This is a genomic window from Streptomyces sp. NPDC003034, from assembly GCF_053591375.1.
In genome coordinates, this window is the sequence record NZ_JBSFTS010000029.1 from 1 (window position 1) to 57,398 (window position 57,398).

General features: G+C 73.0%; 47 protein-coding genes (1 of these 47 running past the window's edge). 15 read left to right on the forward strand and 32 right to left on the reverse strand.

From position 1 onward, the window contains the following. On the forward strand, positions 1-251 hold a 251-nt coding region (locus ACWDX7_RS24245; RefSeq protein ID WP_451493351.1), incomplete at its 5' end, for a hypothetical protein. Positions 252-430: 179 nt separating this feature from the next. Here ACWDX7_RS24245 and ACWDX7_RS24250 read toward each other — a convergent pair. Then, a complete protein-coding gene (locus ACWDX7_RS24250) occupies positions 431-1,438 on the reverse strand; it encodes a stage II sporulation protein M (protein WP_451493352.1) in 1,008 nt (335 codons plus the stop codon). Between the two features lie 111 nt (positions 1,439-1,549). Here ACWDX7_RS24250 and ACWDX7_RS24255 point away from each other — a divergent pair, with 111 nt between their 5' ends. Next, positions 1,550-2,473, forward strand: coding sequence for an RDD family protein (locus ACWDX7_RS24255; RefSeq protein WP_451493353.1), 924 nt, complete (start codon positions 1,550-1,552; stop codon positions 2,471-2,473). A gap of 161 nt (positions 2,474-2,634) precedes the next feature. On the opposite strand, the gene ACWDX7_RS24260 is transcribed toward ACWDX7_RS24255, so the two are convergent. From ACWDX7_RS24260 to ACWDX7_RS24295, 8 genes are all read right to left on the reverse strand, one after another. Further along, the gene (locus ACWDX7_RS24260; protein ID WP_451493354.1) at positions 2,635-3,273 is read right to left on the reverse strand and encodes a hypothetical protein; all 639 of its coding nucleotides are present in this window, start codon (positions 3,271-3,273) and stop codon (positions 2,635-2,637) included. A gap of 112 nt (positions 3,274-3,385) precedes the next feature. Then, positions 3,386-4,822 carry an adenosylhomocysteinase gene (gene ahcY, locus ACWDX7_RS24265; protein WP_451493355.1) on the reverse strand — a complete coding sequence of 479 codons (1,437 nt, stop codon included), beginning with the start codon at positions 4,820-4,822 and terminating at the stop codon, positions 3,386-3,388. 368 nt (positions 4,823-5,190) lie between these two features. After that, the gene (locus ACWDX7_RS24270; protein WP_451493356.1) at positions 5,191-6,144 is read right to left on the reverse strand and encodes a cation diffusion facilitator family transporter; all 954 of its coding nucleotides are present in this window, start codon (positions 6,142-6,144) and stop codon (positions 5,191-5,193) included. Between the two features lie 72 nt (positions 6,145-6,216). After that, positions 6,217-7,374: a mannose-6-phosphate isomerase, class I gene (manA, locus tag ACWDX7_RS24275; protein WP_451493357.1), complete on the reverse strand. Its 1,158-nt coding sequence runs from the start codon at positions 7,372-7,374 to the stop codon at positions 6,217-6,219. Positions 7,375-7,411: 37 nt separating this feature from the next. Beyond that, complete coding sequence (locus tag ACWDX7_RS24280; protein ID WP_451493358.1) at positions 7,412-8,545, reverse strand: SIS domain-containing protein; 1,134 nt, start codon at positions 8,543-8,545, stop codon at positions 7,412-7,414. Between the two features lie 65 nt (positions 8,546-8,610). Next, entirely contained in the window at positions 8,611-8,796 is a 186-nt protein-coding gene (locus ACWDX7_RS24285; RefSeq protein WP_451493359.1) for a Trm112 family protein, read from the reverse strand. A gap of 247 nt (positions 8,797-9,043) precedes the next feature. Then, the gene (locus ACWDX7_RS24290) at positions 9,044-10,414 is read right to left on the reverse strand and encodes a phosphomannomutase/phosphoglucomutase (RefSeq protein ID WP_451493360.1); all 1,371 of its coding nucleotides are present in this window, start codon (positions 10,412-10,414) and stop codon (positions 9,044-9,046) included. Between the two features lie 78 nt (positions 10,415-10,492). Next, positions 10,493-10,867, reverse strand: a complete 375-nt coding sequence (locus ACWDX7_RS24295) for a DUF3499 domain-containing protein (protein WP_451493361.1) — start codon at positions 10,865-10,867, stop codon at positions 10,493-10,495. A 152-nt stretch (positions 10,868-11,019) separates the two neighbouring features. Between ACWDX7_RS24295 and ACWDX7_RS24300 the strand changes: the two genes are divergently transcribed. Next, positions 11,020-11,511, forward strand: a complete 492-nt coding sequence (locus ACWDX7_RS24300; protein ID WP_451493362.1) for a metallopeptidase family protein — start codon at positions 11,020-11,022, stop codon at positions 11,509-11,511. Positions 11,512-11,888: 377 nt separating this feature from the next. On the opposite strand, the gene ACWDX7_RS24305 is transcribed toward ACWDX7_RS24300, so the two are convergent. The 3 genes from ACWDX7_RS24305 to ACWDX7_RS24315 all read right to left on the reverse strand — a co-directional run bounded on the left by ACWDX7_RS24305 (position 11,889) and on the right by ACWDX7_RS24315 (position 17,570). Continuing rightward, complete coding sequence (locus ACWDX7_RS24305; RefSeq protein WP_451492562.1) at positions 11,889-13,382, reverse strand: DUF5719 family protein; 1,494 nt, start codon at positions 13,380-13,382, stop codon at positions 11,889-11,891. Next, complete coding sequence (locus ACWDX7_RS24310; protein ID WP_451492563.1) at positions 13,379-17,056, reverse strand: glycosyltransferase family 2 protein; 3,678 nt, start codon at positions 17,054-17,056, stop codon at positions 13,379-13,381. The genes ACWDX7_RS24305 and ACWDX7_RS24310 overlap by 4 nt, the downstream gene beginning before the upstream one ends. A 250-nt stretch (positions 17,057-17,306) precedes the next feature. Continuing rightward, a complete protein-coding gene (locus ACWDX7_RS24315) occupies positions 17,307-17,570 on the reverse strand; it encodes a WhiB family transcriptional regulator (protein ID WP_003983763.1) in 264 nt (87 codons plus the stop codon). A 625-nt stretch (positions 17,571-18,195) separates the two neighbouring features. Here ACWDX7_RS24315 and ACWDX7_RS24320 point away from each other — a divergent pair. Genes ACWDX7_RS24320 through ACWDX7_RS24330 form a run of 3 tightly spaced genes read left to right on the forward strand, consistent with a single transcriptional unit; the run spans position 18,196 to position 21,090 of the window. Continuing rightward, positions 18,196-18,783: a cysteine dioxygenase gene (locus ACWDX7_RS24320; protein WP_451492564.1), complete on the forward strand. Its 588-nt coding sequence runs from the start codon at positions 18,196-18,198 to the stop codon at positions 18,781-18,783. A 13-nt stretch (positions 18,784-18,796) separates the two neighbouring features. Then, on the forward strand, positions 18,797-19,777 hold the full coding sequence (gene cofD / locus ACWDX7_RS24325; RefSeq protein ID WP_451492565.1) for a 2-phospho-L-lactate transferase: 981 nt from the start codon (positions 18,797-18,799) through the stop codon (positions 19,775-19,777). Next, on the forward strand, positions 19,774-21,090 hold the full coding sequence (locus tag ACWDX7_RS24330; RefSeq protein ID WP_451492566.1) for a coenzyme F420-0:L-glutamate ligase: 1,317 nt from the start codon (positions 19,774-19,776) through the stop codon (positions 21,088-21,090). The genes cofD and ACWDX7_RS24330 overlap by 4 nt, the downstream gene beginning before the upstream one ends. Positions 21,091-21,161: 71 nt before the next feature. Here the strand turns inward: ACWDX7_RS24330 and ACWDX7_RS24335 are convergent, their stop codons facing one another. Together ACWDX7_RS24335 and ACWDX7_RS24340 are read right to left on the reverse strand one after the other, a co-directional pair. Next, a complete protein-coding gene (locus ACWDX7_RS24335) occupies positions 21,162-22,205 on the reverse strand; it encodes a DNA-3-methyladenine glycosylase family protein (RefSeq protein WP_451492567.1) in 1,044 nt (347 codons plus the stop codon). A 62-nt stretch (positions 22,206-22,267) separates the two neighbouring features. Continuing rightward, positions 22,268-23,674 (reverse strand): peptidoglycan recognition protein family protein, encoded by a 1,407-nt coding sequence (locus ACWDX7_RS24340; protein ID WP_451492568.1) that lies wholly within the window; start codon positions 23,672-23,674, stop codon positions 22,268-22,270. A 139-nt stretch (positions 23,675-23,813) separates the two neighbouring features. Between ACWDX7_RS24340 and ACWDX7_RS24345 the strand changes: the two genes are divergently transcribed. From ACWDX7_RS24345 to ACWDX7_RS24360, 4 genes are all read left to right on the forward strand, one after another. Next, entirely contained in the window at positions 23,814-24,563 is a 750-nt protein-coding gene (locus ACWDX7_RS24345) for a TIGR03089 family protein (RefSeq protein ID WP_451492569.1), read from the forward strand. A 232-nt stretch (positions 24,564-24,795) separates the two neighbouring features. After that, positions 24,796-26,013 carry an LCP family protein gene (locus ACWDX7_RS24350; RefSeq protein ID WP_451492570.1) on the forward strand — a complete coding sequence of 406 codons (1,218 nt, stop codon included), beginning with the start codon at positions 24,796-24,798 and terminating at the stop codon, positions 26,011-26,013. A 221-nt stretch (positions 26,014-26,234) separates the two neighbouring features. Further along, entirely contained in the window at positions 26,235-27,998 is a 1,764-nt protein-coding gene (locus tag ACWDX7_RS24355; RefSeq protein WP_451492571.1) for an LCP family protein, read from the forward strand. Positions 27,999-28,065: 67 nt separating this feature from the next. After that, positions 28,066-29,856, forward strand: coding sequence for an LCP family protein (locus tag ACWDX7_RS24360; protein WP_451492572.1), 1,791 nt, complete (start codon positions 28,066-28,068; stop codon positions 29,854-29,856). Between the two features lie 84 nt (positions 29,857-29,940). On the opposite strand, the gene ACWDX7_RS24365 is transcribed toward ACWDX7_RS24360, so the two are convergent. Then, positions 29,941-30,966 carry a glycosyltransferase family 2 protein gene (locus ACWDX7_RS24365; RefSeq protein WP_451492573.1) on the reverse strand — a complete coding sequence of 342 codons (1,026 nt, stop codon included), beginning with the start codon at positions 30,964-30,966 and terminating at the stop codon, positions 29,941-29,943. 248 nt (positions 30,967-31,214) lie between these two features. Between ACWDX7_RS24365 and ACWDX7_RS24370 the strand changes: the two genes are divergently transcribed. Further along, positions 31,215-32,705, forward strand: coding sequence for an LCP family protein (locus tag ACWDX7_RS24370; RefSeq protein WP_451492574.1), 1,491 nt, complete (start codon positions 31,215-31,217; stop codon positions 32,703-32,705). A gap of 76 nt (positions 32,706-32,781) precedes the next feature. Here ACWDX7_RS24370 and ACWDX7_RS24375 read toward each other — a convergent pair whose 3' ends face one another. Next, positions 32,782-33,318, reverse strand: coding sequence for an acyl-CoA thioesterase (locus ACWDX7_RS24375; RefSeq protein WP_451492575.1), 537 nt, complete (start codon positions 33,316-33,318; stop codon positions 32,782-32,784). Between the two features lie 105 nt (positions 33,319-33,423). Between ACWDX7_RS24375 and ACWDX7_RS24380 the strand changes: the two genes are divergently transcribed. Beyond that, the gene (locus ACWDX7_RS24380) at positions 33,424-34,761 is read left to right on the forward strand and encodes an LCP family protein (protein ID WP_451492576.1); all 1,338 of its coding nucleotides are present in this window, start codon (positions 33,424-33,426) and stop codon (positions 34,759-34,761) included. Positions 34,762-34,802: 41 nt separating this feature from the next. Here the strand turns inward: ACWDX7_RS24380 and ACWDX7_RS24385 are convergent, their stop codons facing one another. Further along, positions 34,803-35,885, reverse strand: a complete 1,083-nt coding sequence (locus ACWDX7_RS24385) for a sugar phosphate nucleotidyltransferase (RefSeq protein ID WP_451492577.1) — start codon at positions 35,883-35,885, stop codon at positions 34,803-34,805. 108 nt (positions 35,886-35,993) lie between these two features. After that, complete coding sequence (locus tag ACWDX7_RS24390; RefSeq protein WP_451492578.1) at positions 35,994-37,151, reverse strand: acyl-CoA dehydrogenase family protein; 1,158 nt, start codon at positions 37,149-37,151, stop codon at positions 35,994-35,996. 196 nt (positions 37,152-37,347) lie between these two features. Here ACWDX7_RS24390 and ACWDX7_RS24395 point away from each other — a divergent pair, with 196 nt between their 5' ends. Continuing rightward, positions 37,348-38,691 carry a UDP-glucose dehydrogenase family protein gene (locus ACWDX7_RS24395; protein ID WP_451492579.1) on the forward strand — a complete coding sequence of 448 codons (1,344 nt, stop codon included), beginning with the start codon at positions 37,348-37,350 and terminating at the stop codon, positions 38,689-38,691. Between the two features lie 166 nt (positions 38,692-38,857). Here ACWDX7_RS24395 and ACWDX7_RS24400 read toward each other — a convergent pair whose 3' ends face one another. From ACWDX7_RS24400 to ACWDX7_RS24415, 4 genes are all read right to left on the reverse strand, one after another. Then, a complete protein-coding gene (locus ACWDX7_RS24400; RefSeq protein WP_451492580.1) occupies positions 38,858-39,940 on the reverse strand; it encodes a membrane dipeptidase in 1,083 nt (360 codons plus the stop codon). A 331-nt stretch (positions 39,941-40,271) separates the two neighbouring features. After that, a complete protein-coding gene (locus ACWDX7_RS24405) occupies positions 40,272-41,432 on the reverse strand; it encodes a dipeptidase (RefSeq protein ID WP_451492601.1) in 1,161 nt (386 codons plus the stop codon). A gap of 116 nt (positions 41,433-41,548) precedes the next feature. Beyond that, the gene (purE, locus tag ACWDX7_RS24410) at positions 41,549-42,106 is read right to left on the reverse strand and encodes a 5-(carboxyamino)imidazole ribonucleotide mutase (protein WP_451492581.1); all 558 of its coding nucleotides are present in this window, start codon (positions 42,104-42,106) and stop codon (positions 41,549-41,551) included. Next, positions 42,103-43,242, reverse strand: coding sequence for a 5-(carboxyamino)imidazole ribonucleotide synthase (locus tag ACWDX7_RS24415; RefSeq protein WP_451492582.1), 1,140 nt, complete (start codon positions 43,240-43,242; stop codon positions 42,103-42,105). The genes purE and ACWDX7_RS24415 overlap by 4 nt, the downstream gene beginning before the upstream one ends. Positions 43,243-43,481: 239 nt before the next feature. Here ACWDX7_RS24415 and ACWDX7_RS24420 point away from each other — a divergent pair, with 239 nt between their 5' ends. Then, complete coding sequence (locus ACWDX7_RS24420; protein WP_451492583.1) at positions 43,482-44,045, forward strand: GtrA family protein; 564 nt, start codon at positions 43,482-43,484, stop codon at positions 44,043-44,045. Between the two features lie 13 nt (positions 44,046-44,058). Here the strand turns inward: ACWDX7_RS24420 and ACWDX7_RS24425 are convergent, their stop codons facing one another. Further along, a complete protein-coding gene (locus tag ACWDX7_RS24425) occupies positions 44,059-45,324 on the reverse strand; it encodes an ATP-binding protein (RefSeq protein WP_451492584.1) in 1,266 nt (421 codons plus the stop codon). A 10-nt stretch (positions 45,325-45,334) separates the two neighbouring features. Next, positions 45,335-46,012, reverse strand: a complete 678-nt coding sequence (locus ACWDX7_RS24430; protein ID WP_451492585.1) for a response regulator transcription factor — start codon at positions 46,010-46,012, stop codon at positions 45,335-45,337. A gap of 492 nt (positions 46,013-46,504) precedes the next feature. On the opposite strand from ACWDX7_RS24430, the gene ACWDX7_RS24435 reads away from it, so the two are divergent. After that, positions 46,505-48,022 (forward strand): peptide MFS transporter, encoded by a 1,518-nt coding sequence (locus tag ACWDX7_RS24435; RefSeq protein ID WP_451492586.1) that lies wholly within the window; start codon positions 46,505-46,507, stop codon positions 48,020-48,022. Positions 48,023-48,194: 172 nt separating this feature from the next. Here ACWDX7_RS24435 and ACWDX7_RS24440 read toward each other — a convergent pair whose 3' ends face one another. The 8 genes from ACWDX7_RS24440 to hutU all read right to left on the reverse strand — a co-directional run. Further along, entirely contained in the window at positions 48,195-49,514 is a 1,320-nt protein-coding gene (locus ACWDX7_RS24440; RefSeq protein WP_451492587.1) for a hypothetical protein, read from the reverse strand. Next, positions 49,511-50,608, reverse strand: a complete 1,098-nt coding sequence (locus tag ACWDX7_RS24445) for a hypothetical protein (RefSeq protein WP_451492588.1) — start codon at positions 50,606-50,608, stop codon at positions 49,511-49,513. Before ACWDX7_RS24445 ends, ACWDX7_RS24440 begins: the two co-directional genes overlap by 4 nt. Continuing rightward, entirely contained in the window at positions 50,605-51,606 is a 1,002-nt protein-coding gene (locus tag ACWDX7_RS24450) for a COG1470 family protein (RefSeq protein ID WP_451492589.1), read from the reverse strand. Before ACWDX7_RS24450 ends, ACWDX7_RS24445 begins: the two co-directional genes overlap by 4 nt. Before the next feature lie 16 nt (positions 51,607-51,622). Further along, positions 51,623-52,294 (reverse strand): LPXTG cell wall anchor domain-containing protein, encoded by a 672-nt coding sequence (locus ACWDX7_RS24455; protein WP_451492590.1) that lies wholly within the window; start codon positions 52,292-52,294, stop codon positions 51,623-51,625. 179 nt (positions 52,295-52,473) lie between these two features. Beyond that, positions 52,474-53,655 carry an imidazolonepropionase gene (hutI, locus tag ACWDX7_RS24460; protein ID WP_451492591.1) on the reverse strand — a complete coding sequence of 394 codons (1,182 nt, stop codon included), beginning with the start codon at positions 53,653-53,655 and terminating at the stop codon, positions 52,474-52,476. Between the two features lie 23 nt (positions 53,656-53,678). After that, positions 53,679-55,055: a formimidoylglutamate deiminase gene (locus ACWDX7_RS24465; protein WP_451492592.1), complete on the reverse strand. Its 1,377-nt coding sequence runs from the start codon at positions 55,053-55,055 to the stop codon at positions 53,679-53,681. Then, positions 55,046-56,236 carry an allantoate amidohydrolase gene (locus ACWDX7_RS24470; RefSeq protein ID WP_451492602.1) on the reverse strand — a complete coding sequence of 397 codons (1,191 nt, stop codon included), beginning with the start codon at positions 56,234-56,236 and terminating at the stop codon, positions 55,046-55,048. Before ACWDX7_RS24470 ends, ACWDX7_RS24465 begins: the two co-directional genes overlap by 10 nt. A gap of 77 nt (positions 56,237-56,313) precedes the next feature. Then, on the reverse strand, positions 56,314-57,398 hold the 3' portion of the coding sequence (gene hutU / locus ACWDX7_RS24475; RefSeq protein WP_451492593.1) for a urocanate hydratase. Its footprint extends 580 nt past the window's final position; 1,085 of the gene's 1,665 nt are visible here — the last part of the coding sequence; the start codon falls outside the window, past its right edge; its stop codon occupies positions 56,314-56,316.

Sequence of the window (57,398 nt, forward strand, 5' to 3'; positions counted from 1 at the left end):
TGATTTTTGGCACGCTGTTGAGTTCTCAAGGAACGGACGCTTCCTTTGTACTCACCTCAGCACATCGGCTGCGGCTTTCCTCCGGGCTTCGTTCTTCATTCTTGCTGTTCTGCGTTTCCGACTCTATCAGACCTTTTCGATCCGATTTCCTCGGTGCTTTCCGGGTTCCCGCTTTCGCGTTTCCCTTTCCGGCGATTGCGACTCTATCAGAGGTTCTCCACCGGATTTCCCCGGCTTTGAATCCTGGATGAGGAGTCGACTGCACCCCGCTGGAATCTCATTCCTGCTGGGGGCGAGAAAGATTTTAAACCATCGTCGTCGAACTTGTCCAGTCCGACTCAACCGTTAAAATCTACCTCCCCGCTCGCTCCGTGTCAACAGTGTCTGCGGGACTACGAGAGACTAGCAGCTCAGGGGGGCGGGACGCACATCAGGCCGCGGTGGGTTGCGCGGCCGTACGGTCGGCGGCCTCCACGTCGCCCACCTCGCCCGCGCGGGACGCCCTGCCGCCCAGGATGTAGACGTACAGCAGGAAGGCCGCCTCGGCGATGATGCCGATGCTGATGCGGGCCCAGGTGGGCAGGCCGGAGGGGGTGACGAAGCCTTCGATCAGGCCCGAGACGAACAGCACCAGCGCCAGGCCGAGGGCCATGCCGAGGGCAGCCCGGCCCTGTTCCGCGAGGGCGGTGCGGCGGGTGCGGGGGCCGGGGTCGATGACCGTCCAGCCCAGGCGCAGGCCCGTACCGGCGGCGACGAAGACCGCCGTCAGTTCCAGCAGGCCGTGCGGGAGGATCAGGCCGAGGAAAACGTCGAGGCGCCCGGCGGAGGCCATCAGGCCGAGCCCGACGCCCAGGTTGGCCATGTTGAGGAAGAGGATCCAGAGCACGGGCAGCCCGAGGAAGGCGCCCAGGACCAGGCACATCGCGGCGGCCTGCGCGTTGTTCGTCCACACCTGGGCCGCGAAGGAGGCCGCGGGGTGGCTGGAGTAGTACGTCTCGTACTCGCCGCCCGGCTTCGTCATGGCCTTCAGGTCCTCCGGGGCGCCGATGGCTCCCTGCACCTCGGGGTGGGTGGCTATCCACCAGCCGATGAGCACGCCCAGCGCGGTGGAGAGCAGCGCGGTCGGTATCCACCAGCGGCGGCTGCGGTAGACGGCGGCCGGGAAGCCGGCCGTGAGGAAGAGGGCCGCGTCGCGCCAGCTCGCGCGGCGGGCGCCCGTCACCGTGGCACGGGCGCGGGCGACCAGCTGGGTCAGCCGGCCCGTGAGCATCGGGTCGGGGGCGCTGGACTGGATGAGCGAGAGGTGGGTGGAGGTGCGCTGGTAGAGCGCGACGAGTTCGTCGGCCTCGGCCCCGGTGAGCTTGCGGCCGCGGCCCAGGAGCTGTTCCAGGCGGTCCCACTCCGCGCGGTGGGCCGTCACGAAGACGTCGAGATCCATGCGGTTGCCGCTCCCCTGCCCCAGGTCCCCTGATGCTGCCTACTCCTGATGTGGTCAGCTTGGCAGACTGGATGCCGCAGGGGCGGGGCAGGTCACGTGAAAGGTGCTGTGGTGAGCGATCTGGTGACGGGGGACGCTGTCGTCCTGGGGCTGCGGCCCGCGAGGCTGCCGAGCCGGGCGTTGGCTATCGTCCTCGACCTGATCGTGTACCTGACCGGTTACATGCTGATCACGGTCGGGCTGGCCTACGCGACGGCCTCGCTGGACGACGCCGCCAACGCGGCCGTGGCGGTGGGCAGCTTCCTGCTGGTCCTCGTCGGCGTGCCGATCGCGGTGGAGACGCTGACCCACGGCCGGTCGCTGGGCAAGCTCGTCTGCGGGCTGCGGGTGGTGCGGGACGACGGCGGGCCGATCCGCTTCCGGCACGCGCTGGTGCGGGGTGCCATGGGGGTCGTGGAGCTGCTGGGCACCTTCGGGGCGGTGGCCTGCATCGCCTCGCTGGCGTCGGAGCGGGGGCGGCGGCTCGGGGACGTGTTCGCGGGGACGCTGGTGATCCGGGAGCGGGTGCCGGGGGCGCGGGTCATGCCCGTACCCCCGCCGCCGCCGTGGCTGGCCGGGCGGTTCGCCGGGCTCGACCTGTCGGCGGTCCCGGAGGGGCTGTGGCTGGCGATACGGCAGTACCTGACGCGGATGGGCCAGCTCGACCCGCAGGTGAGCGCCGCGATGGCGGCGAAGCTCGCGGACGATCTGGTGGCGCGTACGGGGGCGCTGCCGCCGGCCGGGGTGCCGGCCGCCGCGTTCCTGATGGCCGTGGTGCACGAGCGGCAGTCGCGGGACGCGGCCCGGGCCTTCGGGGCCGGTGGCCGGGCGCAGTCGCCCGGCGCACAGCCTGCCGGGCCCTCCGCCTTCCCCTCCGCTCCGGCCGCGGCACCCGCGCCCGCTGCGTACGGCGTCCCGCAGGCCGAGTCCGCGGCTGCGGCCCAGGCAGCGCCCGTACAGCCCGCCCGGCGCGGCGGCTTCGCGCCGCCCGCCTAGGTCTGTCCGGGCGGTCTTCGTGAATCAGGCCGCGTTGTCCGGTGCGGTGCATCGCAAGGCGGAGGGGCGCAGCTCGTACTCGGCCGTACTCGCGCGCTCCGACAACGCAGGGAGGCGCCGTGCCAGGCAGCGCGGACCCGCGGAGATCGCCCGGACAGGGCCTAGCTGGGCGAGGGACCGGGGTCGGCCTCGAAAGTGGAGGGCGGGGTCTCCAGGTGTTCCAGTTCGATGCCGGGCGCTGAGAGGACCACGTCGCCTGCGATGTGGATCGTGTGGACCTCGCCGGTGTCGAGGGCGCTGACCCGGTATTCGTCCACCAGGAGGGGGCCGCTGTCGGTGGGGTGCTCCGCGCGCGCGACGAGCGCCCAGGCCTGGTCGACCGTACGGGGAGCGAGCACCGGGTCGGTGAGGGCGAGGAGACGGACGCGGGTGGCCGGGGCGCCCGGGGTCAGGCGCAGCAGTCGGGCCGTGCCGATCAGGAAGGCCGGGGAGGTGCCGGTGAAGCCGGAGGCCCGGATGTTGCCTTCGGTGGCTTCGGCGCCGGTGGGGTCGGTGCGCACCCAGGTGACGCCGTCGATGGCGGCGCCGCGGACCTGCCAGCCGGCGGCGTGCACTTCGAGGCGGATGGGCCGGCCCAGTTCGTCGACGGCCAGGTCGACGGAGCCGCGCTGGTCGCCGTTCGGGGCGGTGAGCTGGGAGACGTAGCGCCAGCCGGAGGGGCCGGGGGCGCAGTGGAAGTGCTCCTCACCGAGGGGGGTGTGGTCGTGCGGGTCGTGGAGTGAGTAGCGGCCGCGGGGCATGGGGCACACACACGTTTCGAGGAGTGGGAGTGAGGGGTGGGGTCGGGGGCGGGTACGGGGCAGGCCCCCGGCGGGTGCGCCGGGGGCCTGCTTCGCGTACGGCTGCCGCTGATCAGTAGCGGTAGTGGTCCGGCTTGTACGGGCCCTCGACCGGGACGCCGATGTAGGCGGCCTGCTCCGGGCGCAGGGTGGTGAGCCTGACGCCCAGCGCGTCGAGGTGGAGGCGGGCCACCTTCTCGTCCAGGTGCTTCGGCAGCACGTACACGTCGGTGGGGTACTCGGCGGGCTTGGTGAAGAGCTCGATCTGGGCCAGGGTCTGGTCGGCGAAGGAGTTCGACATGACGAAGGACGGGTGGCCGGTCGCGTTGCCCAGGTTCAGCAGGCGGCCCTCGGACAGGACGATCAGGACCTTGCCGTCGGGGAACCTCCAGGTGTGGACCTGCGGCTTGACCTCGTCCTTGACGATGCCGGGGATCTTCGCCAGGCCGGCCATGTCGATCTCGTTGTCGAAGTGGCCGATGTTGCCCACGATCGCCTGGTGCTTCATCTTGGCCATGTCCGAGGCCATGATGATGTCCTTGTTGCCCGTGGTGGTGATGAAGATGTCCGCCGTCTCCACCACGTCGTCCAGGGTGGCGACCTGGTAGCCGTCCATCGCCGCCTGCAGGGCGCAGATGGGGTCGATCTCGGTGATGATGACGCGGGCGCCCTGGCCGCGCAGCGACTCCGCGCAGCCCTTGCCGACGTCGCCGTAACCGCAGACGACCGCGACCTTGCCGCCGATCAGCACGTCGGTGGCGCGGTTGATGCCGTCGATCAGGGAGTGGCGGCAGCCGTACTTGTTGTCGAACTTCGACTTGGTGACGGCGTCGTTCACATTGATCGCCGGGAACAGGAGCGTGCCCTCGTCCATCATCTCGTAGAGGCGGTGGACACCGGTGGTGGTCTCCTCGGTGACGCCGCGGATCTCGGACGCGAGCTGCGTCCACTTCTGCGGGGCCTCGCCGAGGGTGCGGTTCAGCAGGGTGAGGATGTGGGCGTACTCCTCGGAGTCCGCCGTGGACGGGTCCGGGGCCGCGCCGGCCTTCTCGAACTCGACGCCCTTGTGGACGAGCAGGGTGGCGTCACCACCGTCGTCGAGGATCATGTTCGGGCCGCCGGTGGGCGTGTTCGGCCAGGTCAGCGCCTGCTCCGTGCACCACCAGTACTCCTCCAGCGTCTCGCCCTTCCAGGCGAAGACGGGGACGCCCTGCGGGTTCTCCGGGGTGCCGTTCGGGCCGACCGCGATGGCGGCGGCCGCGTGGTCCTGGGTGGAGAAGATGTTGCAGGAGGCCCAGCGGACGTCGGCGCCGAGGGCGACGAGGGTCTCGATGAGCACCGCCGTCTGGACCGTCATGTGCAGGGAGCCGGTGATGCGGGCGCCGGCCAGCGGCTGGGCCTCGGCGTACTCCCTGCGGATCGACATCAGACCCGGCATCTCGTGCTCGGCGAGGGTGATCTCCTTGCGGCCGAAGGCGGCGAGGGAAAGGTCTGCGACCTTGAAGTCCATGGGTGCTGCTCCTCATGGTGTGGAGAGGGTGGGTACGGCTGAGCCGCGCGCCGTCCGCTTGCGGGTGGACGGAGCACCGAGCACAGTCCGTCGGAGGCCCTCTCTCCCCTCGGCGCGGTCGTGAAGACCCGCCCGACCGCCATCAGCAGCGACGCCTGACACTGATGACGAATCTACACCGATCGGCGGAGCCTGCCCCAGTCGACCGCGGAACCGGATCCGGCGGGAGCGGGGCCGGGGACGCGAAAGCCCCCGCGGCCCGGCGGGAGCAGGGCCCGGGACGCGAAAGCCCCCGCGGCGCGCACGGCGCGGCGGGGGCTTTCGAGCGAGGCCTTCGCAGGGGCCTTCGTACGGACGACCCGCCCTAGCTAGAGCGTCTTGGTCTGGCCGGTGTCGGCCGCGGCGGCGGTTTCGCCGTTGAAGATGTCCGGCTCCAGGTAGATCACGCGGGCGATGGGGACCGCCGCGCGGATGCGGTCCTCGGCGGCGTTGATCGCGTTCGCCACGTCGGCCGCGGTGTCCCCGTGCCGGACGGCGATCTTGGCCGCGACCAGGAGCTCCTCCGGGCCCAGGTGGAGCGTACGCATGTGGATCAGCCGGGTGACGGTGTCCCCGTCGACGACGGCGGCCTTGATCTTCTCGACCTCGTCGGTGCCCGCCGCCTCGCCGAGCAGCAGGGACTTGGTCTCCACGGCCAGCACGATGGCGATGATGATCAGCAGCACGCCGATGCAGAGGGTGCCGATGCCGTCCCACACGCCGTCGCCGGTCACCAGCGCCACGCTGACGCCCGCGAGGGCCAGGATCAGGCCGACGAGTGCGCCGAGGTCCTCCAGGAGGACGACGGGGAGTTCGGGCGCCTTGGCGCGCTTGATGAACTGGCCCCAGGTCTGGTTGCCGCGGACGAGGTTCGACTCCTTGATCGCCGTGCGGAAGGAGAAGGTCTCCGCGATGATCGCGAAGACGAGCACGCCGACCGGCCAGTACCAGTGCTCGATCTCGTGCGGGTGGTTGATCTTCTCGTAGCCCTCGTAGATGGCGAACATGCCGCCGACGGTGAAGAGGACGATGGAGACGAGGAAGGCGTAGATGTAGCGCTCACGCCCGTACCCGAAGGGATGCTGCGGCGTGGCCTCGCGCTGTGCCTTCTTTCCACCGACGAGCAGCAGCCCCTGGTTTCCGGAGTCCGCCAGCGAGTGAACGCTTTCGGCGAGCATCGACGAGGAGCCGCTGAAGAGGAATGCCACGAATTTGGCTACAGCGATGGCGAGGTTGGCGGCGAGTGCCGCCACGATCGCCTTGGTACCGCCCGACGCGCTCATGGTGCTGGGTGTCCCTTCCTAGCCACTGACTACCGGCCGCACATTGTTGCAGCCGTCGGCGCGGACGCTACGTCAGACCACCATGGTGGCACGGAAGACCGTACCGCTTCCGGATAGTTCGACCGTTTCGTCCGCCGGGACGAAGACCGATGCGCCGGGAGCCAGGGGCAGTTCGCCGGCCTTCGGGGAGCCCGCCGTGCACAGCAGGATCTGCGCGGTGCCGGCGGGGAGTACGCGGGGGGCGCCGCCGGGGGCGAGCAGGAAGCGGGAGAGCCGGAATTCGTCGATGGGCGACTCGTAGACCTCCTCGCCGTCGCCCTCGGGGCGCAGCACGTCCGGGTCGCCCGACTCGAACTTCACGACCTTCAGCAGTTCCGGGACGTCCACGTGTTTGCGGGTGAGTCCCGCGCGCAGCACGTTGTCGGAGTTGGCCAGCAGCTCGACGCCGAGGCCGTGGATGTAGGCGTGCGGGACGCCGGCGCCGAGGAACATCCCCTCGCCGGGCTGCAGTCGGACGTGGTTGAGCAGCATGGCCGCGATCACGCCGGGGTCGCCCGGGTAGTCGTGGACCAGGGAGGCGTACGGCTCGTACGGTCCGCCGAGGTGCTCGGCGGCGGCCGCGGCCTCGGTGACGGTGTGGGCCATCTCCTCGCGGTCGGCGCTCAGTACGGCCGTCAGCACTTCGCGCAGCGCGGCCTCGACGGGATGGGCCCGCAGCAGGTCCGCGTACGGCTTGAGGGAGTTGACCGCTAGCCCTTCGAGGAGTTCGGCCGACACCTCGGGGTCCCGGAAGCCGCACAGCGCGTCGAAGGGGGTGAGCGCGCAGATCATCTCGGGCTTGTGGTTGGGGTCCTTGTAGTTGCGGTGGGCCGCGTCGATCGGGATGCCGCGGCGCTCCTCCTCCGCGAAACCCCGCTGGGCCTGGGCCAGGTCGGGGTGGACCTGGAGGGAGAGCGGGGCGCCGGCGGCGAGGAGCTTGAGGAGGAAGGGCAGCCGGGGACCGAACGCGGCGACGGCGGCGGCGCCGAGCTCGCGTTCGGGGTCGGCGGCGATGACGTCCGCGAGGGTGGTCTCGCCGGCGCCGCGGTCGAGGCGGGAGGGCGCGCCGGGGTGGGCGCCCATCCACATCTCGGCCTGGGGCTCACCGGTGGGCCGGACCCCGAGGAGTTCGGGGATGGCGGTGGTCGATCCCCAGGCGTAGGGGCGGATCGTATTGGTCAGACGGTCCATCGCTCGTCTTCCTGGATCGGGGGCACGGGTGCGTGCCTCAGCTGTGTCCCCCCGAGGCCAGCGCGAGGTAGGCGGTGGCGAAGTCCGTGACGGCGAGGAGTTCCGCGAGCTGCTCCAGCTCGGCTCCCTCCTCAGGTTCCAGCTCGCTGATGGCCGTGTCGTGGCTGAGGGCGAGTTCGCGTGCGGCGGGGGCGGCGGTGAGGCCGCCGGTCGGCCGGTCACGCAGCAGGACGATGCGGGCGCGCAGGGCCTGGGGCTCCTCGACCCGGTCCCGGAAGAAGTCGTCCGGGTCGGCCCCGGCGGCGAAGGCTCCCGCCAGCAGGACGCCGTGGGCGGGGAGCGCCTCGGGGAGCACGGCGGCGAGCGCGGGGCGCCCGGCGAGCTCGGCGAGGGTGGCGGCGAAGCGGCGGCCGGCGGGGGCGGCGCCCTCGCCCTCGCTCCAGATGAGCGGGAGGGAGTCGGCCAGCTCGGCGGCGAGCGTCTTGGCCGGGTTGGAGTACGTGGCGACCGCGGGTCCGCAGCGTTCGGCGGTGCGGTCGAGCCGGTCGGCGACGAGCTGCAGGGTGCCGGGGGCGGCGGTGATCAGTCCGACCCGGTCGAGGAGCACCAGCAGCGGCGTCAGCAGGGCCCACAGGGCGCCGGGTCCGGCGGCGGCGGACTCGTCGTACTCCTGGTACGGGGCCTTGGCCATCGGTACGAGCAGCCCGTGCGCGCCGTCCACCGCCTCGCTCAGCGGTGAGCGCTCGGGGGCCACGGCGACGACGGTGCAGCCGCGCCGGTAGGCCTGCTCGGCGAGGAGGGCCAGTCCGGGCTCGGTGCCGTCGGTGGTGGCGACGAGCAGCAGGTCCACGGGGCCCGCCCAGCCCGGCAGGCCCCAGCGCAGCGCGCCGGCGGCGTGCGCGACGCCGGTGGGGTGCAGCCGGATGACCGGGGCGGAGGCTCCGGCGAGGGCGCCGAGGAGGTCGGCGACGCCGGTGGCGGCGGTGCCGGGACCGGCGATGAGGACGGCGCGGGGGCGGCCGTCCGGGCGCAGGTCGCCGAGGCCGGCCTCGGCGGCGTGCCGGGCCGCGGTGCGGACTCTGGCCCCGGCCTCGGCGGCGCCGCGGAGCAGGCCGCGGCGGTCGGCGCGGGCGAGCGCTTCCGGTGCGTCGAGGAGCGACTCGTCGAGCATGGCGGCCTCCGGCGGTGTCGAGGGACCCAAGTGGCGGAATCGGTCTCAGCGTCTGCGCGGCCGGCTCAGGCGGGGCGGCGGGCCTCGTCCACGAGGAGCACCGGGATGCCGTCGCGGACCGGGTAGCCCAGACCGCAGTCCTGGCCGGTGCAGATCAGCTCGGGCGCGGTCTCGTCGGCCGACTTGTCCTTCAGGGGCGAGTGGCAGGCGGGACAGGCGAGGATCTCCAGAAGGCCGGCTTCGAGCGGCATGGGGGCTTCCCTTCGAGCATGCGGTTTTGGGCGAGGTCAGCGTACCGCCGAGTCACCTCCGGTGCGGGCCGAGGTGTCCGGTGCGGCGGCGCCGTTCCGTCCTGCGGCGCCGCCCAGGCGATCCCGGCTCCGCCGGGTACCGGGCTCTGCCCGGACCCGCGCCTCAAACGCCGGCGGGGCTGAACTTGCCCGCCGGCGTTGCTGAACTTGCCCGGCCCGAGTGGCCGGCGGGGCTCAACTTGGGGAATCAGGCGCGGATCAGGCCGAGGACCTCGTCGCGGACCTTGGCGAGGGTCGCCTCGTCGCGGGCCTCGACGTTCAGGCGCAGCAGGGGCTCCGTGTTGGAGGCCCGTACGTTGAACCACCAGTCGGCGCCCGTGACGGTCAGGCCGTCGAGCTCGTCCAGGGTGACGTCGTCGCGGGCCCCGTAGGTCTCCTTGACGGCGGCGAGGCGGCCCGCCTGGTCGGCGACGGTCGAGTTGATCTCGCCGGAGCCCGCGTAGCGGTCGTAGGAGGCCACCAGAGCGGACAGGGGGCCGTCCTGGGCGCCGAGGGCCGCCAGGACGTGGAGCGCGGCGAGCATGCCGGTGTCCGCGTTCCAGAAGTCCTTGAAGTAGTAGTGCGCGGAGTGCTCGCCGCCGAAGATGGCCCCGGACTTGGCCATCTCCTCCTTGATGAAGGAGTGGCCGACGCGGGTGCGGACGGGGGTGCCGCCGTTCTCGCGCACGACCTCCGGGACGGACCAGGAGGTGATCAGGTTGTGGATCACGGTGCCGGTGCCGCCGTTGCGGGCGAGCTCGCGGGCCGCCACCAGGGCGGTGACCGCGGACGGGGAGACGCCCTCGCCGCGCTCGTCCACGATGAAGCAGCGGTCGGCGTCGCCGTCGAAGGCGATGCCGAGGTCGGCGCCCTCGGCGAGCACGCGGGCCTGGAGGTCCACGATGTTCTTCGGGTCGAGCGGGTTGGCCTCGTGGTTCGGGAAGGTCCCGTCGAGCTCGAAGTACAGGGGGACGAGGTCCAGGGGGAGGCCCTCGAAGACGGTGGGGACCGTGTGGCCGCCCATGCCGTTGCCCGCGTCGACCACGACCTTCAGCGGGCGGATGGCCGCGAGGTCGACCAGGCCCTTGAGGTGCGCGGCGTAGCCGACGAGGGTGTCCTGCTCGGTGATCCTGCCGGGAACGACGTCGGCCGCGACGGCCGGGGCGCCCTCGTCGGACCACTTCTCCACGAGCTCGCGGATCTGCGCGAGGCCGGTGTCCTGGCCCACGGGGGCCGCGCCGGCACGGCACAGCTTGATGCCGTTGTACCGGGCCGGGTTGTGCGAGGCGGTGAACATCGCGCCGGGCAGGTTCAGGGACCCGGACGCGTAGTACAGCTGGTCGGTGGAGCACAGCCCGATGAGGGTGACGTCCACACCGCGGGCCGCCGCGCCACGGGCGAAGGCGCCCGACAGCCCGGGGGAGGAGGGCCGCATGTCGTGGCCGACCACGATCGCGCCGGCGCCGGTGACCTCCACGAACGCTGCCCCGAACAGCTCGGCCAGCGGCTCGTCCCACTCGTCCGGTACGACGCCCCGTACGTCGTACGCCTTGACGATGTTCGAAAGATCTGCGGCCACTGCCTGCCCTCCTGAAGGTCCGGTGCTGGGGAGCAAACCTACCTCGTACGGCGAACCGCTTTTCGGACGATCCGCGTTTCAGGAGTCCGGCGAGCGCAGGACGCGCAGGTGGCCGCGACGGGTCTCACCGGTCACCGGGCCGCCTTGGCCGCCCCCGCCGACCTGGGCCGCGCGGTCCGGCGGGCGGGCGGCTTCGCGTACGGCGTTGGCGAGGGCTTCGAGGTCGTCGCCACTGGGGCGGGACGGCGCGGAGCCGTCGGACAGCCGGACGACCTCCCAGCCGCGCGGGGCGGTCAGGCGCTCCGAATGCTCCGCGCACAGGTCGTAGCAGTGCGGTTCGGCATAGGTGGCGAGCGGGCCGAGGACTGCGGTCGAATCGGCGTAGACGTACGTCAGCGTTGCGACGGCAGGGCGGCCGCACGCGGTGCGAGAACAGCGACGTACAAGGCTCACGACGTTGGACGGTACCGCACTCTTGACCGGGCCGCGACGACTCTCCCCCCGGTCACTCCCCCGTGTCGCCGTCGGCGGCCGGTGGCCGTGGTCTGCCGGGGTCCGTGGCGGAGCAACCGGTACGGGACCGGGGCGAGGGCTACGCTGCGGGGGTGACGGACAGCCCCCTGCCTCCCCGCCCCTCCGAGACCCCGGCCGGGTCCCCCGCCGGGCCTCCCGCCGAGCCGCGCCCGCGCCGGCGCGACCGGCACGGGCGCGGGATGCGCGGACCGGTGGCGCCGCCGCAGGTGCCGTTGTCGGCGAGCCGGTCGGAGCTGTTCGGCGACCTCGTACGGGACTCCGTGGAGCGGCTGGAGCGGCGCTGGCCGCAGCTCAGCGAGGTGGAGTTCGTGGTCAGTGACGTGCCGGGGCCGCCGGGCGGCCCGGACGGCGGCTGGAACGACGAGGCCGTGCCGCTGGGCTCGCTGTCGGAGCCGCGGCCGGGCCGGCCGGCCCGGATCGTGGTCTTCCGGCGGCCGGTGGAGATCCGTACGAAGACCCTCGACGAGAAGGCGATGCTCGTCCACGAGATCGTGGTCGAGCAGGTCGCGGAGCTGCTGGGCCTCTCGCCGGAGACGGTGGACCCGCGGTACGGCCAGGACTGACCCGGCCGCGACCGCGGTCGGGCCGCAGGGCAGCACCGGACCGCCGGGACCACCGGACCGCCCGGCACACCGGACCGACGGGTTCCGGCGGCGGCCGGTCCCGGGGTCACGGGGCCCGGCCGTCGCGGGGCCCGGCGGTCGCGGGGCCCGGCCGTCACGGGGCCCGGCCGTCACGGGGCCCGGCCGTCACGGGGCCCGGCCGTCACGGGGCCCGGCCGTCGCGGGGCCCGGCGGTCCCGGCGATCCGGAAGTCACCGGCCTCCGCCGTCGTCGGTCCGGGCGACACGGCAGCCGGCCGACCCGTCAGCCCGCGGTCACCCGGTCCGGCCCACACCTCAGGCGGCGCTCATCCGGTCCGGCGGTCACCCGCCTCCGTGCTACCTGGTCAGGACCGTCAGGTCCTCCGTGGCGCGCGGGACGGAGACCGTGGAGCGGTCGTCCGACAACGGCTGGACGGTGAACATCGCGATGCCCTCGTGCGGCAGCGAGAGGGTGCGGGCCGCGTGGACCGGGCCGCCCGAGAGGGTCTCGACGGTCAAGGCGTAGGTGCCCTTCCCGCCCGCCGGGGCCACGGCCACCGTCTGCGTCGTACCCGCCTTGACGGTCACCTCCTGCGACGCCGCCTCTCCGCCCTCGGTGCCCGGCGAGGCCGTCACCTTGACCTTCGCGTCCGACCCGCCCGGCGCCGTCAGCGACAGCACGGTCGCGTTCTCCTCGGCCCGGTTGCCGACGACGCTCGCCCGCGCCCCCACCGGCCCGGTCGCCGGGACGAAGCCCAGCTCCTGCTTGGCGCCGCTGCCGCGCACCACCCGTACCGCCGCGACCACCGGGGCGGCCTTCTTCTCGTCCGCCGGGGTCAGCAGCAGCGAGCCGGCCTCGCCCCGGGTCACGTCCTTGAGGTCCACGCCCGCCGTCATGCCGGCCTTGGCGTGCAGCTCCTCACTGCCCGCGGGCGAGATGGCGCCGCCCGGCGCGGCCAGGCGGAGCTTGAGGCCGGCGTCGTCGTCGCCGGGCGCGAAGAGGACCAGCCGGACGGAGGTGGCGTCGGCCGGGATCCCCGGCAGCACCAGCGAGCCCGCCGGGTCGGTGGAGGCGGGCAGCCAGTCGGCGCCCACGCCCTCCTCGGCGACCTGTACGGAGGCCCCGACCCTGCCCGCACGGGTCGTCACATGGGCGGTGGCGTCCGCGAGCTGGGCCCCCGGGGCGAGCGAGGACAGCAGGACCGCCTTGGTGGAGCGGGGGTCGACGCGGATGTTCTCGCTGGTGCCCTGGTCGGCCTTGACCACGCCGTCCGGGCCGAAGAGCTTGACGTCGACGACGGCGGCGGTGTCGTCCGGGTTGGTGAGGTGGACGTAGTCCTCGCGCCCCTTGGCGGTGCTCACCCCGGGGAACCAGAAGTCGGTGCCCGGCGCCGTGCAGCCGACGCCGAGGACGCCGCGCGAGCGGCCGACCGCGACCTTGGTGGTCTGCTGTGCGGTCCAGCCGGGGGCGAGGGCCCCGTCGGCGGTGCCCGTCAGCGCGGGCGCGTCGGCGCCGTTGGCGGTGGCCGCGCCCGGCTTGCCGGGCTCCTTGAGCTCCAGCACCGCCTTGGCGTCCTTGGTGGCGCCGAGCAGGCGGGCGGAGCCCTTGCCGTCCGCGGCGGCCTGGCCGGGGGTGAAGGAGGCGTACGTGGTCTCCGCGATCTCGGAGGTGCTGGGCGCCGGGCACACCAGCAGGGACCGCTCCACCGGCATCCGGGCGGCGGCCGCCGCCTTGCCCTCGGCGGCCTTCCCGGCGGGGGCGGCGGGGGGTGCGGTGAGGTGGGCGATGCCGGTGAGGGCGGCCAGCGCCGCGGTCACGGCCGCCAGCGTCAGGGGTGCGCGCTGCTTCACTGCTGGGGGCTCCCGTCCGGACGCGGGTCGTGCTGTCCGTAGGTGTCGTACTGCTCGTACGGGTAGGGGTACGGCTGCTGGTCCGGGTGCTCGGCCGGCTGCTGGACCGGCTGATGCGGCGGCTGGGGAGCGTCGTAGCCCTGCTGCGGGTACGGGTGCTGCTCGTAGCGCGGCGCCGCCTCGTACGGCTGCTGCGGGGGCTGCTCGGGGTGCTGCTGCGGCTGCTGCGGGCCGTAGGCGTAGCCGTCCTGCTCCGCGTACGCCGGGTACGCGTACGTGCCCTGCCCGTACGCCGGCTGGGCGGGGATCTGTGCGTACGGGTCGGCGGCCGCGGCGGCTTCGGCGGGCGAGGGCGGTACGGGCGGCTCGGCCGCCGCGCGCAGCCGGCGGGCGCGGCGGCCCTCGCCGGCCTCACCCGGTCCGGGCAGGTCACCGGCGGCGGCCGGCGCGGCCTCCTCCTCCGGCAGGTCGTCGTCGAGCCGTGCCCGGCGGCCCGGCAGGGCCATCACCAGGAGCACCAGGGCGAGCAGGCCCTGCGCCCAGTGCCAGGCGGTCCGGGGGAGGGAGTTCTCGTGGACGAGGTCGAGGCGGCCGCCGGCGGCGGGCAGTTCGAAGCCCTGCGCCCAGCCGTCCAGGGTCTTCGGCTTGAGGGGCTCGCCGTCGAGGGTGGCCTGCCAGCCGGGGGCCGCCCGGTCGGCGAGGCGCAGTACGCGGCCTTCCTCACCGGCGGGGATGTCCCCGTGGGCCTCGACGGGGCCGGAGGCGACGGGGATCGGGGCCTCGCCCTGCCGGCCGGAGACGATGACGGCGCGCGGCAGCCAGGGCTCGACGCCCCACAGCGCGGTGCCGTCCTGCTGGTGGCGCCGGCTCAGGCCTGGGGTGGCGTCGAGGACGCGGCGGATCTCGTCGTGGCCGCCGGGCCGGAAGAGCACGAAGCGGATGGCGTAGGCGCTGAGCTGGCTGGACTGGTCGGCGCCGGATCCGGCGACCAGGTTGGAGACGACCTTGTCGAGCCGGGGGTCGCCGCCGGTGGCGGCGGCGACCTCCGCGGCGCCGAGGCGGCCGCCGGAGCCGCGGACGAGGCTGTAGGAGACGGCGGCGGGCGAGGCGACGTCCAGGATGAGGGTGCGGGTCTGGTTGTCGTCCCCGCCGGCTTCGGCGACGAAGGCCGGGACCTGGACGGGATCCCGCCGCTCCAGCGGGCCGTCGGCGCCGCCGAGCATCCAGCCGGCGGCGACGAGCACCGGGCCGGCGACGGCGGCGAACGCGATGAGCGCGGCGAGCGGCTGGCGCCAGCCGAAGCTGCGGGCGGCGACCCGCTCGCGGGCGCCGTCCGCGCCCAGCGCGGCGGCCGTGAGCAGGGCCAGGCCGTAGACGAGGACGGCGGGGCCGGCCCAGGCGGTGCGGTTGAGGAGGACGGCGAAGAGCAGCCCGGTCAGGGCTGCGGCCCAGGCGGTACGGACGGCGGCCTGCCGGTCGGTGCGCAGCAGGGCGGCCAGGGCGGCCAGGACGATGCCCGCGAGCAGCGGTCCGGCTGCGGCGCCGGGACCGCCCGGGCTGATGCCGAGGAGGTCGAGGGCGCCGGCGGAGCCGGCTCCGTAGGGCAGTCCGGCTTCGCCGAGGAGGCGGCCGGGGTGCGTGAGCAGGCCCAGCGACCAGGGGGCGAGGGCGATCAGCGGGACGGCGAGGGTGGCGAGCAGCCGCAGGCCGTACGCCTTCCACCGCGTCTTGGAGCGGGCGAGGCGCCGGGCGAGCGCGGCGGTCCCGAGTACGGCGGCCAGCGGCCAGGCGACGGGCGTGAAGGCGGTGGCCAGCGTCAGCAGGAGGGTGTACGTCCACACCGCGCGCCAGCCGCCCCGGGCGGCCTGCGGGCCGTCGGGCTCACCGCCGAGGGAGAAGGCGGCGACGGCGGAGCGGGCGATGAGCGGCAGCAGGACGGCGAGGACCGCGGTGCCGAGGTGGCCGCCGGCGAGGGCTCCGGTCACGGCGGGGAGGAAGGCGTAGGCGAGGGCGGCCCAGGCGCGCAGCAGCCGGGAGGTGACCAGCGGCCGGGAGGCGAAGTAGGCGGTGATTCCGGCGAGCGGTACGGCTCCGACGAGCAGCAGGGTCAGGGCCGCCTGGGTGGAGCCGAAGAGGAGGGTGGCGAGGGCGCCGAGCACGGCGAGGTAGGGGGGTGCGTCCGCGGTGGAGCCGGTGCCCACGGGCTGCCAGGTGTCGGTGTAGGCGCGCCAGAGGTCGAGGCCGCTGTCGGGGGCGGGGAGCAGGGCGCCGCCCATGAGGGAGCCGCCTGCGAGCAGGCCGCGGCAGGCGACGAGGGAGACGAGCAGGAGGAGGGCGAAGAGGAGGGGGGCGGGGTTGCGGGCGATCCGCCTGAGGCGTGCGAAGCGCTCGGTCTCCAGGTAGTCGCCGTCCTCGCCGGGCGCGGCGAGGATGCCGCCGCCGTGGCGGCCGGCGGCGGCCGTTTCGGTGTCGCGGTCGCCGCCGAAGTATCCGGCGAGCTGTTCGGCGTTGGCGCGCAGGGAGGCGCCGGGCGGCGGGAAGAGCGGGCGCAGTTCCGCGGCCGGGACGGCGGGGCGTCGGCGGGCCTTGCGGGCGGCGAGGATGCGGCCGGGGCGCAGCAGGGTCGCCAGGAGGCCGGTGATCTCGTCGACGGCCTGGCCGGGGGCCTTGCCGATGAGGTAGGCCAGCGTGCGGAGCAGGGTGCCGGCCAGCACGCGCAGCAGCACGTAGGGCAGGGCGCGGCCGGAGCTGTTGGCGAGCATCGTGTAGACGGCGCCGGCCTTGTCGACGCGGTGCGGGCTGGCCGTCGTACGTCCGGCGCAGTCGACGGTGCGGCGTTCGCGGGCGGCGGCCTCGGCGTGGCGCAGCACGGCGTCGGGGGCGACGAGGACGGTGTGCCCGGCGCTCTGGGCGCGCCAGCAGAGGTCGACGTCGTCGCGCATGAGGGGCAGGCGCCGGTCGAAGCCGCCGAGGGCGTCGTAGACGTCGCGGCGGACGAGCATGCCGGCGGTGGAGACGGACAGGACGGGTCTGACCTGGTCGTGCTGGCCCTGGTCCTGTTCGCGGCGGTCGAGCCCGGTCCAGCGGCGGCCGCTGCGGGCGATGGTGACGCCGGCTTCGAGGAGCTGCTTCTTGTCGTACCAGCCGCGCAGTTTGGGGCCGATGACGGCGGCGTCGGGGTTCTCGTCGGCGACGCGCAGCAGTTCGGTCAGGGCGTCCGGTTCGGGGGCGCTGTCGTCGTGGAGGAGCCAGAGCCACTGGACGGGTTCGCCGTGGGGGAGGTCGGGGAGGTCGTAGGCGTCGTCGCGCCAGGTGCGGCTGACGGGGTCCCAGCCGCTGGGGCGCTTGAGGTACGGGAGGTCCTCGGGGGTGAGGGTGCCGGCGGTGCGGACGCCTTCGTCGACGGCGGCGCCGAAGCCGGTGCGGCGCGCGAGGTGGAGGACGCGGTCGTCGCCGAGTGCCTCGGTGAGCAGGCGCGCGGACTCGTCGGCGCTGCCGGTGTCGGCGGCGATGTGGTTCTGCGCGGGGCGTTCCTGGCCGAGGAGGCCGGCGAGCGTCCGGGGCAGCCAGCGGGCGCCGTCGTGGGCGACGAGGACCGCGGTGACGACGTGCCGGGGGAACTGGGGGGTGGCGGCAGCCTCGTGGGAGGCCGTCGACTGGCTGTGCAGGGACATCGCGGTACGGGCCCTCCGGCCGGGGGTCCGGGGGTGGTGTGCCCTCGGAGGCTGCTGGACAGCGCCCCACACTAACGGCTGCCACAGCGGCGGTCCGCCTCCTGCGGGGAAGGTGCGGGAGGCGGACCGTGGGCTGTGCTCGGCGCGCTGTTCACCGTGCCGTCGGGCTTGCGGTGGGTGACGGCCGGCCGGGCCGTCGATATGTCGTGCGATGTGCGGTAGGTGCTCTTCGGGGAGCTCCTGCGCCCCCTCAGACCGCTGCCTTTTTCAGCCGGCGCCGCTCGCGCTCGGACAGGCCGCCCCAGATGCCGAACCGCTCGTCGTTGGCGAGTGCGTACTCAAGGCATTCGGAGCGGACTTCGCAGGCCAGGCAGACCTTCTTGGCCTCGCGGGTGGAGCCGCCCTTCTCGGGAAAGAAGGACTCGGGGTCGGTCTGGGCGCACAGAGCGCGCTCCTGCCATCCGAGCTCTTCGTCCGCCTCCTCGACCAGCAGTTCCTGAAACAGCTCGGTCATGTGCGCCCCTCGCTCTGTCTGTGCGTCCCCGTGCCTTGCCGTTACTGATCGCTACGTAACGACACGAGTGAAATTACAAGTGGGTGGCTCCAGCCCAGTCAAGCCGAGATCTGCTATTGGGCCCCTTATTCACTCTGCGGAACCAAGCCTAAGCAGAAAGTGTTCATATCGCGAAAAATCGTGACACATGCCATGGGCGCCCCGCGAAGCCCGCCTTCCCCGTCATCGACGTGTCACTCACAGGTGCGGTTGCGATCCGGCCACAGAAGCGGCGCAGATCACATTCCGGTCACGATGGCGGGATCCGGTTTGAGGGGGACCACAGCGGCACATCCCCTGGCCCGGATTGCACAAACCTTTCTCCGTGCAGGGCAACCGGATGAGGTGAAAACGCGCCCCACATCGGGCGGTGAAGTTGACAGCCGCTCCCCGAACCGGTCTCCTTGTCCCCATGTCAGCGACCGCAGCCACCACCCGGACCCCCATTCGTGGGTTCCTGTGCGCTGCCCAGCTTCGCTGTTGCTGTTGCAGCTGTTGATGCCCGCGGAGCACCGGCTCCGCTGAGCTCCGGCCAGCCCCCGCAGCAACCGCCAGCACGACTGACATCCGTCGAGGTATCCCCACGATGAACCGCGCCACCAGCACCCCCGTGAACGGCACCGCCACCCCCGTGGACCGCACCGCCGCCACCCCCCTGAACCGCGCCACCGCCGCTCCCGTCGGCGTCGAGAGCGACCTCCAGATCGCCGGCGACATCCTCGCCGTCCAGCACCTCCTCCAACCCGCCCGCGAACACCCGGCCACCGTCGCCGAGTTCGCCGGACTCGCCCGCTCCATCGCCGAGGACCGCGCCGCGTGGGAGCACCTGGTCCAGTACGACGCCACCACCCGCTGGTACCACCGGCTGCGCACCGGCCCCGGTTACGAGGTCTGGCTGCTCAGCTGGGTCCCGGGCCAGGGCAGCGGCCGCCACGGCCACGGCGACTCCTCCGGCGTGCTCACCGTGCTCCACGGCGAGCTGACCGAGCACACCGCGCGCGGACGGCTCGCCCTGGGCGCCGGCTCCCAGCGCGTCTTCGCCCCCGGTTACGCCCACGAGGTGGTCAACGACACCCTCGACGGAGCGGTCAGCCTGCACGTCTACTTCCCCGGCCTGACCGAGATGCCGATGCACAGCTGCTCCCCGGCCCGCGAAGAGCGCGTACCGGCCTGACAGACTGCGGTGCATGCGCATTGTTGTTCTGGCCGGCGGTATCGGCGGCGCCCGTTTCCTCCGCGGACTGAAGTCGGCGGTCCCCGAGGCGGACATCACGGTCATCGGCAACACCGGTGACGACATTCACCTGTTCGGGCTCAAGGTGTGCCCCGATCTGGACACGGTGATGTACACCCTCGGCGGTGGCATCAACGAGGACCAGGGCTGGGGCCGCGCCGATGAGACCTTCACCGTCAAGGACGAACTCGCGGCGTACGGGGTCGGACCGGACTGGTTCGGCCTCGGCGACCGCGACTTCGCCACCCACATCGTCCGTACGCAGATGCTCGGCGCGGGCTACCCGCTCAGCGCCGTCACCGCGGCCCTCTGCGACCGCTGGCAGCCCGGGGTACGGCTGCTGCCCATGTCCGACGACCGCGTCGAGACCCATGTCGCGATCACCGAGCCCGCCGCCGGCGACCCGGGATCCGGCGACGGACAGCGCAAGGTCATCCACTTCCAGGAGTACTGGGTGCGGCTGCGCGCCTCGGTGGACGCGGAGGCCGTCGTCCCCGTCGGGGCGGAGCAGGCCGCGCCGGCGCCCGGCGTGCTGGAGGCCATCGCGGCCGCCGATGTGATCATCTTCCCGCCGTCCAACCCGGTGGTCTCCATCGGGACCATCCTCGCCGTGCCCGGCATCCGCGAGGCCGTGGCAGCCGCGGGAGCGCCCGTCGTGGGCCTCTCCCCCATCGTCGGGGGCGCGCCCGTGCGCGGAATGGCCGACAAGGTGCTGGCCGCGGTGGGCGTGGAGGCCACCGCCGCCGCGGTCGCTCTGCACTACGGGACCGGGCTGCTCGACGGCTGGCTCGTGGACACCTCCGACGCCGGCGAGGTCGCCGAGGTGGAGGCCGCGGGGATCCACTGCCGCGCGGTGCCGCTGATGATGACCGACGTGGAGGCGACCGCCGAGATGGCCCGGGCCGCGCTGGAGCTGGCCGAGGCCTCCCGGTGACGGCCGCCGCGCGCGGGGCCGGCGCGCCCTCGTACGAGGTCCGGGCGCTCGACGGGATACCCGAGGTCCGGCCGGGGGACGACCTGGCGAAGCTGATCGCAGCGGCCGCGCCCGGCCTGCTCGACGGAGACGTCCTGCTGGTCACCTCGAAGATCGTCTCCAAGGCCGAGGGCCGGATCGTCGCGGCCGCCTCTCGGGAGGAGGCGATAGACGCCGAGACCGTGCGGGTCGTGGCGCGGCGCGGTCCCCTGCGGATCGTCGAGAACCGCCAGGGCCTGGTCATGGCGGCGGCCGGTGTGGACGCCTCCAACACGGCGGCCGGGACGGTCCTGCTGCTCCCCGAGGATCCGGACGGCTCCGCGGCCGCGATCCGCGCGGGGGTGCGCGACATCCTCGGCGTGGACGTCGGCGTGGTGGTGACGGACACCTTCGGGCGGCCCTGGCGCAACGGGCTGACGGACGTGGCGATCGGCTCCGCGGGGGTACGGGTCCTGGACGACCTGCGCGGAGGCACCGACGCCCACGGCAACCCGCTGAGCGCGACCGTGGTGGCGACCGCCGACGAGCTGGCCGGGGCCGGCGACCTGGTCAAGGGCAAGGCGGCCGGGCTGCCGGTCGCCGTCGTGCGCGGACTGGCCCGCGTACTGGGCGGGGGCTCGACGGCGCGGGAGCTGGTCCGCCCGCCGCACGACGACATGTTCCGACTGGGGACCTCGGAGGCGGTACGGGAAGCCGTGACGCAACGCCGTACGGTCCGGGCCTTCACCTCGGAGCCGGTGGACCCGGGCGCGGTCCGGCGGGCGGTGGCGGCGGCCGTGACGGCCCCGGCTCCGCACCACACGACGCCGTGGCGCTTCGTCCTGCTGGAGTCACGGGCCGCGCGGCTGCGGCTGCTGGACGCGATGCGCGACGCGTGGATCGCCGACCTGCGCGCCGACGGGAAGTCCGAGGAGTCCGTCGCGAAGCGGGTGCGGCGGGGCGACGTACTGCGCACCGCGCCCTGCCTGGTGGTGCCGTGCCTGGTGATGGACGGCGCGCACCACTACGGGCACGCCCGGCGGGACGCGGCGGAGCGGGAGATGTTCGTGGTCGCGATGGGCGCGGGCGTGCAGAACTTCCTCGTCGCGCTGGCCGGGGAGCGGCTGGGCTCCGCGTGGGTCTCCTCGACGATGTTCTGCCGGGACGTGGTGCGCGAGGTGCTGGAGCTGCCGGACGGCTGGGATCCGATGGGGGCGGTGGCGGTGGGGCACGCCGCGGCGGCTCCCGCCGCGCGGCCGGAGCGGTCGGCGGCGGATTTCATCGAGGTGCGGTAGGCCCCCAGGGCGGTCTCAGGCCGTCTCGGGCCGGTCTCAGGGACGCCGCGGAGGCCGTCTCCGACGCGGCCTCACAGCGTGCCGATGTCGGTGCGGGGCATCTTCGGGGTGCGGCGGGGCGGGATGCGGCCGGCGAGCATGATGAGACGCGCGGCGCGGTGGCGCTGGCCGGCGTAGGGGGCGAGCAGCTCCAGCATCACGGCGTCGTCGGCGTCGCGGTCGTCGGCGAGGGCGTAGCCGACGATGCCGGGAAGGTGCAGGTCGCCGGTGGTGACGGCGTCGGGTTCGCCGTTGCTGCGCTGGAGGGTCTCGGCGGAGGTCCACGGGCCGATGCCGGCGACGGCCTCCAGCCGGGCGGCGGCCTGCGCCAGCGGCATCGCGGCCGCCTCCTCCATGCGCTGCGCCACGCGGGCGGCGCGGACGATGGTGGCGGAGCGCTTGGAGTCCACCCCAGCCTTGTGCCAGTCCCAGGACGGGATCATGGCCCAGGTGCGGGCGGCGGGGGCGACGTACAGCTCCGGCCGCCCGGACGCCCACGCGGGCCCGGAGGCGGCCTGCGGCCCCGGCGCCGGTTCTCCGTACTGGCGCACCAGGCGGCGCCAGGCGCGGTACGCCTCGTCGGCGGTGACCTTCTGCTCCAGGATCGTGGGGATCAAGGACTCCAGGACCAGGCCGCTGCGGCTCAGGCGCAGGCCGGGGCGGCGGCGGTGGCTCGCGTGCAGGAGGCGGTGACGGGGGACGAAGGCGGCGGGGTCGTCGCCGGAGCCCAGGAGCGCGGGCAGCTGTTCGAGGAACCAGTCCGCGCCGGGGCCCCAGCTCTCGGCGTGGATCTCCGCGCCGGCCGCGCGGACGCGGAGGGTGGCGGGCCCTTGGGGCGTCCGGCTCGCCCGCCACAGCGAACCGTCGGGGGTGACGCGGAAGGTCGGGTCGCCGGGGCCGCGGCGCAGCGGGCCGAGGGTCAGGCCGAGATCGACGGGCCCCTCGGGGCGCCAGCACCGGGCCTTGCCCCGGGCCACCGCGCCGGCCGTGGCTGCCCGCCCCGGGGGTACGGACGTCCCCCCGCCGCGGATCGCGGCGCGGCTGAGGGAGGTGAGGGGGTCGAAGCGGCCGGCCATGCTCCGAGCGTATCCCCACGGGCTCGGACCCCCGCCCGGGAGCCGGGCGGGGGCCCTGCGCGCTACAGGCGGCCCTGGAGGCGGGCCGAGGTGGTGCGGGCGGTGGGGAGCTTGCCGTACAGGCGGCGGCCGGGGCATTCCGTGGCGAAGCCGTCCCGGTGGCCGGAGATGACGTTCAGCCGCACGTTCCTGCCCTTGGCGTACAGGTTGCCGCCGCCCGACTTCAGGGTCGTCTGCCCGCGGGGGTTCGCGCCGAAGAGGCCGAGCTTCCAGGCCGTGAGCCGGGCGACCGCGTTCACCGCCGACGCCGGGGGCGCCGTGGACGAGAAGGAGCCGAGGACCGCGATGCCCATGCTGTCCGAGTTGAAGCCCATAGTGTGCGCGCCCAGCACCGCCCTGCCGACTCCGCCCGCGCGCCCCTCGTACACGGTGCCGCACTTGTCGACCGCGAAGTTGTAGCCGAGGTCGCGCCAGCCGCTGCTGACCACGTGGTAGCGGTACAGGCTGCGCAGCAGCGCCGGGGCCTGCTTGCAGGTGTAGTTGTTGCCCGAGGCGCTGTGGTGGACGAAGGCCGCCTTGACCGTCTTGGTGTAGACGAAGCCCTTCTCGCGCAGTGACTCGTCCGCGCCCCAGCCCTTGCGGGTGACGATGCGGGGCCGCGGTCCGATGTACGGCCGGGCCGCGGCGGTGATGGCGCCCTCGCTCGCGAAGACCGCGTCCGCGGTGGAGTCGGCCTTGTTCAGGGCGACGATCTCCGTCGCGCCGAGCTCCGCGTGCGGCAGGTTCGCCGCGGAGGACTCGGCCGTCTCCATGCTCATGCCCGGCGGGCCCGCCACCCCCTCGCCCTCGCCCTTGTCCTCGCCCTCCGGTGTGCCGTTCTTCCCGTCCAGTACGGCGACGGGCTCTTCCGCCCCGGGGTCGACGAGCTCGATCCGCATGCCCGTGGGCAGCCGGCCCGGGACGGCCCGGGTCGCGGCCGGGGCGGAGGGTTCGGCCTGGACGCGGACCTCCACGCCGTCCGACTCGCCCACCCACAGCGGGGCGGTGGCGCCGCGGACCCGGCCGGTGGCGCGTTCCGCCGCGTCGGGATCGGCGGCGTGCTCGCTGTTGTGGGTCTCCAGGTCCTGCCAGTCGGACCAGGCCGCGGTCTGCTTGGAGCGGGTGCGGACCTGGACGTGGCCGACGAGTTCGGTGTTCGCGTCGTCCCAGACGACGCCGACGAGCGAGAACGTCCTGACCTCACGTGCGGCCAGGCCCTGCGTCTCGGGGAGGCGGGGCGAGGCGCTCATACCGGGCACGCCGGGGGTCCGGTCGGCCGAGGGTCCCAGCGGGACGAGTGGCAGTGACTGGGTGGACCCGGCGGGGGTCACGGGGGCGGTCTCGGCCAGGGCCGGAGTAGTCAGCGCGAGCGGCAGGGCCAGTGCTGCTGCCGTCGCGACGCCGATCGAGGAAGCAAGGAATCCACGCATGAACAGGATGGTGGGCACCGGCACCCGGCCTCGCCATCCGAGAACTGACGCTCCGTCCGCCGCCGTCCGTCCGCCGCTCCCCCGTACGGAGCAGCCCGGGGCGGCCGTACGGGGGACGGGCCCGCGTAACCTGGGCCGCGTGAACGCCATTGACCGCACCCCTGCCGACCTGCTGCGATCCGCGCTCGCCGCCGATCCGGGCCGCCCGCTCGTCACCTTCTACGACGACGCCACGGGCGAGCGCGTCGAATTGTCCGTCGCCACCTTCGCCAATTGGGTGGCGAAGACAGCCAATTTGCTCCAGGGCGATCTGGCCGCCGGACCGGGCGACCGGCTCGCGCTGCTGCTTCCCGCGCACTGGCAGAGCGCCGTCTGGCTGCTCGCCTGCGCCTCGGTCGGCGTCGTCGCCGAGGTGGGGGGCGATCCGGCCGACGCGGACCTCATCGTCAGCGGGCCGGACTCGCTGGAGGCGGCCCGCGCCTGTTCCGGGGAGCGGGTGGCGCTGGCGCTGCGGCCGCTGGGCGGACGGTTCCCGCAGCCGCCGGCCGGGTTCGCGGACTACGCCGTGGAGGTGCCAGGGCAGGGCGACCGGTTCGCGCCCTTCGTTCCGGTGGATCCCGGCGGGCCCGGGCTGGTCGTGGGCGGCGAGGAGCTCTCGTACGCGGCGCTCACCGACCGGGCCCGCGCGGACGCGGCCGCCCTGGGCCTCGGCGAGGGCTCGCGGGTGCTGACCGGGGGCGGCTACGACACCTGGGAGGGCCTGTCGGCCGGTCTCTACGCGCCTCTGGCCGCCGGCGGGTCGGTGGTGCTGTGCCGGAACCTGGACCGGCTGTCGGCGGAGGCACTGGCTCAGCGGGTCGAGAGCGAGCGCGTCACCCACACCGTCTGATCGCGCACTCTCCGCCCCGGCCGTCGACACCCCCTGACCGCTCCGCCGCCCGCACCACCCTCCGATTGCCCGCCATTCGCCACCGCTCCTCCCGGGAACGGGGCGATTTATCACCCGAACGGCCCTAGACGCGCCCTTGTCCCCGGGCCGCCGCGGCCGCCCGGAGGCAGGATCGGCAGTGGCCGTACCTACCCGTACGGCCGGTTGCGGAGCGGCGAGGGGCGGAACGCGAGTGACCGACAGCGCAGGCATACCGGGCGGCACCCATGCGGCCGGAGGCACTCCCGAGCCTCCGCGAAACCGCAGGCGCCGACTGCTGCGCCACACCGGTCTCGGCCTGGCCCTGTTCGCACTGGCCGGGGCGTCCACCGGCTGGTGGATCTACAACAAGCTCGACGGGAACATCACCGCGGACACCTCCGCGGCGGCCGAGCTGGAGCGCTACGAACGGGAGCGCCCGACGCACGAGGGCCACGGCGCGCAGAACATCCTGCTGATCGGCTCCGACTCGCGCTCCGGCCGGGAGAACGCCCGGTACGGCCAGGACCGGGGCACCGAGCGCTCGGACACCGCGATCCTGCTGCACCTGCCGGCGAACCGGCGCAGCGCCACCGCGGTATCGATCCCCAGGGACCTGATGGTGGAGGTCCCGAGCTGCCTCAAGGCCGACGGGAGCCGCACCACCGCGCAGTTCGCACAGTTCAACTGGGCCTTCCAGTGGGGCGGGGCCGCCTGCACGATCCGTACGGTGGAAAAGCTCACCCGCATCCGCGTCGACCACCACATGGTGGTGGACTTCGTCGGGTTCAAGAAGATGATCGACTCCATCGGCGGGGTGGAGGTCTGCCTCAAGCGGCCGGTGCACGACTCCGAGGCCAAGCTGAGGCTGCCCGCCGGGCGGCAGACCCTGAGGGGAGAGCAGGCGCTCGGCTTCGTCCGGGCCCGGTACGGCCTCGGCAACGGCAGCGACACCGAACGGATGGAGCGCCAGCAGCAGTTCCTCGGTTCGCTCGTCAAGAAGGTGCAGAGCAACGGGGTTCTGCTCAATCCGGCGCGGCTCTACCCGCTCCTGGACGCGGCGACCTCCTCGGTGACCACGGATCCCGGGCTGGCCTCGTTGCGCGGGTTGTATGAATTCGTACGGGGCGTAAGGGACATACCGACCAAGGAGGTCAAGTTCCTGACGGTGCCCCGTCGGCCGTACACCGCCAACCCGAACCGGGACGAGCTGGTGGAGCCGGACGCGGCCCGGCTCTTCGGGCAATTGCGGCTGGACAAGCCGGTCACGGTGGCCCCGCCCAGCCCCGAGACCGAAGCGGAGGCCTCGGACGGCGCCGCGACCCCGGGGACCGGCACGGAGGGGCAGCGGCCGGGCCAGGGAACCAGCGAGGGGCCCACACCCGTCCCCACCTTTACCGGAACCACGGCGGGCGTCGCCGACTGCCGGTAAAGCAATCCAAAAAGCAGCTGCCCGAACCGGGTTGTATGAGCTGTATGCCCCGTTATAAGGGCGGTGCAATTTGTCACCAGCATGGTTTGCGGCTGAACTGGGCGGATAAGGTGAGCGACCCGGTGCCCTGGCCAGCCAAGAGGCCGTGCACCAGCCGGATCGTTGACCGTGCGCCCGGGGGAGGCGCGTCGCGAGGCACCCGACGGAGGATTCGAGCAACCGTGGATGCGCAAAACCGTGGGCGGGCAGACGGGATCGACCCCGCCGACCAGTGGGTGCTCAATCCCCGCACAGGCCACTACGAACTGCGACTGGATCACTCCGCAGCGCAGTCGTCGCCGCCCTCCGTCACCGCGCCGCGCAGACCGGCTCCGACGCGTACCGCTCCCAGCGCTCCCGCAACCCCCGGCACGCCCGGCACCTCTTCGCCTGCGGTGCCGAGGCCGCGGCGCGGCGACGGCCCGCCCGGCGGCCGGCGCGGTGGCCGCTCCCGCAAGGCCGCGGGCGGTGGGGGCCGCAAGAAGGGCCTGGTCGTCACCGGCGGGGTGCTGGCCTTCCTGCTGGTCGGCGGCTCGGTGGCCGCGTACCTGTACTACGACCACCTGAACGGCAACCTCAACGTCACCGACGTCGGGGAAGCGGGCAGCGGCGGTTTCAAGAAGGACCAGCCGATCAACATCCTGGTCATCGGCACCGACAAGCGCACGGGCGCCGGCAACGAGAGCTACGGGGACAAGGACAGCGCCGGCCACGCCGACACCACGATCCTCTTCCACGTCTCGAAGGACCGGACGAACGCGACCGCGCTGTCGATCCCGCGCGACCTGATCGCCAACATCCCGGCCTGCCCGACGAAGCAGCCGGACGGTTCGACGAAGACGATCGCGCCCACCAGGGGGACCCGCTTCAACAACAGCCTGGGCCAGGAGGGCCGCGACGCGGGCTGCACCATGCGCACGGTCAAGGAACTCACCGGGATCGAGGTCGACCACTTCATGATGGCCGACTTCAACGCCGTCAAGACGCTGAGCTCGGCGGTCGGCGGAGTACCGGTGTGCCTGGAGAAGGCCGTGAACGACAAGGAGGGCTCCCAGCTGAACCTGCCCCCCGGCGAACACCGCTTGCAGGGGGAGCAGGCCCTCGCCTTCGTCCGCACCCGGCACGGTTTCGGCAACAACAGCGACCTCGACCGGATCAGGATGCAGCAGCAGTTCCTGGGTTCGATGATGCGCGAGATGAAGTCGAAGGAGACGCTGACCAGCCCCAAGAAGTTCCTCTCCCTCGCGGAGGCGGCCACGAAGTCGCTGAGCGTGGACACCGGAATAGGGTCGATCGCCAAACTCACCGACCTGGCCGGGGAGTTGAAGAACATCGACATGAAGAACATCACCTTCACCACCCTGCCCGTGCTCGACAATCCGGCCGAGCCCGAGCACAAGAAGGCGACCGTCATCGTCAATACGACTCTGGCCGAGCCTCTGTTGCAGATGATCCGGGGGGACGTCTCGCTGACGGAGGTCGAGCAGAAGGAGCAGGCCGCGAAGGAGGCGGCCGACGCGGAGGCCAAGGGCAAGCAGGACGCGCTGCTCCAGGGCAACCGCGCGCCCGCCGCGGACGTACGGGTGGACGTCTACAACGGCGGCGGCCCCAAGGGCTCGGCGTCCACGACCTTGAACTGGCTGCAGAACACCAAGGGCGTGCCGAAGGCCAGCAACCTCGGCAACGCTCCCGCGAAGGTCGCCGCCACACAGCTGGAGTACGCGCCCAACCAGGCCGACCAGGCGCGGGCGCTGGCGGACCTGATGGGACTCCCGGTTACCGCGATGAAGATGGGTACGGCGGACGCCGCCGCGAGGACCCCGATGAAGCTGACCCTGGGCGCCGACTTCAAGGAGCCGGGGGCTCCGCTGTCGGCGCCGGCTCCGCAGGCGCTGCCCGAGGAAGTACAGCGGGTCGAGGCCGACAAGGCGATCTGCGCCAAGTAACCGGACCGGCCGCAGCCGGTCGGCCTGCGCACCACAACGACACACAGGAATTGCAGGGGGGGTACGCGTGAGGCACAGCAGCGTGCGAGGGGAGGGGGCGCCTGCCCGGCCCGCCGGTGGCATACCGGGCGGCGACGCGGGCGCGCCCGGCACGGTGCCCCCGCAGCGGGGCGGCGGCGCGGGCCCGGGCCGCACGGCCCGGGGCGGCCGTCCGACACGGCGGGGACGGCGGCGCGTCCTGCGCTGGGTGTCCTCCGTACTGTCCCTGCTCATACTCGGGACGGCGGCGGCCGGCTACCTCTACTACCGCCACCTCAACGGCAGCATCCAGACGGACGCGCTGAACCTGGGCGAGAACAAGCTGGGCGGTTCCAAGCCCAACGCCTTCGGGCAGACACCGCTGAACATCCTGCTCATCGGCTCCGACGCCCGCGACGACCCCGAGAACCAGGCACTGGGCGGGGCCACGGACACCTTCGACGGGCCGCCCCTCGCGGACGTGCAGATGCTGCTGCACCTGTCCGCGGACCGCAGCAACATGTCCGTGGTGTCGATGCCCCGCGACACCATGCTGATGATGCCCAAGTGCACGGAGCCGAACGGCAAGGTGCACCCGGCCAGCAAGGGGCTCGTCCAGACCAACGAGTCCCTGAGCCGCGGCGGACCGGGCTGCACCGTCGCCGCCTGGCAGGAGCTGACCAAGATCCCCATCGATCACTTCATGATGATCGACTTCAAGGGGGTCGTCTCGATGGCGGACGCCATCGGCGGCGTCCCCGTCTGCGTGGAGCAGAACGTGCACTCCCTCACCCGCGACGGCAAGGGCTCCGGCCTGAAGCTGCCGGCGGGCGAGAGCGTCATCCAGGGCGAGACGGCCCTGCAGTGGCTGCGCACGCGCTACGGCTTCGAGGACGGCACCGACATCGGCCGCACCCACGCCCAGCACCAGTACATGAACTCGATGGCCCGCGAGTTCCGCAAGAACGCGAAGCTCACCAACCCGGTGAAGCTCAACAGCCTGGCCCAGGCGGCCATCGAAGCCATGGTCGTGGACACCGGCCTCAACAAGATCGACAAACTGTTCGACCTCAGCATGGAACTCAAGAAGGTCCCGCCCGGCCGGATCACCATGGCCACCATGCCGTGGGTCTACAGCACGAAGCCGGGCATGGAGGGACGGGTCGAGCCGATGGCGGAAGAGGCCGAGGCCCTCTTCCGGATGGTGCGGGAGGACGTCGCGCTCGACGGCAAGGGCTCCGAGCCCGCCACGGGCACCGCCTCCCCGCCGGCCGCCACCGCGCCGGCCGCCACCGCCTCCGCGCCGACCTCTCCGGGGCCGGCCTCTCCGGTGCCGGGCGCTTCCGCGTCGGCCTCGTCCGCGCCCGGCGCCTCCGGCACCCCGACCGCGCCGGCCCAGCTTCCCACCGCCGCCCCGGCCGCGCCGCCCGCGAGGATCGCGGTCACCGTCCGCAACGCCAGCGGCGGCAAGGAGGGCGCCAAGGGAAAGGTCAACGGCCGGGCCAGCGAGGTCGCCGCTCAGCTGGTCGGCCAGGGCTTCACGCGCGCCACCGCCGACAACCTGTCCGCGGGCGAGGAGACCACGGTGATCCGCTACGCCACGGCGGACCGGGCGGGCGACGCCTCCGCCGTGGCCGCCGCGCTCGGTTTGCCGCCCTCCTCGGTCCAGATGTCCGACGAGGTCTCCGGGATCGTCCTGTTCGTGGGCAAGGACTGGCGGACCGGCAGCGCGCCGACCCCGCCGCCGCCCGTCGCGACCAAGGCCCCGGATTCCGCCCGCGCCCTCAACGGCGACGACGACAAGGCGTGCATGAAGATCCAGCCCGGCTTCACCTGGTAGGCGTACGCGCGAGGGGCCCGGCGGCGGCTGTGAAGAACACAGCCGCCGCCGGGCCCCTTCGTACGCAGCTGACCTGCGGGCGTCTCAGACCTGCGAGGCGTCGCGGTCGACCGCCGGGCGGCGGCTCGCGATGACCTTGTCCGCGAGCGAACGCGGGCTGGTGAGGAACCCGAATCCCCAGCACATGTGCATGGTGGCGAGGGCCACCGGGATCCGCATCCGGGCCCTGAGCGAGAGCCCCCTGCCCGCCGGCACGGAACCCGCGGTGATCGCGGCCAGGTAGCCGGCCGGGGCGGCGAAGCCCCACGGGGTGACGGCGGCGCCCACGACCAGACCGGCCGCGATCAGGCACACGGCGGCCGGCGGGGACAGGTAGCGCAGGTTGATCGAGCCCGAGTGGTAGCGGGCCACCACGTGCCGCCACCGCCCGTAATCCTTGTACTGCTTGGCCAGCGCCCGTACGGAGGGCCGCGGCCGGTACTGGACCCGCAGCTCCGGCGAGAACCAGATCAGGCCGCCGGCCTCGCGGATGCGGAAGTTCAGCTCCCAGTCCTGGGCCCGGATGAACTCCTCGTTGTACCCGCCGGCCCGCTCCAGCGCCTCCCGGCGGAAGACCCCGAGGTACACGGTCTCCGCCGGTCCCGCCTGGCCACCGGTGTGAAAGGCCGCGTTGCCAACGCCGATCTTCGAGGTCATCGCGGCGGCGACGGCCTCTTCCCAGGCGTTCTCGCCCTCGGCGTGCATGAGCCCGCCGACGTTCTGCGCACCGGTCTCCTCCAGCAGGCGCACCGCGGTGGCGATGTAGTCCGGCGAGAGCATGCCGTGGCCGTCGACGCGCACCACGATGGGGTGGCGGGAGGCCTTGATGGCGGCGTTGAGGGCGGCCGGGGTGCGACCGGAGGGGTTCGGGACGGTGTGGACGCGGGGGTCCTCGGCGATGAGCTCGGCGGCGATCTCGTCGGTGCGGTCCGTGGACGGCCCGAGTGCGATCACCACCTCCATCTCGCCCGCGTACTCCTGTTCCAGGATGTGGCGGACGGAGTGGCGGAGGTGGCGCTCCTCGTTGAGCACCGGCATGATCACCGAGACTGCGGGCTGCTGGGCGGGCATGTGGTCCTTCAAGGTCGGGTATCGGTGTCACGTTACCGCGTACGGGGGAACCGGGTGCGCGCCGAGCGAGCGGTAAGGACAGAGGCTGATCGTATGGGCCTACTGTTCTGACGAATCGCCCCGAACCCTTCTGACCCGTCAGCCCGACCTCCGGGCCGTTGCCTGTCGCCTTCGGTCCCGCCGTCGCCGCCGGTCCGCCGCCGGTCCCGCTGTCGCCCCCCTGTCGTCCCCCCGCGGAGGTGTCCCCCGTGCCCCAGCCGCACCGTCCCACCCGTCCCGCCAGGCCGCCCCAGTCGCAGCGCGTGCGGCGTGGCCGCGGCGGCGGTCCGGCTCGGCGGCGCGAGGAGCGGCCCCGGTGGGGAGTACGGATCGCGGCCGGTCTGGCGGTGGCGGTACTGGGCTCCGGCGCCATCGGGCACGCCGTGATGACCGGGCTGGACACCGGAATCGACCGGGTCGACCCCTTCAAGGACATGAAGAACCGCCCGCAGGCCGGGCACGGCCTGAACGTCCTGCTCGTCGGCACCGACGGCCGGGACCGGATCAACCCCGAGCAGAAGCGCGAATACCGCCTGGGCGGCGCGCCCTGCCACTGCACCGACACGATCATGCTCGTGCACCTCTCGGCCGACAGGAAACGGGCGAGCGTGGTCAGCCTGCCGCGCGACAGCTACGCCGAAGTGCCCGCGCACCGGGACCAGGTCACCGGCAAGGCGCACAAGCCCCATCCCGTCAGGCTGAACGCGGCCTACGCGGAGGGCGGCCCCAATCTGACCGTGCGGACCGTCGAGAACATGACCCGCGTGAAGATCGACCACTACCTGGAGGTGGACTTCACCAGCTTCATGAAGACCGTCGACGCGATGGGCGGCGTGGACATCTGCACCGCCAAGACCATGCGCGACCGGAACACCGGCCTCGACCTGCTGCCCGGCACCCACCGGCTCACCGGCGGGCAGGCCTTGCAGTACGTGCGCTCACGCCATATCGACGGAGCGGCGGACCTCGGCCGGATGCAGCGTCAGCAGCGGTTCCTCGCCGCCCTGATCAAGCAGGCGACCACCAGCGGCGTACTGCTCAACCCGGTGAAGTTCAAGCAGGTCAGCTCCACCCTGCTCGGCTCCGTCCGGGCCGACCGGGGCTTCGGCTCGGAGCAGATGCTCGCGCTAGGGCAGGCGATGCGCGACTTCACGCCGTCCTCCTCCGAGTTCGCCTCGGTGCCGATCGGCAGTGCCTCGTATCCGGTCGAGGGCATCGGCTCCACCGTGAAGTGGGACGAGCCGAAGGCCGCCAAGCTCTTCCAGGCGCTGCGCGAAGACCGGCCGCTGTCCCCCGTCCGGCCTCCGGCTCCGGCCGGCCGGCCGGAGGCCGTGCCGGTGGACGTGCCCCCGCAGCAGATCCGGGTCCAGGTGGAGAACGGGACCCGGATCGACGGGCTGGGCGGGCGGGTCGACGCGGCGCTGCGGGCCACCGGCTTCGACACCACCGGGGCCCCGGGCAACGGCGCCAGCCGCGAGATCAAGCGCACGGTGGTGACGTACGACCCGCGTTGGGACCGCTCGGCCCGGACGGTGTCGACCGCGCTGCCGGGCAGCGTGCTTCGCGCGGTCGCGGGCCGGGGGCGGACGGTGCTGGTGACCGCGGGCGCCGACTACCGCCAGGTGGTGCCGGTGCGGGCGCAGGACCCGCAGGGCGAGTTCGGCGTGGTCACCGGCGACCAGGTGATCTGCGGCACATGACCGCGGGCGGGTTCGGGCAGCGGCCCGGATCAACGGGCCTGGATCAGCGGGCCGTTTGGGGCGCGCGCGGGCGAGGTCAGCCGTCGAAGCCCTGGGCCGACCGCTCCTCGCGCAGCGCCATGATCGCCTGGCGGCGGGCGAGCCGGTGGGTGCGGCGGATCTGGGCCTCCTGGTAGCGCCGCTCGTCGCGCTCGGTCTCCGGCAGGACGGGCGGGACGTGGCGGGGCTTGCCCTCGGCGTCGACCGCCGCGAAGACGAGGTAGGCGCTGCCGACCTGGGTGGCGGGGGTGGACTCGTTCCACCGCTCCGCGAGGACCCGTACGCCGATCTCCATGGAGGAGCGGCCGGTCCAGTTGCACTGGGCCTTCACGTGGACCAGGTCCCCCACGCGTACGGGCGCGAGGAAGGCCATCTCGTCCATGGAGGCGGTGACCGCCGGGCCCCCGGAGTGGCGGCCCGCCACGGCGCCGGCCGCGTCGTCCACCAACTTCATGATCACGCCGCCGTGCACGGTGCCGAGGAGGTTGGTGTCGTTGGCGGTCATGATGTGGCTGAGGGTGGTCCGGGAGGCCGATGTCGGCTTCCCGGGCAGTTCGCCCCGTATCTCTGTCATACAGACACCTTAGAGCCGTAATAGAGGCATCAGCTCTGCAACAGCCCCGGTACGGACCCACCCCCGGGCTGTCGGACGACACGCCCGGCCAGGCATCCTTGGCGCATGAATGACTGGCCAGCAGGGTGGGACGGCGACCGCGACGACCGCGGTCGCCGCGACGACGGGTACGGGCGGGGCAGCGGGCAGGCGCAGCCCGAGGGCGCGCAGCGGATGCGGCACGTCCGGCGGCAGCAGCCGCAGCGGCCCGCTCAGCCGGTGGTCCCGCCGCCCGCCCGGCCGGCGGGACCGCCCGCGTACGGCGTGCCGCCGCAGCAGTCGCAGAGCCACGACACCTACGGCGGCTACGACAGCGGCTACAACACCGGCCAGGTCTACGGCGCTCCCGCGGGCGGCCAGGGCCCCGGCGGGCCGCCGCTGCCGCCGCCCGCGCCCGGCGGCCCCGGGCGGGCGCCCGGCCCGGCACCGGACTGGCGCCGGCGGATCAAGGTCGGCTCCATCGTGCTGGCCTCCGCGCTGCTGGTGACCACGGTCGCCACCTACTTCTGGGCCGACTCCAACGTGCGCCGCGAGGTCGACCTCTCCAAGGTCATCGAGCGCCCGAAGGAGGGCGACTGCACGACCTACCTGATCGTGGGCTCCGACAGCCGCGAGGGCATGTCCGCCGAGGAGAAGAAGAAGCTGCACACGGGCTCGGCCGACGGCAAGCGGACCGACTCGATGATGATCCTCGCCAAGTGTTCCAGCGGGAACACGATGATCTCGCTGCCGCGCGACTCGGACGTGGAGATCCCCTCCTTCGTCGGCTCGCAGTCGGGCAAGAAGTTCCCCGCGCAGGGACGGCGGGTCAAGCTCAACGCTGCGTACGCGGAGGACGGCCCGGAGCTGCTGGTGCGGACGGTGGAGCACAACACCGGTCTGCGCATCGACCACTACGCGGAGATCGGCTTCGCCGGCTTCGCGAACATCGTGGACGCGCTGGGCGGTGTGGAGCTGGACATCGAGAAGGCCTTCAAGGACGAGAAGTCGGGCGCCGATTTCCAGGCCGGCCGCCAGACGCTGAACGGCGAGCAGTCGCTCGCCTACGTCCGGACCCGGTACGCCTTCGCGGAGTCGGACCTCCAACGCACGAAGAACCAGCAGAAGTTCCTCTCGGCGCTCGCCAACCAGGCGGCCACGCCGTCCACCATCCTGAACCCGTTCACGCTGTATCCGACGCTGGGTGCGGGGCTGGACACGCTGATCGTGGACAAGGACATGTCCCTGTGGGACATGGGCCAGATGTTCTTCGCGATGAAGGGCATCAGCGGGGGTGACGGGGTCTCGATGAACATCCCCATCTCCGGCCAGCGCGGCGGCAACCTGGTCTGGGACAAGGCGAAGGTGCAGCAGCTGGTGAAGCAGATCCAGAACGACGAGAAGGTCACCGTCCGCGGCGAGTGAGCACGCTGGGGGCGTACGTCCGCGCCCCCAGCGTCGCGCGATCAGGCGTCCGGGGAGAAGCGGATGGCGGCCGCGGGCAGCCGCGCCCCGCACCACACCCGCGCACCGGTGCGGAGTTCGTTGTCGGCCCCTACGACGGCGTCGTCGCCGATGACGGCACCTTCCAGCACGGTCCGCGCGCCCACGGAGGCACGGGCTCCGATCAGGCTGGCGCTCAGCTGGGCGTCCGCGCCGATGACCGCGCCGTCCAGGACGATGCACCCCTGGACGATGGCCCCCTCCTCGACCCGGGCTCCGGCGCCCACGACGGTGCCCCCCGACAGCTTGGCCCCGGCCGCCACATGGGCGCCGGGCAGCACCAGGGACTCCCCGCGGCGTCCGGGGACGGCCGGGGAGGAGACGACGCCGCGGACGAGGTCGGCGGAGGCCTGGATGATGGACTCGGGCTTGCCGAGGTCCATCCAGTACGTGTTCTCCGTGACCCCGTGCAGCGTGGCACCGGAGGAGAGCAGACCGGGGAAGGTCTCGCGCTCCACGGAGACCGGGCGGCCGGCCGGGATGGAGTCGATGACGCTGCGGCGGAAGACGTAGCAGCCGGCGTTGATCTGGTCCGTGATGATCTCTTCGGGGGTCTGCGGCTTCTCGGTGAAGGCCAGCACCCGCCCGGTGGAATCGGTGGGCACCAGGCCGAAGGCGCGCGGGTCGTCGACCCGCACCAGGTGCAGGGAGACGTCGGCGTCGGCCGCCTTGTGCGACTCGACCAGACCGGCGATGTCCAGGCCGGTGAGGATGTCGCCGTTGAAGACGAGGACGGAGGAGTCCGGGTCGCCGGTCAGCCGCCGGGCGGCATTGCGGATGGCCCCGCCGGTGCCCAGGGGCTCGTCCTCCACGACGTATTCGAGGGTGACGCCGAAGCCCGATCCGTCGCCGAAGTAGGGCTCGAAGACCTCGGCGAGGTAGCAGGTGGCCATCACGATGTGCGTGACACCGGCGGCGGCGGCCCTGGCTATCTGGTGGGCGAGGAAGGGAACACCGGCCGTGGGAACCATCGGCTTCGGCGTGTTCACCGTCACGGGACGCAGCCGCGTCCCTTGTCCGCCGACCAGCAGGATCGCTTCCGTCATTGCGTTCTCCCCAACCGATTCGGCGTACGAAGGTCCAAATTTAGCCCATGCGAAGGGCACGCCAAGGCCGGAGGCGGCTGAACCCACCGCCTCCGGCCGGGACGCCGCCTACGGCAGGTTGCGGGCCATGACGATCCGCTGGACCTGGTTGGTGCCCTCGTAGATCTGGGTGATCTTGGCGTCGCGCATCATGCGCTCCACCGGGTAGTCGCGCGTGTAGCCGTAGCCGCCGAGGAGTTGGACGGCGTCCGTGGTGACCTCCATGGCCACGTCGGAGGCGAAGCACTTGGCCGCGGCGCCGAAGAAGGTGAGGTCCGCGTCGACCCGTTCGGACTTCGCCGCCGCCGCGTACGTCAGCTGGCGGGCGGCCTCGATCTTCATGGCCATGTCCGCGAGCATGAACTGCACGCCCTGGAAGTCGCCGATCGGCTTGCCGAACTGCTTGCGCTCCTGGACGTAGCCCTTGGCGTAGTCCAGGGCGCCCTGCGCGATGCCGAGGGCCTGGGCGGCGATCGTGATGCGGGTGTGGTCGAGGGTCTTCATCGCGGTGGCGAATCCGGTGCCCTCGGCGCCGATCATGCGGTCGGCGGGGATGCGCACGTTGTCGAGGTACACCTCGCGCGTGGGCGAGCCCTTGATGCCGAGCTTCTTCTCCGGGGCGCCGAAGGAGACGCCCTCGTCGCCCTTCTCGACGACGAAGGCGCTGATGCCCTTGGAGCGCTTCGAAGGGTCGGTGACGGCCATGACCGTGTAGTACTCGGAGACGCCCGCGTTGGTGATCCAGCGCTTGACGCCGTTGAGGACCCAGAAGTCCCCGTCGCGCACGGCGCGCGTCTTCATGCCCGCGGCGTCGGAGCCCGCGTCCGGCTCGGAGAGGGCGTACGAGAACATCGCGTCGCCCTTGGCGAGGGGCCCGAGGTACTTGGCCTTGAGCTCCTCGGAGCCGGAGAGGATCACCGGGAGCGAGCCGAGCTTGTTGACGGCCGGGATGAGGGAGGAGGAGGCGCAGACGCGGGCCACCTCCTCGATCACGATCACGGTGGCGAGGGCGTCGGCGCCGGCGCCGCCGTAGGTCTCGGGTACGTGGACCGCGTGCAGGTCGCTGGCGACCAGGGCGTCGAGGGCCTCCTGCGGGAAGCGGGACTCCTCGTCGACCGCGGCCGCGAACGGCATGATCTTCGCCTCGGCGAGCGAGCGGACGGACTCGCGGAGCATGTCGTGCTCCTCGGCCGGGCGGTACAGGTCGAAGTCGGCAGAACCCGCCAAGATCTCTCACTCCCCAGGGTGATGCGTGATGCTAACTACCGTTAAGTAACCGAAGCCTAGTGTCTGACGTCCCGGCAGCGATATGTCGGGCGTACGTGAGCTGCGTGACAGCAGGGGTGCCTGCTGGTGAGCGTCCCCGCTGACGGCGGCGACTATGCTCGGTGCCGCAATCGGCCCGCACCCCTCTGGAGCACGCATGGCCCCCCTCAAGATCACTGTGATCGGCACCGGATACCTCGGCGCGACCCACGCCGCGGCGATGGCGGAGCTGGGGTTCGAGGTGCTGGGGCTGGACGTCGTACCGGAGAAGATCGAGATGCTGGCGGCGGGCCGCGTCCCCATGTACGAGCCCGGGCTGGAGGAGCTGCTGGCGTCACACGTGGCGGGACTGCCCGGCTCCTCGGGACGGCTGCGGTTCACGACCTCCTGGGAGGAGGTCGGCGCCTTCGGCGACGTGCACTTCGTCTGCGTGAACACCCCGCAGAAGCGCGGCGAGTACGCCTGCGACATGAGTTACGTCGACTCCGCGATCTCCTCGCTGGCCCCGCACCTGACGCGGCCGGTGCTGGTGGTCGGCAAGTCGACGGTGCCGGTGGGGTCGGCGGAGCGGCTGGCGGCGAAGCTCGTGGAGCTGTCCCCGGCCGGCGAGGACGTGGAACTGGCCTGGAACCCGGAATTCCTGCGGGAGGGCTTCGCGGTCCAGGACACCCTGCACCCGGACCGGATCGTGGTCGGCGTACAGGGCGAGCGCGGCGAGAAACTGCTGCGCGAGGTGTACGAGGCGCCGATGTCGGAGGGCACGCCGCTGGTCGTCACCGATTTCCCGACGGCCGAACTGGTGAAGACCGCCGCCAATTCCTTCCTCGCCACCAAGATCTCCTTCATCAACGCCATGGCGGAGGTCTGCGAGGCCGCCGGCGGTGACGTGGTCAAGCTGGCGGAGGCCATCGGCTACGACGAGCGGATCGGCGCGAAGTTCCTGCGGGCCGGGATCGGCTTCGGCGGGGGCTGCCTGCCCAAGGACATCCGGGCGTTCATGGCGCGGGCCGGCGAGCTCGGCGCGGACCAGGCCCTGACCTTCCTGCGCGAGGTCGACTCGATCAACATGCGCCGCCGCGGGCACATGGTCGAACTCGCCCGCGAAGCGGTGGGCGGATCGTTCCTCGGCAAGCGGGTCGCCGTGCTGGGCGCGACCTTCAAGCCCGACTCGGACGACGTCCGCGACTCGCCCGCGCTGAACGTGGCCGGGCAGATCCACCTCCAGGGCGGCCAGGTCACCGTCTACGACCCCAAGGGCATGGACAACGCCCGCCGGGTCTTCCCCACCCTCGGCTACGCGGACTCCGCGCTGGAGGCCGCCCACGGGGCGGAGGTCGTCCTGCACCTCACCGAGTGGCGCGAGTTCCGCGAGCTCGACCCGGTGGGGCTCGCCGAGGTCGTCACCGACCGCCTCGTCCTCGACGGCCGCAACGCCCTGGACGTCGACCGCTGGCGCGCGGCGGGCTGGACCTACCGCGCGATGGGCCGCCCCCGCGCCTGAGCCCCCGCCGGGGCCCGCCGGACGGAGTCCGGCGCCGGCTGGTCCGGGCCGGCGCCGACCGCGTCACGTCTCGACCGACGGAGTCCGGCGCAGCGGCCCGAAGCCGCCGAGGCCCCCAGGGCCGAGGGGCGCGAGGGGTGCGAGGGGTGCGTCAAGGCGTGGCGCGTCAAGGGGTCGTGCGGTGGTGCTGGGCGGCGCGGGAGATGAACTCCGCGTCGCGCACCACCCGTTGGGCGTTGCCCCAGGTCAGCAGGGCCAGGTCCGCCTCCGGCCAGCCCCGTGCCAGCAGTTCGGCGAGCAGCCTCGGGTAGCCCGAGGCGTCGGTCAGGCCGGCCGGGCGGGGGGTGCCCGACTCGGCGCCGAAGGCGGCTCCGAGTCCGACGCTCTGCGGGCCCGCCACCGCCCGTACGTGGTCCACGTGGTCCGCCACCGCGTGCAGGGAGTCCCCGGTCCGCGCGGTGTCGAAGGTGACCATCGCCAGGCCGTTCGCCGCGCCCAGCGCGCGCAGGACCTCGTCGGTCGCGTTCCCCGGATGCGGGTTGAGCGCGGCCGCGCCCGTGTTCGAGATGAGCACCGGCGCCTTCGAGGCGTCCACGAGCTGGCAGGCCGCCTCCGGCGGGCAGCCGGTGAGGTCGAGCAGCATCGCGAGCCGGTTCATCTCCCGGGCCACCTCGTGGCCGAAGACGGTCAGGCCGTCTTCGGCCCAGGGTGCTCCGGCGGGCGCGAGGAGCCGTACGCCCAGCGTGTGGAAGGCGCGCAGGGCGCCCAGGGAGCCGGTCAGCGTACGGCCGGGCACGGGGCCCAGGAAAGACGCGATCCGGCCGCGGTTGCGGGCGTCGGCCATGTCATCGGCGCTCAGCGCGAGGCGCAGGCTGTCGGGGTAGCGCCGCACCAGGGCCAGCGCCGCGTCGATCTGGTCGAGGGTGTCGGAGAGGAGCTGGTCCGCGGAGCCGGTCTCGTCACCCGGGGGCAGCAGCGACCAGAACTGGGCTCCCACTCCCCCGGCGCGCAGCCTCGGGAAGTCGGTGTCGACGCCGGCGTCCGAGGTGTCGATCTCGTGGTACGGGCTCTGGCGCAGCGTCCAGACCAGGGTGTTGCACCCGTCCGCGACGGGGTGGGTGGACAGCAGGGCGGTGACCCGGTCGAGGGCGCCGGCCGCCACCGAGGCGGGGACCTCTTCGGCTCCTACGGACCCGGGGCCGACGGGGACGTGGCCCGTGTCGGGTCGTTCATCCTGCAGGTCGGCCATGGGATTCGCTCCGGTCTCGGCGGCAGCAGGGAGGGACGCTGCCACCGTGACATGTGGGACGCGGGGGTCGCCCGGCAGATGTGGCGTTCGGGTGGTACCGCCGGGTCGCACCCCTGGCCCGCACCGACGACGGAAGCCGCGGGCGCCGGAGACCGCCCCGGCCGAAGCCGCGCCACGGTGGACCCCGCCCCGGCCGGGCGCCGGCGGCCCCGGGCGACCGAGGGCCCGCCCGGTGTGCGCGGACGCCGAGGGCCGGGCCGCCCTGGGACCGGACCGCCCCGGCGCCGGGCGCCGCCCGGGGCTGACCCCTCAGCCGGCCGGGCCCGGAGGGCTACAGCACCGCGTTGGACGGGCCGCGGGACGCGGAGAGGTCGCGGGCCACCGCTTCCGCGTCGCGCAGCGCCCGTACCGCGTTGGACCAGGTCAGCTTCGCCAGCTCGGCCCGGGACCAGCCGCGCGCCAGGAGTTCCGCGATGAGGTTCGGGTAGCCCGCCACGTCCTCCAGCCCGGCCGGGGTGAAGGCCGTGCCGTCGTAGTCCCCGCCGATGCCGATGTGGTCGATCCCGGCCACCTCGCGCATGTGGTCGAGGTGGTCGGCGACCGTGGCGGCGGTGGCCACCGGGCGCGGGTGCTCCGCCTCGAAGGCCCGGTGCAGGGACATCGCCTCGGGCGAGGTGTCCAGGTGGTGCAGGCCGTGGGCGCGCAGGTTCTCGTCGGCGGCCCGGGTCCAGTCGACCGCCGCCGGGAGGACGAACTTCGGGACGAAGGTGACCATCGCCACGCCGCCGTTGGCCGCCAGCAGCGCGAGCACGTCGTCCGGGATGTTGCGCGGGTGGTCGCAGACCGCCCGCGCGGAGGAGTGCGAGAAGATCACCGGCGCGGTGGAGACCGCGAGCGCGTCCCGCATCGTCGTCGCGGCGACGTGCGAGAGGTCCACGAGCATGCCGATCCGGTTCATCTCGCGGACGACTTCCCGGCCGAAGTCCGTCAGGCCGCCGTGGCGCGGCTCGTCGGTCGCGGAATCCGCCCAGTCGATCGTGTCGTTGTGCGTGAGCGTCATGTACCGCACGCCGAGCCGGTACAGGGCGCGCAGGGTGGCGAGCGAGTTGTTGATGGAGTGGCCGCCCTCGGCGCCCATGAGGCAGGCGATCCGGCCCTCGGCGCGGGCCGCCTCCACGTCGTCCGCCGTCAGCGCCCCCGCCAGGTCGCGGGGGTAGCGGCCGATCAGCCGGCCGACCGCGTCCACCTGCTCCAGGGTGGCGCTGACCGCGTTGTCCCCGGTCAGCTCGGTGCTCACGTACACCGACCAGAACTGCGCCCCGACGCCGCCGGCGCGCAGCCGGGGGATGTCGGTGTGCAGGTACGCCGACTGGTCGCCCGCGATGTCCCGCTGAGTGAGGTCGTAGCGGACCTGCTGGCGCAGCGCCCAGGGCAGGTCGTTGTGGCCGTCCACCACGGGGTGCTCCGCCAGCAGCTCGCGCGCCTCGGCCAGGCGCGCCCGGGCGGCTGCCGTGACCCCGGCGCCTCCCGTGGCCCCGGTGGCCTCCGTAACCCCGCCGCCCTCCGCTCCCCCGGTGGCTCCCCCGCCGGCCGCGCCGCCCCCCGCGCTCACTTGCCGAATCCGAAGGTCTCCGTGCCCGCGACCTTCGCCCGCAGCCGCTTGCCCTTCTCGGTGGCCTGGTCGTTCAGCTCCTGCTGGAACTCCCGCATCCGCCCGAGCAGCTCCGCGTCGTGGGCCGCCAGCATGCGTACGGCCAGCAGCCCCGCGTTGCGCGCCCCGCCGACCGAGACGGTGGCGACGGGAACCCCCGCGGGCATCTGGACGATCGACAGCAGCGAGTCCATGCCGTCGAGGTGGCGCAGCGGCACGGGCACACCGATGACCGGCAGCGGGGTGACCGACGCGAGCATGCCGGGCAGGTGGGCGGCGCCGCCCGCGCCCGCGATGATCGCCTTCAGGCCGCGCTCGGCGGCCCGCTCCCCGTACGCGATCATCTCGCGCGGCATCCGGTGCGCGGAGACGACGTCGACCTCGTAGGGGATCTCGAACTCGTCCAGCGCCTGGACCGCGGCCTCCATGACCGGCCAGTCCGAGTCCGAACCCATGACGACGCCGACGACCGGACCTGCGGGGCCTGCGGAACCCGTGGGAGAGGTGATGCTCATGCGGTGATCGTTCCTCTGAGGTAGCCGGCAGCGTGACGTGCGCGCTCCAGCACATCGTCCAGGTCGTCGCCGTAGGTGTTGACGTGGCCGACCTTGCGGCCGGGCTTCACGTCCTTGCCGTACATGTGGATCTTCAGCTGCGGGTCGTGGGCCATGCAGTGCAGGTACGCCGCGTACATGTCGGGGTAGTCCCCGCCCAGCACGTTCGCCATGACCGTCCAGCGGGCACGGGGGCGCGGGTCGCCCAGCGGGAGGTCCAGGACCGCCCGTACGTGGTTGGCGAACTGGGAGGTGACGGCGCCGTCCTGGGTCCAGTGGCCGCTGTTGTGCGGGCGCATCGCCAGCTCGTTGACGAGGATCCTGCCGTCCCTGGTCTCGAACAGCTCCACGGCCAGGTGGCCGGTCACGTCGAGCTCCTTGGCGATGCGCAGGGCGAGGGCCTGGGCCTCGCCCGCCAGCGCTTCGGGGAGGTTCGGGGCGGGGGCGATCACGGTGTCGCAGACCCCGTCCACCTGGACGGACTCCACGACGGGGTAGGCCACGGCCTGGCCGTGCGGGGAGCGGACGATGTTCGCCGCGAGCTCGCGGACGTACTCGACCTTCTCCTCGGCGAGGACCGGGACCCCCGCCTTGAACGGGGCCTGCGCGTCCTCGGGGGTGCGGACGAACCACACGCCCTTGCCGTCGTACCCGCCGCGCACCGTCTTGAGGATGACCGGGAAGCCACCCACCTCCTGCGCGAAGGCCGCCACGTCCGCCGGATCGCGCACGATCCGGTGGCGGGGGCTCGGCGCGCCGATCTCGTCGAGCTTGGCGCGCATCACCCCCTTGTCCTGGGCGTGCACCAACGCGCCGGGCCCCGGCCGGACGGGGATGCCGTCCGCTTCCAGGGCCCGCAGGTGTTCGGTGGGTACGTGCTCGTGATCGAAGGTGATCACGTCGCAGCCGCGTGCGAAGGCACGCAGCGTCTCCAGATCGCGATAGTCGCCGATGACGACATCGCTCACGACCTGGGCCGCCGAGTCCTGTGGGGTGTCACTGAGGATCTTGAATTTGATACCGAGGGGGATACCCGCCTCGTGGGTCATGCGGGCGAGCTGTCCGCCGCCGACCATGCCGACTACCGGGAACGTCACTCCTCCAGAGTATCCGCCGGTATCGCGCCACCCGGACCTGGCCCGGCGCGGACCCGCCGGCGGCGGGCACAGGGGCCGGTGGGGCGGGCGTGTGCCCTGCGTCGCACGGGGAGCGAAGGCGCGGACGGAGCAACGGGGCGACACTTACCATGAAGAGTGTTGACGAGAAGGACCGAGAAGTAGCCGAGACACACCCGACGCCTCATGCGGGGCGGTGACCGACAGGGCTGAACCATCTGATGAGCACGCCGCGGGACGGATCCGTCCTCGAACGCGTACGCGGTCTGGCCCGCGAGGTCGCCAAGTTCGGGGCCGTCGGCGGTCTGGGTGTGCTGGTCAACCTGGGTGTCTTCAACCTGATCCGCAGCACGACCGACCTCCAGGTGGTCCGTGCGAGCGTGATAGCCACCGTCGTGGCCATCGCCACGAACTACCTCGGCTTCCGCTACTTCACCTACCGGGACCGCGCCAAGAGCGGCCGCACGCGCGAGCTGAGCCTCTTCGCCGCCTTCAGCGTGATCGGCCTCGTCATCGAGAACGGCGTGCTGTACACGGCCACCTACGGCTTCGGCTGGGACGGCCACCTCGCGACCAATGCCTTCAAGTTCCTCGGCATCGCCGTCGCCACCGTCTTCCGCTTCTGGTCCTACCGGACCTGGGTCTTCAAGGCCCTGCCCCCGGCCGCCCCGGAACCCGCCGCCGCGCCCGCCGCAGCCCCCGCGCCCGCCGCCACGAGGGCCCGCGAGCCGCAGCGCGAGCCCGACGCGGAGCGCGAGCCGGAGCCCCTGCGCAACTCCGCCTGACAGGGCAATACACCTAGCGCACCGTCGTCTGCGGATCCGCCTGTTCCGGCGCCGTACGGCTGAGGAAGAGCGCGAACACCGGCGGCTTCGCCTGCAGCAGCTCCAGGCGCCCGCCGTCCGCCTCCGCGAGGTCCCGGGCGACGGCCAGGCCGATCCCGGTGGAGTTGCGGCCGCTGATGGCCCGCTCGAAGATCCGGTTGCCGAGATCCGGCGGCACGCCCGGCCCCTCGTCCGTGACCTCCAGCACGGCCTGGTTCCCGATCACCCGGGTGCGCAGCGCCACCGTGCCGCCGCCGTGCATGAGCGCGTTCTCCACCAGGGTGGCGAGGACCTGCGAGACCGCGCCGGGCGTGCCGACCGCCCGTACGCCCTGCTTGCCGGAGCGGACGATCGCGCGGCCCGCGCTGCGGTAGGCCGGCCGCCACTCCTCCACCTGCTGTTTGACGATCTCGTCCAGGTCGAAGGGGACCGCCGAGCCCGTCCGGGGGTCCCGCGAGTTCGTCAGCAGCCGCTGCACCACGTCCGTGAGCCGCTCCACCTGGGTGAGGGCGATCGTGGCCTCCTCCCGTACGGTCTCCAGGTCCTCGGTGACCGTGATCTCCTCCAGCCGCATCGAGAGGGCGGTGAGCGGGGTCCGCAGCTGGTGCGAGGCGTCGGCGGCCAGGCGCCGCTCGGCGGTCAGCATCCGCCCGATCCGTTCCGCGCTGGAGTCCAGTACGTCCGCGACGCGGTCCAGCTCGGGGACCCCGTACCGCTTGTGCCGGGGCCGCGGGTCGCCCGAGCCGAGCCGTTCCGCCGTCTCGGCGAGGTCGGTGAGGGGGGAGGCCAGCCGGTTGGCCTGGCGTACGGCGAGCAGTACGGCCGCCACGACGGCCAGCAGCGCCACCGCGCCGACCACGGCCAGGGTCCGCACGACCTCGTTCGTCACCGTGGAGCGGGACTCCTCGACGATCACGACCTCGCCGTGCTCGCCCTGGGCGGTCCCCCGGATGACGCTGTCCTCGATCCGCTCGCCGATCTCCACGGGCGGCTGCCCGGGCACCGTGATCCGCGCGTACCGGCCGGCGTCCAGCTGTTCGGCGAGCGCGCCGGCGTCGATCGGCTCCTTCTGCAGGATGTTCGCCTCGACCAGGCCCACGAGCCACATCGCCTCGGACTCGATGCGGTCCTGGGCGCTGCTCGTGATGGTGCGGGTCTCCACGATGACCAGGGAGACGCCGAAGACGGCGATGACGACGAGCACCACGGCGAGCGTCGAATTGATCAGGCGGCGGCGCATGCCCGAGGGCTCAGCTCTTCTCGAAGCGGAAGCCGACGCCTCGCACGGTGGCGATGTAGCGCGGATTGGCGGCGTCGTCGCCCAGCTTCTTGCGCAGCCAGGAGATGTGCATGTCGAGGGTCTTCGTCGAGGACCACCAGGTGGTGTCCCAGACCTCGCGCATGAGCTGGTCGCGCGTGACGACCCGGCCCGCGTCCCGCACCAGGACCCGCAGGAGGTCGAACTCCTTGGCCGTGAGCTGGAGCTCCTCCTCGCCCATCCAGGCGCGGTGCGATTCGACGTCGATCCGCACGCCGTGGGTGGCGGGCGGGTGGCTCGCCTCGGTGGCGCCGCGCCGCAGCAGGGCCCGTACGCGCGCCAGCAGCTCGGCGAGCCGGAAGGGCTTGGTCACGTAGTCGTCGGCGCCGGCGTCCAGGCCCACGACCGTGTCCACCTCGTCCGCCCGGGCGGTGAGCACCAGGATCGGGAAGCCGTGGCCCTCGGCCCGCAGCCGGCGGGCGACTTCCAGGCCGTCCATGCCCGGCAGGCCCAGGTCCAGGACGACGAGGTCGACGCCGCCCTGCAGTCCCGCGTCCAGGGCGGTGGGGCCGTCTTCTCTCACCTCGACCTCGTACCCCTCCCGGCGCAGGGCGCGGGCCAGAGGTTCCGAGATGGATGCGTCGTCCTCGGCGAGCAGTACACGCGTCATGTGGGTGATGGTAGTCCGCGGTGACACGGAGGAGGGGCGCCCCTGTGGGCCCCTCTGCTTGTGGGCTCGCGGCCTGCGGGCCGCCTTCGAATATGGTCGAACGGTTCCCGCCACACCTGTGATCCATATCTCAAGTCCTTCCATATGCCGCAGTGTCGTGTCGTATGGTGGCGAGACGCCTGATGCACTACTCAGGGACCTTTGTGCCGAAAACCGAGCCGAAGGTCTCTCTTTCTGTCCTGACGGGCCGGGCAGTCCTGCCGGACTGACCCGTCCCGGCGTGATGACAGTGAATGACCTGTGGGCCGGGCCCGTCGCGCGATGGTGCGTGACGGGCGTGGATCCCGGTGACGGCCGACCCTTCGCCTCCGGTACGCCGGGGGCGGGACCCCGGGGCGTGGGGTGGGACGTCCGCCGCCGGTGCCGGCCTCCCCCCACCGGGCGCTGATGAGCTCACGAAGCGAAGGCGTCCCGACCAAGCAAGGATCGACGATGGCTTCCAGCCTGACGAAGGACTCGGCGGATCCGTCCACCGAGCCGACCTTCTTCGGCCACCCCCGTGGTCTGGCCACCCTGTTCATGACCGAGATGTGGGAGCGCTTCTCCTACTACGGCATGCGGGCCCTTCTCGTCGTGTACCTCATCTCGGGTGGACCCGACGCCGAGGAAGGCGCGCTGGGCGGCGGCCTGGCCATGAAGGCCGCCGTCGCCGGCGCCATCTACTCCATCTACGTCGCCATGGTCTACCTCATGGCGCTGCCGGGCGGATGGTTCGGCGACCGCGTGTGGGGTGCCCGCAAGACGGTCACCATCGCGGGCTGTGTGATCATGGCCGGCCACTTCGCGCTCGCCGTCCCGGGGCAGGCGGCGTTCTTCGCCGGTCTGGTGCTGGTCGCGATCGGTTCCGGTCTGCTGAAGGCCAACATCTCCACGATGGTCGGCCACCTCTACGACGGTCCCCAGGACCCGCGTCGCGACAGTGGCTTCACCCTCTTCTACGTGGGCATCAACCTCGGCGCCTTCATCGCGCCGCTGGCCATCGGCACCGTCGGCCAGACGGTCAACTGGCACCTCGGCTTCGCCATGGCCGGTGCGGGCATGGCGATCGGTCTGCTCCAGTTCGTGCTCGGCACCAAGCACCTGGACGCGAAGAGCAGCGTGGTCCCGAACCCGCTGTCCGCGCAGGAGCGCTCCGCCGTGATCACCAAGGCCCTGGTGATCACGGGCATCGTCGCCGTGTTCTACACGGGCGTCGGCATGGCGGGTCTCTTCTCCCTGCCGTGGGCCACGGTGCCGCTGGCCGTCGTGGGTCTGCTGATCCCCGTCGGCGTCCTGGTGCGCATCAAGCGCGACAAGGACCTCAGCGCGCCCGAGCAGTCGAAGATGAACGGCTACATCTGGTTCTTCATCGCCGCCGCCGTGTTCTGGATGATCTACGACCAGGGTGGTTCCACGCTGGCCGCCTTCGCCGAGACGAAGTCCGCCAACAGCGTCTTCGGCTTCGACTTCCCGTCGACCTGGTTCCAGTCGCTGAACCCGCTGTTCGTGATGGCGCTGGCGCCGGTCTTCGCCTGGCTGTGGCTGTGGCTGGCCCGCAAGAACCAGGAGCCGAACACCATCGTGAAGTTCGCGATGGCCCTGGTCCTGGTCGGTGGCTCCTTCTTCGTCTTCGTCGTCCCGATGAGCATGGCGGGCGACGGCACCAAGGTCAGCCCGCTGTGGCTCGTGTCGATCTACATGATCCAGACGATCGCCGAGCTCTGCCTCTCCCCGGTGGGCCTGTCCGTCACCACGAAGATGGCGCCGCAGAAGTACGCGAGCCAGATGATGGGTGTCTGGTTCCTCGCCGTCACCGCCGGCGACTGCACCATGACCCTGCTCTTCGAGGCCGGTGTGGACCTCAACGGCACGGGGGTCATCGCCGCGCAGGCGACGCTGGCCGCCGTCGCAGGTTTCGCGATCCACATGTACCGCAAGAAGGTCCAGACCCTGATGGGCGACGTTCACTGACGTGACGTGACGTGACGTGACCGCGTGGCCTCCCCGTCTGCTGACCTGCTGGCCTCCGCGTCTCCTGACGTACGGGTCTCCTGATGTACGGGCAACGGCCCGGCGCACCGCATGGTGTGCCGGGCCGTTGCCTTGTGCGGTCGCTCCCGGCCGGTCCTCCCGGTGGTCGCCGTTACCGGGCGGTGCCGCGCAGGCGGCGCCACGGGGTGAAGGTGAAGACCGCGCCGCCCAGGAGGATCACCGTGCCGGCCACCAGGGCCAGTGCCCTGATGCCGCCCTCGTCCTGCGCGCCGGTCTCGGCGAGACCTCCCGAGGCGGTCGTGGCGCCGGTGCTGGACGGCGAGCCGGAGCCGCCCGACTGGGCGGTGGTGTCCAGTTCCAGCGAGACGCCGCTGCTGGCCGCCTTGCAGGGCACGGTGAGCGGCTGGCCGCCCGCCACCATCGTCACGTCGATCGACATGTCGGCCGGGCTCAGCGTGACCTTGCCGGTCTTGCCGGGCTTGTAGGTGCCCGTCATGTCGCTCAGGCTGACCCCGCCCTGGGCGGGGATCGGTTCGGCGTTGGCCGGTCCGGTGACTTTGACCGCGCCGCTGTCGGCGCCGCCGAGCTTGATCTCCATCGACGGCTTGAGTGCGCCCTTGGGCAGTGCAAGGGGCGCCTTCATGGCGTCCTTGGCCGTCTTGACCGTCAGGTCGTAGCTGCCGCCGTTCTTCTTGGCGTTGACGGTGACCGGGGTGGTGATGCCGCCGGGGACGGTGGCACCGCAGTCGAACTTCACGTCGACGGCCTTGCCGGGGAAGTCGGTCTGCCCGCCGGATCCGCCGCTGGTCGTGCCTCCGCTCGTAGTACCGCCGCTGGTGGTACCGCCGCTCGTGGTACCGCCGCTCGTGGTGCCACCGCTGGTCGTGCCACCGCTCGTGGTACCGCCGCTCGTCGTACCGCCGGTGGAGCCGGCCGACACGTCGATGGTGGCTCCCACGCCCACGTCCCCCTGGGGCGCGCACTTGGTGACGAAGGTGCCGAAGGAGAAGCTGACGGCGACGTCGTACTTGCCGGGCGCCAGAGTGATCTTGCCGGGCTTGGTGAGCTTCAGCTTGCCCTTCATCGGGGACATGACCATGGGGGCCTTCTTGGGGATCGGCGGGTTCTTCTTCTCCCCGACCACCTTGAGCTCGCCCAGCCCGCCGCCCACGGCGATCCAGCCGGTGGGCTGGACCGAGTCCTTGGGGATGTCCATCAGGTCGGTGTTGTTGGAAGCCGGCCTGACGGTCTCCCAGACCACGTCGACCTCGTCACCGACCTTGGCCGTGGCGGGGGCCGTGATCCTGGCGGTGGTCTGGCCCTCCACCGGGTCGCCCCCGCCGGCCGGCGGAACGCACTTGACCTTGTACGTGGCCTCGGCGGCCAGGGCGGGAGAAGCCGATGCGGCAAGGCCCGCGCCGCCGAGCAGCAGCGCGACCGCGGCCGCGCTCACCCTCCGTTGGGTCTTCACGATGGTCCCTTCGTCGTCGAACGGTTCTCAGACGGTGCGGGCGTCTGCGGTGCTGCCTCCGGCGCGCTGTCCGGGGTGGACCACGGCTGAACCGCCGTGGTGGTCTGGGGGGATCGCGCCGCCTGCCCGGAGCGGCCCGGCGCGGGTCCTCGTACGGGCGCCTCCCGATCTCGCGGGCCCCGGTGGCGGCCTGCCGCGAGCGCGGCGCGCGGCCGGACCCGGTCGACCACGGCCATGCCGGTACGGAAGACCGCGGCCGGGATCACCAGCAGGAGCAGCCCCCAGAACAGCAGGACCCCGTACGGGCGGTCGACGCCCCAGGGCTGCGTGGCCAGGACCGTCTCGCCGTACTTCAGGGAGATCGTGTAATCGCCGTGCGCCCCCGCGGCGAGGCTGACGTCCAGCGCGATCTCGGCCTTGCCGCCCGGCGGGATGGTGCCCTTCCACCGGGCCTCCTCCCACAGGGGCGCGAACACCCCGTGGGCGGTGCCGAGCTGGAAGACCGGGTCCTTGACGGGGGCCGAGCCGAGATTGCCGACGGTGGCGGTGAACTTGCGGCCGGGCGGGGCTCCGAACCAGGTCAGCACCCCGTCCTCCCCCTCCAGCCGGACACCGGTCAGCATCGCGAGGCGGCCGGTGCCGGACTCGGCGGGCAGTTCGGCGACCGGATGGCCGGTGACCTTCAGGGGGAGGGCGACGGTGGACCGGTCGCCGTTGACGGAGGTGACGTGGACGACGCAGGGGCACGGCCTGGGCGGCGCCACCACGGGCAGCTGGGCGGCGAACCGCCCGTCGTCGGCGACGGATACCGCCACCCCGTCGGCATTGGCGCAGCTGTTGGTGCCGCCGATCATGTTCTGCCCGCAGACCAGCAGCATCACCACTGTCCCGGGCCGCCAGCCGGCGCCGGTGACGGTGATCTCGGTGCCCTGGACGGCCTCCTGGAGCGAGAGCGCCGCGGTCGCTCCGCCTTCGTCGGCGGCGGTCGGCGCCGCGGGCAGCAGCACCGTCATCAGCAGCAGCAGCGCCACGGTGAGGAGGGCCCGGAGGCGTCCCGCGGCGCCGGCCCGGGCATCGTCGGCGCCCGCGCTCACTGGGAGGCTCCCGTCAGTTCGGGTTCCGCCGCCCGGGCGGCCCGCGTCCGTACCGGCGCCGCCACCGTCTCCTGGCCGCCCGGCGGGCCGTCGCCGCCCGTCGTCCGGCGGCGGCGTACGAGGAGCAGCGCGGCCGTGGCCGTCCCCCCGAGGGCCAGCAGCCCGGCCCCCGTCCAGCCCGCGATCCGCCACGGCACGAACCACGCCGAGGTGGTGGCCGTGGCCCGGGCGCCGCCGGGGGCGGTGACGGTGAGGGTGAGGTCGATCCGGTCGAACAGGGGGGCGCGGGGCCAGGGTTCGGTCAGCTCGACCCGCTGGCCGGGCAGCAGTTCCACGGGCAGCGCGCGCGGCGCGCTGCGGCCGGGCACCTCGCCGAGGCGGCCCTCGGGGCGGATCGCCAGTTCGGGGGCGGCGAGGGTGACGTTCCCGCGGTTGACCAGCGTGTACGCCACCTTCGCGGAGGCGCCCCGGCCGCGGACGGCGACGTCCTCGACGGTGAGGGCGGCCAGGGTGGGGCCGCTGACGCGCAGGTGGATCCGTACCGCCACCTCGCGGCCGCCCTCGGCGGCGACCACCGCGGCGGGGTGATCGCCCGGCGTGGAAGCGGGCGGCACGGTCAGGGTGAAGGGGACCACGGCGCGGGTGCGGGGCGGGAGCTTCACCGTCGCGGCGGCGCCGAAGCTGATCCAGGCAGCGGCCCCGGTGGTGGCCCCTGCTCGGGGCGCTTCGGCGGTGGGGTCGCCGCCGGCCCCGCGCAGGCTGATGGTGCGCTCGTGGTCGGTGGGGTTGACCAGGGCGAGCCGGTCCTCCAGGACGGTGCCGGCCGCCCCCGCCAGGTAGAAGGAGGGGCGGGCGGGCGCGGTCGCCGTCGCGGAGGCGGGCTCGGCGCTCCAGCCGGATCCGGCGGCGGTCGCCGAGGGGGCGGGCACCGCGTACAGCACGGTGGCGGCCAGCAGCAGCCCTAGACCGGTGGCTGTGGGGGTGTGGAGGACGGGCATGGCGGGTCGCTCCCGTTCAGGACCGGGCCCGTCGGCCGCGCCGGGTCAGCCAGAGCACACCGGCGGCGCCGGAGAGCAGCACGGTGCCGCCGAGGGTGCCGAGGGCAAGGGCGGAATCGGTGGGACCGGTCTGCGGGAGGGTGGCGCCTGGCGCGTCGGGCGGCGGGGCGGCGCCGCCGGCGGCCGTGACGTCCAGTTCCAGGGAGGGCCGGGGGCTGTTGCCGGGGGTGCAGGTGGTCGTGGTGCCCATCGCCTTGATGGTGAGCACACCCGCGGTGAAGGTCACCTTGCCGCTCTTCTTGGGCGTGTAGGTGCCGGAAAGATCGGTGATCTTGATGGGAGTGTCGGCGGGCGCCGCCTCGGGATTGGGCGGTCCGGAGACGGGTGCGGAGGCCTTCTCGGCGCCGTCGACGAGGATGACCGCGCTGGGGGACATCGCGCCCTTGCCGAGCTCGATGGGGCTGGAGGAGACGCCTTTCTGGAAGGACATCGTGAGCTTGTAGGCGTCGCCTTCCTTGACGGCCTTGATGTCGATGGGCGACACGGCCGACTTGTCCCCGATCGGTGTCTTGCAGTCGTACGCCACGTCGATGACGGTGGCGTGGGCTGCGGGGGCGGCCAGCAGGACCGCCGGTCCGGCCAGCGCGGAGGCCAGCGCGAGTGCGGTGGAGCGTTTCCGGTTGGACACCTTCGTCTTCCCCTCGGCCACAAGTTACTGACGACGCATCAGATGGGTGGCTCAAGGTACGCCCGGGCCCTTGCGGAGGGAAGACACGGGACGGCCCGGATCGACGGGCCCGGACGGGCGGCCGGACCGACGGGCCCGCCGGGCGCCCCGGATGACGGCTCCGCCACGGGCCGCGGCGGTCAGGCCGCGCGTACGCCTCGCTGCCAGACGCCGCAGACCAGCGGGACCCCGGGGCGGTAGGCGAGATGGACGTGGCTGGGTGCGTCCAGGAGGGCCAGGTCGGCGCGGGCGCCGGGGGTGACGGCCCCGATGTCGGTGCGCCGCAGGGCGCGGGCGCCGCCCGCGGTGGCCGACCAGAGGGCCTCGTCGGGGGTCATCCGCATGTCGCGGACGGCGAGCGCGATGCAGAACGGCATGGAACTGGTGTAGGAGGAGCCCGGGTTGCAGTCGGTGGACAGCGCGACGGTGGCCCCGGCGTCGAGGAGGCGGCGGGCGTCCGGCCACCGGGCTCGGGTGGAGAACTCGGCGCCGGGGAGCAGCGTCGCGACGGTGGTGGCCGCGGCTTGGCCCAGGGCGTCCACATCGGCGTCGGTGAGGTGGGTGCAGTGGTCGGCGGAGGCGGCTTCAAGCTCGACCGCGAGCTGCACGCCGGGGCCGTGGGTGAGCTGGTTGGCGTGGACGCGCGGGATCAGCCCGGCGGCGGCGCCCGCGGTGAGGATCGCCCGGGCCTGGTCCCCGTCGAAGGCGCCCTTCTCGCAGAACACGTCCACCCAGCGGGCGTACGGGGCGCAGGCGGCCAGCATCTCGCCGGTGACGAGGTCGACGTAGGCGGCGGGATCCTCCGCGTAGTCGGGGGAGACGATGTGCGCGCCGAGGTAGGTGACCTCCTCGGTGTGCGCGGCGGCGATGCGCAGCGCCCGGGCCTCGTCGGCGACGGTGAGGCCGTAGCCGGACTTGGTCTCGAAGGTGGTGGTGCCCTGGCGGCGGGCCTCGTGGAGGTGGCGTACCAGGTTGGCTTCGAGCTCGGCGTCGGTGGCGGCGCGGGTGGCGGCCACGGTGGTGCGGATGCCGCCCGCGGAATAACTGCGTCCGGACATCCGGGCGTTGAATTCGGCGGTCCGGTCGCCCGCGAAGACCAGATGCGAGTGGGAGTCGACGAAGCCCGGGATCACCGCCCTTCCGGCGGCGTCGAAGGCGTTGTCAGTGGCGGGTGCTTTGCTGGATTCACCGACCCAGGCGATGCGGTCGCCGTCGATGACGACCGCCGCGTCCTGGATCAGACCGAGAGGGGAACCGTCACCGAGGGAGGGGTCGTTGGTGACCAGGCCGGCGATGTTCGTGATGACCGTGGTGTTGCTCATGCTGGGGCGCTCCTTCGACCACGTCAGCCGCGTACGGCTGCGATGGATTCGGCCAGGGCCGCGGGGACGTCCGGGACCAGGGTGTGGGCCCCGTCGCGGACGATGTGGCGACCGCCCACGACCGTATGGCGTACGTCCGCCGCGGAGGCGGCGAATACGGCGGTCTCCGCGCCCAGCCGGGGCAGCGGGCCCGCGGTCCTGACGGAGTCCAGGGCGATCGTGGTGAAGTCCGCCGGCGCGCCGGGCTCCAGGCGGCCCGCATCGGGCCGGCCGAGGGCCGCGTGGCCGCCGGTGGTGGCGGCGGCCAGCAGTGTGTTCGCCGTCCAGTGGCCCCGGGTGCGGCTGCGCAGGCGCTCGTTGAGCTCCATCGCGCGGGCCTCCTCGAACAGGTCGATCACGGCGTGGCTGTCGCTGCCGAGGGAGAGCGGGCTGCCCGCGTCCTGGAGGCGGGTCGCCGGGCCGATGCCGTCGGCGAGGTCGCGTTCGGTGGTGGGGCACATGCAGGTGCCGGTGGCGGTGGCGCCGATCAGGGCGATGTCGGCGTCGGTGAGGTGCGTGTTGTGGACGCCGGTGGTGTGCGGGCCGAGCACGCCGTGGTCGGCGAGGAGCTGGGCGGGGGTGCGGCCGTGGGCGGCGCGGCAGGCGTCGTTCTCGGCGGTCTGCTCGGAGAGGTGGACGTGCAGGGGGACCCCGCGTTCCTGCGCCCAGCGGGCCACGGTGGCGAGCTGGCCCGCGGGCACGGCGCGGACCGAGTGGATCGCGGCGCCGATCAGGGCGTGCTCGCGGGGCCGCAGGGCGCTCGCGCGCTCGGCCCAGGCGTCGGCGGTGCCGTCGGAGAAGCGCAGCTGGTGCGGGTTCGGGGCCTCGCCCCGGTGCTCGTCCACGATGCCCGCGGCGAGGTAGGCCGTGTCCAGCAGGGTGATGCGGATGCCGGCCGCGGCGGCCGCCTCGATCAGCGCCTCACCCATGGCGTTCGGATCGGCGTAGGGGGTCCCGCCGGGGGCGTGGTGGACGTAGTGGAACTCGCCGACGCCGGTGATGCCGGCCAGCGCCATTTCCGCGTAGACGGCCCGGGCGAGCGCGAAGTAGCTGTCGGGGGTCAGGTTCTGGGCGACCTGGTACATGACGTCGCGCCAGGTCCAGAAGGTCCCGGAGCCGACCTGGACGGTGGAGCGCAGGGCCCGGTGGAAGGCGTGGCTGTGCGCGTTGGCCATCCCCGGCAGGGTCAGGCCGCGCAGGACCTCCGCGCCGGGCGGCGGCGTCGCCGTCCCCGTGCTCAGGGAGGCGATCCGGCCGTCGCCCGAGACGGCCAGGGCGACGCCCGGCTCGACACGGGTGCCGAGCCAGGCGTGCTCCAGCCAGTACGTCTTCTGCGCCTGGTGCGCGGCGGTCAGCGGCACGCGAGACCTTCCAGTACGTCGGCGAGGGCGAGGACACCGGCCACGCAGTCGTCCTCGGCGGCGAATTCCCGCGGGGAGTGGGAGACGCCGGTGGGGTTGCGCACGAACAGCATCGCGGTCGGGACGGAGGCGGAGAGGATGCCGGCGTCGTGTCCCGCTCCGGTCCCGAGGACGGGCACGGCGCCGCCCAGGATCCGGTTCAGCTCGTCGCGCAGGGCGTGCTCGAATTCGACCACCGGGGTGAAGGACTCCCGGACGATCGCCAGGTCGACGCCGTCCCGGTCGGCGCGCTCGCGGGCGGCCTTCTCGATGGCGGTGACGACGGTGTCGAGGGTGGCCTGGTCGGCGGCGCGCGAGTCGAGCCAGCCGCGCACCAGCGAGGGGATCGCGTTGACGCCGTTGGGCTCCACCGCGATCTTCCCGAAGGTGGCGACGGCTCCCGCCAGGGCCGCCTCGGCGCGGGCGGCCAGCACGGTCTGCGCGAAGGTCAGCATCGGGTCGCGGCGGTCCGCGAGGCGGGTGGTGCCCGCGTGGTTGGCCTCGCCGTGGAAGTCGAACCGCCAGCGGCCGTGCGGCCAGATCGCGGAGGCGATGCCGATGGGGTCCCCCGACAGGTCGAGGGCCCGGCCCTGCTCCACGTGCAGTTCGACGAAGGCGCCGATCCGGGCGAGGCGTTCGGAGTCGGGCCCGATGGCGTCGGGATCGTATCCGGCGGCCTCCATGGCCTGGGGCAGGCGGATGCCGTCGGCGTCGCGCAGTTCGTACGCCTTCTCCTTGGTCAGCTGCCCGGCGGCCAGCCGGGAGCCGACGCAGGCCAGGCCGAAGCGGGCCCCTTCCTCGTCTCCAAAGTTGGTGATGGCCAGGGGACGGGCGAACTCCGCACCCCTGCGGCGGAGTTCGTCCAGGGCCGCGAAGGAGGACACCACCCCGAGGGGGCCGTCGAAGGCCCCGCCGTCGGGTACGGAGTCCAGGTGGGAGCCGGTGACCACGGCGTCGCCCGCGAGGGGGTCGCCGAGCCAGGCCCACTGGTTGCCGTTGCGGTCGGTCTCGTACGCGAGCCCGCGCGCCCGCGCCTGCTCCTGGAACCAGGTGCGGCAGTCGGCGTCGGCGCCGGTCCAGGCGTACCGCCGGTATCCGCCGGAGCCGGCGTCGCGGCCGATCCGCGCGAGCTCGTCCCACATCGCGTGGAAGGAGCCGCCGGAGGCGGGGCGGTCCGGGGGCCCCGGCAGCGGGGTCGCGGCCGGGGAGGGGGCGTCGTTCACGAGGGGTCACCCTCGCGCATCGGGATGCGGACGCCTCGCTCGTCCGCCACCGACTCGGCGATGTCGTAGCCGGCGTCGACGTGGCGGATGACGCCCATGCCCGGGTCGTTGGTGAGGACGCGGCGGATCTTCTCCCCCGCGAGGGGCGTGCCGTCGGCGACGGTGACCTGGCCCGCGTGGATGGACCGGCCCATGCCCACGCCGCCGCCGTGGTGGAGGGAGACCCAGGAGGCGCCGGAGGCGACGTTGACCATGGCGTTGAGCAGCGGCCAGTCGGCGATGGCGTCGGAGCCGTCGAGCATGGCCTCGGTCTCGCGGTACGGGGAGGCCACCGAGCCGCAGTCGAGGTGGTCGCGGCCGATGACCAGCGGCGCGGCCAGTTCACCGCTCGCGACCATGTCGTTGAAGCGCTCGCCGGCCTTGTCGCGTTCGCCGTAGCCGAGCCAGCAGATGCGCGCGGGCAGGCCCTGGAAGTGGACGCGCTCACCCGCCATCTTGATCCAGCGGTGGAGGGACTCGTTCTGCGGGAAGAGGTCGAGCATCGCCCGGTCGGTCTTGTGGATGTCGGACGCCTCGCCGGACAGGGCCGCCCAGCGGAAGGGGCCCTTGCCCTCGCAGAACAGCGGCCGGATGTAGGCGGGGACGAAGCCGGGGAAGGCGAAGGCCCGGTCGTAGCCCGCCAGCTGGGCTTCGCCGCGGATGGAGTTGCCGTAGTCGAAGACCTCGGCGCCGGCGTCCATGAAGCCGACCATGGCTTCGACGTGGCGGGCCATGGACTCGCGGGCGCGGGTGGTGAAGCCCGCCGGGTCCTTGGCGGCGTAGGAGGCCATGTCGTCGAAGTCGACGCCGGTCGGCAGGTAGGCGAGCGGGTCGTGCGCGGAGGTCTGGTCCGTCACGATGTCGATCGGCGCGCCCTCGGCGAGCATCTGCGGGAGCAGGTCGGCGGCGTTGCCGAGCAGGCCGATGGAGAGCGGCTTGCGGGCATCGCGCGCCTCGACGGCCAGCTGGAGCGCGTGCCGCAGGCTGTCCGCCTTGACGTCCAGGTAGCGGTGCTCGATGCGGCGGTCGATGGCGCGGGGGT

What these genes read in the sequence shown, in the direction of transcription:
- ACWDX7_RS24280 (WP_451493358.1), bottom strand. Translation starts at nt 8,545, where the DNA reads ATGCTCGACGAGTCGCTCCTCGACGCACCGGAAGCGCTCGCCCGCGCC.
- ACWDX7_RS24395 (WP_451492579.1), top strand. Translation starts at nt 37,348, where the DNA reads ATGGCCCCCCTCAAGATCACTGTGATCGGCACCGGATACCTCGGCGCG.
- ACWDX7_RS24315 (WP_003983763.1), bottom strand. Translation starts at nt 17,570, where the DNA reads ATGACCGAGCTGTTTCAGGAACTGCTGGTCGAGGAGGCGGACGAAGAG.
- ACWDX7_RS24375 (WP_451492575.1), bottom strand. Translation starts at nt 33,318, where the DNA reads ATGACAGAGATACGGGGCGAACTGCCCGGGAAGCCGACATCGGCCTCC.
- manA (WP_451493357.1), bottom strand. Translation starts at nt 7,374, where the DNA reads ATGGACCGTCTGACCAATACGATCCGCCCCTACGCCTGGGGATCGACC.
- ACWDX7_RS24435 (WP_451492586.1), top strand. Translation starts at nt 46,505, where the DNA reads ATGGCTTCCAGCCTGACGAAGGACTCGGCGGATCCGTCCACCGAGCCG.
- ACWDX7_RS24385 (WP_451492577.1), bottom strand. Translation starts at nt 35,885, where the DNA reads ATGACGGAAGCGATCCTGCTGGTCGGCGGACAAGGGACGCGGCTGCGT.
- ACWDX7_RS24365 (WP_451492573.1), bottom strand. Translation starts at nt 30,966, where the DNA reads ATGCCCGCCCAGCAGCCCGCAGTCTCGGTGATCATGCCGGTGCTCAAC.
- ACWDX7_RS24250 (WP_451493352.1), bottom strand. Translation starts at nt 1,438, where the DNA reads ATGGATCTCGACGTCTTCGTGACGGCCCACCGCGCGGAGTGGGACCGC.
- hutI (WP_451492591.1), bottom strand. Translation starts at nt 53,655, where the DNA reads ATGAGCAACACCACGGTCATCACGAACATCGCCGGCCTGGTCACCAAC.
- ACWDX7_RS24335 (WP_451492567.1), bottom strand. Translation starts at nt 22,205, where the DNA reads ATGGCCGGCCGCTTCGACCCCCTCACCTCCCTCAGCCGCGCCGCGATC.
- ACWDX7_RS24340 (WP_451492568.1), bottom strand. Translation starts at nt 23,674, where the DNA reads ATGCGTGGATTCCTTGCTTCCTCGATCGGCGTCGCGACGGCAGCAGCA.
- ACWDX7_RS24260 (WP_451493354.1), bottom strand. Translation starts at nt 3,273, where the DNA reads ATGCCCCGCGGCCGCTACTCACTCCACGACCCGCACGACCACACCCCC.
- ACWDX7_RS24420 (WP_451492583.1), top strand. Translation starts at nt 43,482, where the DNA reads ATGAGCACGCCGCGGGACGGATCCGTCCTCGAACGCGTACGCGGTCTG.
- ACWDX7_RS24450 (WP_451492589.1), bottom strand. Translation starts at nt 51,606, where the DNA reads ATGCCCGTCCTCCACACCCCCACAGCCACCGGTCTAGGGCTGCTGCTG.
- purE (WP_451492581.1), bottom strand. Translation starts at nt 42,106, where the DNA reads ATGAGCATCACCTCTCCCACGGGTTCCGCAGGCCCCGCAGGTCCGGTC.
- ahcY (WP_451493355.1), bottom strand. Translation starts at nt 4,822, where the DNA reads ATGGACTTCAAGGTCGCAGACCTTTCCCTCGCCGCCTTCGGCCGCAAG.
- ACWDX7_RS24380 (WP_451492576.1), top strand. Translation starts at nt 33,424, where the DNA reads ATGAATGACTGGCCAGCAGGGTGGGACGGCGACCGCGACGACCGCGGT.
- ACWDX7_RS24430 (WP_451492585.1), bottom strand. Translation starts at nt 46,012, where the DNA reads ATGACGCGTGTACTGCTCGCCGAGGACGACGCATCCATCTCGGAACCT.
- ACWDX7_RS24425 (WP_451492584.1), bottom strand. Translation starts at nt 45,324, where the DNA reads ATGCGCCGCCGCCTGATCAATTCGACGCTCGCCGTGGTGCTCGTCGTC.
- ACWDX7_RS24470 (WP_451492602.1), bottom strand. Translation starts at nt 56,236, where the DNA reads ATGTGGGACGAGCTCGCGCGGATCGGCCGCGACGCCGGCTCCGGCGGA.
- ACWDX7_RS24285 (WP_451493359.1), bottom strand. Translation starts at nt 8,796, where the DNA reads ATGCCGCTCGAAGCCGGCCTTCTGGAGATCCTCGCCTGTCCCGCCTGC.
- cofD (WP_451492565.1), top strand. Translation starts at nt 18,797, where the DNA reads ATGCGCATTGTTGTTCTGGCCGGCGGTATCGGCGGCGCCCGTTTCCTC.
- ACWDX7_RS24270 (WP_451493356.1), bottom strand. Translation starts at nt 6,144, where the DNA reads ATGAGCGCGTCGGGCGGTACCAAGGCGATCGTGGCGGCACTCGCCGCC.
- ACWDX7_RS24310 (WP_451492563.1), bottom strand. Translation starts at nt 17,056, where the DNA reads ATGTCCCTGCACAGCCAGTCGACGGCCTCCCACGAGGCTGCCGCCACC.
- ACWDX7_RS24400 (WP_451492580.1), bottom strand. Translation starts at nt 39,940, where the DNA reads ATGGCCGACCTGCAGGATGAACGACCCGACACGGGCCACGTCCCCGTC.
- ACWDX7_RS24320 (WP_451492564.1), top strand. Translation starts at nt 18,196, where the DNA reads ATGAACCGCGCCACCAGCACCCCCGTGAACGGCACCGCCACCCCCGTG.